Origin of the sequence: Paenibacillus thiaminolyticus (genome assembly GCF_003591545.1) — a bacterium.
GTDB classification, from domain to species: domain Bacteria; phylum Bacillota; class Bacilli; order Paenibacillales; family Paenibacillaceae; genus Paenibacillus_B; species Paenibacillus_B thiaminolyticus_A.
On sequence record NZ_QYZD01000013.1, the window covers coordinates 115,343 to 163,439 of the forward strand.

General features: G+C 54.4%; 39 protein-coding genes, 3 pseudogenes and 4 riboswitches. Of the genes and pseudogenes, 32 read left to right on the top strand and 10 right to left on the bottom strand.

Annotation, left to right across the window (positions count from 1 at the left end; translation table 11 throughout):
• Positions 1-97: 97 nt before the first annotated feature.
• The 18 genes and pseudogenes from DQX05_RS15670 to DQX05_RS15740 all read left to right on the top strand — a co-directional run bounded on the left by DQX05_RS15670 (position 98) and on the right by DQX05_RS15740 (position 18,010).
• The gene (locus tag DQX05_RS15670; RefSeq protein ID WP_119794491.1) at positions 98-913 is read left to right on the top strand and encodes an inositol monophosphatase family protein; all 816 of its coding nucleotides are present in this window, start codon (positions 98-100) and stop codon (positions 911-913) included.
• Between the two features lie 56 nt (positions 914-969).
• Entirely contained in the window at positions 970-1,368 is a 399-nt protein-coding gene (locus tag DQX05_RS15675) for a class I SAM-dependent methyltransferase (RefSeq protein WP_259392024.1), read from the top strand.
• A 44-nt stretch (positions 1,369-1,412) separates the two neighbouring features.
• On the top strand, positions 1,413-2,051 hold the full coding sequence (locus DQX05_RS15680; protein ID WP_119794492.1) for a histidine phosphatase family protein: 639 nt from the start codon (positions 1,413-1,415) through the stop codon (positions 2,049-2,051).
• 439 nt (positions 2,052-2,490) lie between these two features.
• Positions 2,491-2,620, top strand: a riboswitch (cyclic di-AMP (ydaO/yuaA leader).
• A gap of 6 nt (positions 2,621-2,626) precedes the next feature.
• On the top strand, positions 2,627-3,358 hold the full coding sequence (locus DQX05_RS15685) for a CAP domain-containing protein (RefSeq protein ID WP_119794493.1): 732 nt from the start codon (positions 2,627-2,629) through the stop codon (positions 3,356-3,358).
• A gap of 194 nt (positions 3,359-3,552) precedes the next feature.
• On the top strand, positions 3,553-4,431 hold the full coding sequence (locus tag DQX05_RS15690) for a BsuPI-related putative proteinase inhibitor (protein WP_119794494.1): 879 nt from the start codon (positions 3,553-3,555) through the stop codon (positions 4,429-4,431).
• A gap of 204 nt (positions 4,432-4,635) precedes the next feature.
• Complete coding sequence (locus tag DQX05_RS15695) at positions 4,636-5,679, top strand: FUSC family protein (RefSeq protein ID WP_119794495.1); 1,044 nt, start codon at positions 4,636-4,638, stop codon at positions 5,677-5,679.
• A gap of 224 nt (positions 5,680-5,903) precedes the next feature.
• Positions 5,904-7,125, top strand: a pseudogene (locus DQX05_RS15700) (MFS transporter).
• Between the two features lie 89 nt (positions 7,126-7,214).
• Positions 7,215-8,117, top strand: coding sequence for a TetR/AcrR family transcriptional regulator (locus DQX05_RS15705; RefSeq protein WP_119794496.1), 903 nt, complete (start codon positions 7,215-7,217; stop codon positions 8,115-8,117).
• A 47-nt stretch (positions 8,118-8,164) separates the two neighbouring features.
• A complete protein-coding gene (locus DQX05_RS15710; RefSeq protein WP_259392025.1) occupies positions 8,165-9,049 on the top strand; it encodes an alpha/beta fold hydrolase in 885 nt (294 codons plus the stop codon).
• 140 nt (positions 9,050-9,189) lie between these two features.
• Positions 9,190-9,591, top strand: coding sequence for a histidine phosphatase family protein (locus DQX05_RS15715; protein ID WP_259392026.1), 402 nt, complete (start codon positions 9,190-9,192; stop codon positions 9,589-9,591).
• Positions 9,588-9,782 carry a hypothetical protein gene (locus tag DQX05_RS32165; protein WP_259392028.1) on the top strand — a complete coding sequence of 65 codons (195 nt, stop codon included), beginning with the start codon at positions 9,588-9,590 and terminating at the stop codon, positions 9,780-9,782. Before DQX05_RS15715 ends, DQX05_RS32165 begins: the two co-directional genes overlap by 4 nt.
• A 74-nt stretch (positions 9,783-9,856) precedes the next feature.
• Positions 9,857-10,285 carry a hotdog family protein gene (locus DQX05_RS15720; RefSeq protein WP_119794498.1) on the top strand — a complete coding sequence of 143 codons (429 nt, stop codon included), beginning with the start codon at positions 9,857-9,859 and terminating at the stop codon, positions 10,283-10,285.
• A 440-nt stretch (positions 10,286-10,725) separates the two neighbouring features.
• Positions 10,726-12,492 (top strand): ABC transporter substrate-binding protein, encoded by a 1,767-nt coding sequence (locus tag DQX05_RS15725; RefSeq protein WP_119794499.1) that lies wholly within the window; start codon positions 10,726-10,728, stop codon positions 12,490-12,492.
• A 344-nt stretch (positions 12,493-12,836) separates the two neighbouring features.
• Positions 12,837-14,609 carry an ABC transporter substrate-binding protein gene (locus DQX05_RS15730; RefSeq protein ID WP_119794500.1) on the top strand — a complete coding sequence of 591 codons (1,773 nt, stop codon included), beginning with the start codon at positions 12,837-12,839 and terminating at the stop codon, positions 14,607-14,609.
• Between the two features lie 189 nt (positions 14,610-14,798).
• A pseudogene (locus tag DQX05_RS33195) lies at positions 14,799-14,975 on the top strand (GNAT family N-acetyltransferase); the annotation flags it as partial.
• A gap of 315 nt (positions 14,976-15,290) precedes the next feature.
• Entirely contained in the window at positions 15,291-15,830 is a 540-nt protein-coding gene (locus DQX05_RS15735; protein ID WP_119794501.1) for an amino acid kinase family protein, read from the top strand.
• A 65-nt stretch (positions 15,831-15,895) separates the two neighbouring features.
• Positions 15,896-16,057 (top strand): hypothetical protein, encoded by a 162-nt coding sequence (locus DQX05_RS30855; protein WP_182914776.1) that lies wholly within the window; start codon positions 15,896-15,898, stop codon positions 16,055-16,057.
• A gap of 339 nt (positions 16,058-16,396) precedes the next feature.
• Complete coding sequence (locus tag DQX05_RS15740) at positions 16,397-18,010, top strand: PASTA domain-containing protein (RefSeq protein WP_119794502.1); 1,614 nt, start codon at positions 16,397-16,399, stop codon at positions 18,008-18,010.
• A 103-nt stretch (positions 18,011-18,113) separates the two neighbouring features.
• On the opposite strand, the gene gcvPB is transcribed toward DQX05_RS15740, so the two are convergent.
• Genes gcvPB through gcvT form a run of 3 tightly spaced genes read right to left on the bottom strand, consistent with a single transcriptional unit; the run spans position 18,114 to position 22,047 of the window.
• Positions 18,114-19,571: an aminomethyl-transferring glycine dehydrogenase subunit GcvPB gene (gene gcvPB, locus DQX05_RS15745; RefSeq protein WP_119794503.1), complete on the bottom strand. Its 1,458-nt coding sequence runs from the start codon at positions 19,569-19,571 to the stop codon at positions 18,114-18,116.
• Entirely contained in the window at positions 19,568-20,926 is a 1,359-nt protein-coding gene (gene gcvPA, locus DQX05_RS15750) for an aminomethyl-transferring glycine dehydrogenase subunit GcvPA (RefSeq protein ID WP_119794504.1), read from the bottom strand. The genes gcvPB and gcvPA overlap by 4 nt, the downstream gene beginning before the upstream one ends.
• Positions 20,923-22,047 (bottom strand): glycine cleavage system aminomethyltransferase GcvT, encoded by a 1,125-nt coding sequence (gene gcvT / locus DQX05_RS15755; RefSeq protein WP_119794528.1) that lies wholly within the window; start codon positions 22,045-22,047, stop codon positions 20,923-20,925. The genes gcvPA and gcvT overlap by 4 nt, the downstream gene beginning before the upstream one ends.
• Positions 22,048-22,135: 88 nt before the next feature.
• Positions 22,136-22,246: riboswitch (glycine riboswitch) on the bottom strand.
• 3 nt (positions 22,247-22,249) lie between these two features.
• A riboswitch (glycine riboswitch) is annotated at positions 22,250-22,345 on the bottom strand.
• 160 nt (positions 22,346-22,505) lie between these two features.
• Positions 22,506-22,613: riboswitch (glycine riboswitch) on the top strand.
• 169 nt (positions 22,614-22,782) lie between these two features.
• Here gcvT and gcvH point away from each other — a divergent pair.
• Positions 22,783-23,172, top strand: coding sequence for a glycine cleavage system protein GcvH (gcvH, locus tag DQX05_RS15760; RefSeq protein ID WP_119794529.1), 390 nt, complete (start codon positions 22,783-22,785; stop codon positions 23,170-23,172).
• 137 nt (positions 23,173-23,309) lie between these two features.
• A complete protein-coding gene (locus tag DQX05_RS30860) occupies positions 23,310-23,480 on the top strand; it encodes a hypothetical protein (RefSeq protein ID WP_182914777.1) in 171 nt (56 codons plus the stop codon).
• Positions 23,481-23,534: 54 nt separating this feature from the next.
• Here the strand turns inward: DQX05_RS30860 and DQX05_RS15765 are convergent, their stop codons facing one another.
• Together DQX05_RS15765 and DQX05_RS32855 are read right to left on the bottom strand one after the other, a co-directional pair.
• Positions 23,535-24,359 (bottom strand): DUF2935 domain-containing protein, encoded by an 825-nt coding sequence (locus tag DQX05_RS15765; RefSeq protein ID WP_119794505.1) that lies wholly within the window; start codon positions 24,357-24,359, stop codon positions 23,535-23,537.
• A 169-nt stretch (positions 24,360-24,528) separates the two neighbouring features.
• Positions 24,529-29,076 (bottom strand): S8 family serine peptidase, encoded by a 4,548-nt coding sequence (locus DQX05_RS32855; protein ID WP_119794506.1) that lies wholly within the window; start codon positions 29,074-29,076, stop codon positions 24,529-24,531.
• Between the two features lie 486 nt (positions 29,077-29,562).
• Here DQX05_RS32855 and DQX05_RS15775 point away from each other — a divergent pair.
• Positions 29,563-29,889, top strand: a pseudogene (locus DQX05_RS15775) (MBL fold metallo-hydrolase); the annotation flags it as partial.
• Between the two features lie 119 nt (positions 29,890-30,008).
• Here the strand turns inward: DQX05_RS15775 and DQX05_RS15780 are convergent.
• The gene (locus DQX05_RS15780) at positions 30,009-30,980 is read right to left on the bottom strand and encodes an aldo/keto reductase (protein ID WP_119794507.1); all 972 of its coding nucleotides are present in this window, start codon (positions 30,978-30,980) and stop codon (positions 30,009-30,011) included.
• Between the two features lie 213 nt (positions 30,981-31,193).
• Here DQX05_RS15780 and DQX05_RS15785 point away from each other — a divergent pair, with 213 nt between their 5' ends.
• On the top strand, positions 31,194-32,051 hold the full coding sequence (locus DQX05_RS15785; RefSeq protein ID WP_119794508.1) for an SDR family oxidoreductase: 858 nt from the start codon (positions 31,194-31,196) through the stop codon (positions 32,049-32,051).
• A 234-nt stretch (positions 32,052-32,285) separates the two neighbouring features.
• On the top strand, positions 32,286-32,996 hold the full coding sequence (locus tag DQX05_RS15790) for a DUF1232 domain-containing protein (protein ID WP_119794509.1): 711 nt from the start codon (positions 32,286-32,288) through the stop codon (positions 32,994-32,996).
• An 88-nt stretch (positions 32,997-33,084) separates the two neighbouring features.
• On the opposite strand, the gene DQX05_RS15795 is transcribed toward DQX05_RS15790, so the two are convergent.
• The 3 genes from DQX05_RS15795 to DQX05_RS15805 are packed head-to-tail and all read right to left on the bottom strand — an operon-like array spanning position 33,085 to position 35,454.
• Entirely contained in the window at positions 33,085-34,494 is a 1,410-nt protein-coding gene (locus DQX05_RS15795; RefSeq protein WP_119794510.1) for a nucleoside recognition domain-containing protein, read from the bottom strand.
• Entirely contained in the window at positions 34,472-35,203 is a 732-nt protein-coding gene (locus DQX05_RS15800) for a FeoB small GTPase domain-containing protein (RefSeq protein WP_119794511.1), read from the bottom strand. The genes DQX05_RS15795 and DQX05_RS15800 overlap by 23 nt, the downstream gene beginning before the upstream one ends.
• Positions 35,200-35,454: a FeoA family protein gene (locus DQX05_RS15805; RefSeq protein WP_087441251.1), complete on the bottom strand. Its 255-nt coding sequence runs from the start codon at positions 35,452-35,454 to the stop codon at positions 35,200-35,202. Before DQX05_RS15805 ends, DQX05_RS15800 begins: the two co-directional genes overlap by 4 nt.
• A gap of 387 nt (positions 35,455-35,841) precedes the next feature.
• Between DQX05_RS15805 and DQX05_RS15810 the strand changes: the two genes are divergently transcribed.
• The 9 genes from DQX05_RS15810 (at position 35,842) to DQX05_RS15850 (ending at position 46,886) form a co-directional block, all read left to right on the top strand.
• A complete protein-coding gene (locus tag DQX05_RS15810) occupies positions 35,842-36,642 on the top strand; it encodes a GNAT family N-acetyltransferase (protein WP_119794512.1) in 801 nt (266 codons plus the stop codon).
• Positions 36,643-36,810: 168 nt separating this feature from the next.
• A complete protein-coding gene (locus tag DQX05_RS15815) occupies positions 36,811-37,530 on the top strand; it encodes a DsbA family protein (protein WP_119794513.1) in 720 nt (239 codons plus the stop codon).
• A 226-nt stretch (positions 37,531-37,756) separates the two neighbouring features.
• Entirely contained in the window at positions 37,757-38,890 is a 1,134-nt protein-coding gene (locus tag DQX05_RS15820; RefSeq protein ID WP_119794514.1) for an FtsW/RodA/SpoVE family cell cycle protein, read from the top strand.
• Between the two features lie 681 nt (positions 38,891-39,571).
• Positions 39,572-40,804 (top strand): GTP-binding protein, encoded by a 1,233-nt coding sequence (locus DQX05_RS15825; RefSeq protein WP_119794515.1) that lies wholly within the window; start codon positions 39,572-39,574, stop codon positions 40,802-40,804.
• Positions 40,805-41,029: 225 nt separating this feature from the next.
• Positions 41,030-42,274, top strand: a complete 1,245-nt coding sequence (locus DQX05_RS15830; RefSeq protein ID WP_119794516.1) for a glycosyltransferase family 4 protein — start codon at positions 41,030-41,032, stop codon at positions 42,272-42,274.
• 36 nt (positions 42,275-42,310) lie between these two features.
• On the top strand, positions 42,311-42,895 hold the full coding sequence (locus tag DQX05_RS15835; RefSeq protein WP_119794517.1) for a hypothetical protein: 585 nt from the start codon (positions 42,311-42,313) through the stop codon (positions 42,893-42,895).
• Positions 42,896-42,912: 17 nt separating this feature from the next.
• The gene (locus DQX05_RS15840) at positions 42,913-43,623 is read left to right on the top strand and encodes a PIG-L deacetylase family protein (RefSeq protein WP_119794518.1); all 711 of its coding nucleotides are present in this window, start codon (positions 42,913-42,915) and stop codon (positions 43,621-43,623) included.
• 158 nt (positions 43,624-43,781) lie between these two features.
• Positions 43,782-45,581: an oligoendopeptidase F gene (gene pepF, locus DQX05_RS15845; RefSeq protein WP_119794519.1), complete on the top strand. Its 1,800-nt coding sequence runs from the start codon at positions 43,782-43,784 to the stop codon at positions 45,579-45,581.
• 225 nt (positions 45,582-45,806) lie between these two features.
• Complete coding sequence (locus DQX05_RS15850; protein WP_119794520.1) at positions 45,807-46,886, top strand: lactonase family protein; 1,080 nt, start codon at positions 45,807-45,809, stop codon at positions 46,884-46,886.
• 56 nt (positions 46,887-46,942) lie between these two features.
• On the opposite strand, the gene DQX05_RS15855 is transcribed toward DQX05_RS15850, so the two are convergent.
• A complete protein-coding gene (locus tag DQX05_RS15855) occupies positions 46,943-47,596 on the bottom strand; it encodes a peptidylprolyl isomerase (protein WP_119794521.1) in 654 nt (217 codons plus the stop codon).
• Between the last annotated feature and the right edge of the window lie 501 nt (positions 47,597-48,097).

Here is a 48,097-nt window from a genome sequence, read left to right on the forward strand (position 1 = left end):
GAATTCATCGGCAAATTATTCCTGATTTCTTAGAGTCTTCCCGGTTTGATGTGCAGTGAAGAACCGGGGGAAATAACGACGTCCAGTGAGGTGCGGAATGAACAGAACGTTATTGCATGAAGCCAAAGAGGTGGCGGTAAGCGCGGTGCAAGCGGCCGGGGCGATCATCGCACGGCGCTTCGACACGTTGTACAAGGTGGATGAGAAAGGAGATGCCGGCGATGTCGTGACGGAGGCCGATTATGAAGCGGAACAGGCCATCGTGGAAGCGATCGAACGGAAATTTCCGGATCACCGCATCCTTAGCGAAGAGGCAGGCCAACTGGGACAGGATAGCGACTGGCTTTGGCTCGTTGATCCGCTGGACGGTACGAATAATTATGTGATTGGTCTCCCGGTCTTTGCCGTCTCGATTACGCTGTTGTACCGGGAAGAGCCTATGCTTGGAGTCATTTTTGAGCCGATACCTGACCGGCTCTACATTGCCGTCAAGGGAGAAGGGATGACCCTGAATGGTGAGCTTGTTCGAATGCGGAGGCATGATCGCGAGCTGCATCGAGCGACAGCCGGCTGGATTCAGGGACACGCTGTGGGGCATGAACAGACGGCTGTCCAATTACGGCAGAAGCTGGATCAGTCCTGCAAGCGGATGCTCAGCCTGTGGGCGCCGACGCTGGTGTGGTGCATGCTCGCCAGAGGCATGATCGACGCCATCGTGCTCTATAATTCCGAAGGGGAGGATCTGTATTCCGGCGTATTGATGGTCCAGGAAGCGGGCGGACAGGTGATGGACTTCCAGGGCCGGCCGTTCCGCACGATGTGCAAGGAGCCATACTTGATTGCCTGCTCCCCTGAAGCCAGTGAACCTTGGCTGGAGCTTGTGCGGCAAGGAATGCAGGAACAGAAGGGATAGCGTCACTGAAGCGTCCTGCCAGCACAGGTACGATTTATATGTGAAGGGGTGAACTGATGACCATGATGGACTGGGATTTATCCGAATATGAAGATCCGACATTATATGATCTCGAAAATCAGGGCAATCCTGAGCTGCCGATGGTTCTCGCATGGGCTAAGAAACTGGAAATAGAGGGGAAGCCGGTACTGGATCTGGCCTGCGGAACGGGGCGAACCGCCATTCCGCTGGCGGAGGCGGGTTATTCCGTGATTGGAGTGGATCTGCATGCGGGTATGCTGGAGCAAGCCCGCCGCAAGACTCCGGCCGGAGCGAATATCCGCTGGGTGCAGCAGGATCTGACGCAGCTTCAACTGATGAAGGAGCCCTCATCGTATGTAGCGCTGCTTGGCGAGCAAGTGCTTGATTTTTCCCCGTTCGAGCCCGTGCCTGCCTGGGTTACTTATCAGCGTTGAACGCTGCCAGAGCATGCTTGAACATGGCAGAGAGGAGAAAAGTTATGAAATCAACGATCATTTATCTCGTGCGCCACGGTCAGACGGAGTGGAACCTGGAGCATCGAATGCAGGGGCATCAGGATTCTCCCTTGACCGAGCTGGGTGTCCGCCAAGCGGTCTGGCTGGGTGAGGCGCTGCGGCATGAGACTATCGATGCGATATATGCGAGTTCCAGCGGAAGGGCGTACCGGACCGCCGAGTTGATACGGTGGGAGCGCGATGTTCCGGTTCAGCGCTGCGACGATCTGAAGGAGATTCATCTTGGCGTATGGGAAGGACAGACGCAGGCGTCAGTGCAGGAGCGGGATCCGGATCAATACGATCTGTTCTGGAAAAACCCGGGCCAATTCAGGATTGAAGGTGGCGAGACATTCCATGAGGTTCGGGAGCGGGCTCTAGAGCGGCTATTGACCATTGTGCGTGACCATCCGGGCCAATCGGTCTTGATAGTGACTCATACGGTCGTAGTGAAGCTATTGATGGCTTACGCGGAGAACCGCCCTCTTCATCTGCTGTGGGAGCTTCCCTACATTCATCCGGCATGTCTGTGCAAGCTGCAGTTCAAGGACGGGCAAGCCAGCATTCTACTGCATGGCGACACTTCTCATTACCAGGAAGCGCGCGAGCCGGAAGCCTGGTAATCGCATGTTCGCAGGCATTCGATGAAGGAGTCTCAACGGTACACCAGAATGTACAGCAGCAAGGATGTGAGCAGGCTCGGTGTGCCTAGGAGCCATAGCGTAGCGACGACGGCGGCGATCAGCAGTCCCAAAATAATTCGAATAATCATAGGCCCCTCTATATCATCAATTCGAAGATCCGAATTTTACTATAATACAGTTTGGTGATTTTTGGTAGATAGTGATGGTGGAGGATGGATAGTTTTTATATCAACGAGGGTAGTCTAAATGCTCGAAGATCGCGGAGCAGCATGATTCTCGGGATGCAGAGGCTCGGGAAGTGCGGCGCTAGCAACCTTTTTTAGGTGTCAAAAAGGTTACAAAGAGGTAACAAAATATTAATCTAGTGCCATATATTATAGCATGATCGCTCCTACTATTCGTGTTACGATCTGTACGTAATCGAATCAAGCCGAAGCTCGGAAGAGCGCGGGGGAACCAACTTCTGGGGTGAAGGCGCATTTGCGTCAGGGGTGACCTCTTTGACCCGAACCCGACAGCTAACCTCGTAGGCGGCAAAGGGAGAGATGCAATTTATGAAGAATACACTCAAAATCGTCGCAGTAACCAGTGCCATTGCACTAGCTCCGATCATGGTGGCCGGTTCCGCCTTCGCGGCGCCGCAGACAGATGCGGTGCAGGCGCAAAGCCCGAATTGCTATATGGTCAACGTCAATGGTGTCAATACGAAGGCCGTCATTCCGGATCCGTCGAAGTCCGCGGATTGGCAATCTTGGTTGGACAATCTGGTGAAGGAATGGAATAACCAAGCCAATAACGGCAGCCAGCAGCCGTCGGATCAAGATCCAGGCAGCGTGGTCAACAAGCCGGCGCCTGCTCCTGCTGAACCGAAGCCGGCCGAGCCAGCGCCAGGCACAGATAATGGCACGACAACGGAGAAGTCCGACTTCGCGAATCAAGTGGTGGATCTGGTCAACAAGGAACGGGCCAAAGCCGGCCTGAATCCCCTTAAATCGGATGAGAAGCTGACGAAGGTAGCGATGATTAAGGCGCAAGATATGTATGACAACAACTATTTTGACCATCAATCGCCGACACTTGGTTCGCCGTTCGATCTGATGAGAGCGCAGGGAGTTCAATACCGCACTGCTGGCGAGAACATTGCCAAAGGCCAGCGGACGCCTGAAGATGTTATGAACGCTTGGATGAACAGCCAAGGTCATCGCCAAAACATTTTGAATGCTAACTATACAGCGATTGGGGTCGCGTACTACAATGGCGTATGGGTTCAAGCGTTTACCGGCTAACAAGAAAATAGCGCATAGCTGCAGCGGCACCGGGGGAAGGTGCCGCTGTTTTGTCGCGTTCCGGTTGACGCTGGCTCTGAAAGGGCATTATATTCTTGATTACTGCAACTTCCGATGCCTGCAGTTCGTCAGGTAAAATATAGGAGGATGCGTTCATGCATTCATTCCGATATTCGCGAAGGGAGTAGATTGAGATGAAGCAGATAAGCACGCTTGCCCTTGGATTGTTCATTGCCGGCATGATGGCGCTTCCGGCAGGAGCACACGCTGAACCCCAGACGATTAAGCCCGACAACATAGAAGCAGCGATCAACGAGCTGAGCCGGGCTGATATGGCGGTCCTGCTGACCGAGCTCTTCGGTCTGGATACGAAGACGACAAGTTCGTCATTCGCGGATGCGGCCGATCACTGGGCCACGGCCCAAGGGGCCATTCCCGCCGTCATCGAAGCGGGGCTTATGAAGGGAACAGACGCCACTCATTTCCAGCCGGATCGAAGCGTAACCTATCAGGAGCTGATCGCTGCGCTCGTACGGGCATACCAGCTTGACGAGATTGCCGCGCCGGCGTTCGATGAGGCGAAGTCATCGCCGTACAAGAGCTCGGCCTGGGCGGACCGCTATATTCATGCGGCCGTATCCCTGTCGCTCGTGACAGGGGAGCTTGACTTCCGTGAGCCGATCTCGGAGCTAGCGGCCAAGAAGCTCGCGAAGCAGTTCCAGCAGGCTGTCCAGCTTCCGCAGCTGGAGTCCAAGCTGGAGGTGGGCCGCAGCAAGCAAGGAGAGGCGCTGCTGACGTTCACCGTAACCAATGTATCGCATGAAGAGATGGTTCTTCCGTTCGGCTCCTCGCAGCGCTATGATGTGAAGGTAAGCGACTCGGCGGGCAGAGTGGTATATCAGGCCTCGAAGGACAAAGTTTATTTAACCGTAATGGGAGAGGAGACGGTCCTTCCCGGGAAATCGTTGACATACCGTGAGCCTGTGAATCTGAAGCCGGGTCAAACCTATACGGTCGAATTCTGGCTGGTGACCGAACAAAAGGCGTACTTGAAGCAGGAGATCCAATTATAAAAGCAGAAATGCGGACTTAGGCCTTCTAACCGGACATCCGGCATGAAGGCTTTTTGTCGTCGTCTGAGGCGGAACGGATAGAAGCATCTTGCCGCCTTCAGGACTTGCTTTTACAATAAAATCAGATAAAATAAAACCTTGTCCATACAAGGCATATGATGGAGATCTGTCCATATGGATAGGATAGGAGGAAGGAGGGGGGCCATGGCTTTTGGCGCCCGGGTGTTGAAGACGGGGATTGCCGTTACTCTCGCCTTATACATCAGTCAATATTTTCAATTCAAAACGCCGGTGATTGCCGCCGTAGCGGCCATCTTCGCCATGCAGCCGTCCATCTACCGGTCATGGCGTTATTTTCTCGATCAACTGCAGACAAATACACTGGGGGCCGCGATTGCCCTGCTGGCCGGGATGGCGTTCTCGAATGAGCCGATTGCGGTCGGGATTGTATGCATCGTGGTTATCATTATCTGTCTTAAAATGAAGATGGAGGAGACGGTAGGGCTGACGCTGGTCACCGTCATCTCGGTCATGGAAGCATCGGGGCAATGGGACTTCGCGCTTGGACGGTTCTCGCTGACTTTAATTGGTATCGGTTCGGCATTTCTAATCAATATTTTGTTCTTTCCGCCGAATCCGCAGGCGCAATTTATCGGGCAGATTCAGAATGTATTCAGCCGGATGTCGCTTCTGCTGCGCACCGCCATCTCGGATGAGATGAAGGAGAGCGCGTTCCGCGTCGAGAAGCAGGGGTTGGAGGATTCCTTGAAATCGATCTCGGACAAATACAAGCTCTTCGAGGAGGAGACGAAGAAACTGAAGCGGGCCAAATACCGGCATACGCGCCGCATCGTCGTGTACAAGCAGCTATTGAATACGCTGCGCAAAGGCATCGAGGTGCTGAATATCATCGAGGAGCATTATTTCCAGTCGGCCCGGACGAAGGAATCCGATCTGTTCTTCGATCGCCATCTGGAGCTGCTCATTAAGTGCCATGAGCATGTCCTGCTGAAGTTCGAGGACAAGGTCAAGCCCGACAGCGGCGAGATTGCCAATCTGGAGCGGGAGAACGAACGCTTCATGACCGAGGCGCTGCAGTACGGTGAGAATGGACCGGAAGGAGTGCTGCGGTTGTCGATTGTGGCTGCGTCCTTATATGAATACGGCCACCAGATCAGCCGGCTTGACCGCCTAGTCGGACATGTAGATAAAGAAGAAGATAAGGGACTGCTGCAAAGCTTGCTGTAGTCCGGCCGCTTGAATTCCTTTGCAAGAGCCGCGAATGCGGTTCTTTTTTTGTGGCGTCAGTGTCCGGGAAGCTATTTAGGAACCTTTTGACTTGAGCGAGCTTGCTGAGGTAGAATATTATCGACCCAATGGTCATTTTAAGAACTAATGGGTACCGATTTTGCGGGGGACGCTGGACTCACGCTAGCCCAGGCAGCGAATCAACAGAAGGACAGACGAGAGAGATGTCGCAAGCAAGGCGGAAGTACAACGGACCATTGGTCATCTTGATGATGAACATGTTCGTGACAATGGTAGGAATGGGGTTGATCATCCCCATCTTGCCTTCTTTTTTGCAGGAATTCGGCGGTGGAGGGCAGGCGATGGGCTACCTGGTTGCCGCTTTTGGGTTGACCCAATTCCTGTTCTCCCCGATTGCAGGGGAATAGTCAGATAAATACGGCCGCAAAATATTGATTGTAAGCGGGGTCGGCATATTTGCTTTGTCACAAATTGTGTTCGCCTTCGCGGATCAGATGTGGATGCTGTATGTGTCCCGTCTTCTCGGCGGCTTGGGGGCGGCCTTGTTAACCTCGCCCATGATGGCGTATATTGCCGATATTACGACCGAGGATGAACGGGCCAAGGGGATGGGACTGTTCGGCGCCTCCATGACGCTGGGGGTGGTCATCGGTCCGGGCATCGGGGGACCTGCTCGCGGAATACGGCATTCGCGTTCCCTTCTACTTCGCTGCCGGGTTAGCCGTCGCTGGAACGCTGCTCTCCCTGATATTCCTGCCCGAGACGCTGCCTCCGGAGAAGCGGAGCGCGATACAGGCGAGCAAGAACGGGCCGCGGCCGACTATGGTGCAGCAATTTCTAGCTTCCTTTAAGGCGCCGTATTTTGTGCTGCTTGCGCTTGTTTTTACGATGTCATTCGGCCTGCAAAATTTCGAATCGATATTCGGGTTATACTTCGACGGCAAGCTCGGTTTCACTCCGAAGCAAATCTCGCTTATTATTACGTTCGGGGCCCTGATTGGGGTTATCGTGCAGGCGGTTCTGATTGATCGTCTGCTCCGCCGCTTCGGCGAGAAGAAGGTGCTGCATGCTTCCTTCATCCTGGCCGGGGGATCGATGGTATTGACGCTCTTTGTCCGGCAGTTCGGAGCGATTTTTGCCGTAACGCTGCTGTTCTTTGACGCTACCGCGATCATTCGGCCGGCGCTGAATACGCTGCTTTCCAAAATGGCAGGCAACGAACAAGGCTTTGTCGCCGGCATGAATACGGCGTATATGAGTCTGGGCAATATTATCGGGCCGTCGATTGCCGGAATTTTGTATGACGTGAATACCAATATGCCTTATTTATTCGGAGCCGCGATTTTATTGCTCAGCACGATGATTCTCGCAAGCTGGAAGCGAACCGGGAAGGAGGAGGTTCCATCCTCGACGGCGTCCATGTGAGGGAGTTGATTGCAAGCGGGGGGGCTTTTTCGTTACGATAGGTCATATTCTCATGCGCGGAACAGTAATTACAGGGGGCATCAATAGTTATGGAGGATCGTTCAGCGGATAAAAAGAAGCATATTTTGCAGTCGGCGATGAAGCTGTTTGCTACGCAGGGCTATGTGCAGACGACGATGCAGGAGATAGCCCAATATTGCAAAATGTCCAAGGGCAGCGTATATCAGCACTATGCGTCCAAAGAAGAACTGTTGTTGAGCATATTCAAATATTATTACCGGCTGCTCTATGATCGGATGCAGATCATTGAACGGGATCCGTTATTGACGCCTCGTGAACGGATGAAGAAGAAGATCGAAGTTCATATGGTGATGTTGTCCGAATATCCCGAGTTCACCACGATGCAAATGCGGGAAAATGCCGGATTCGCCAATAAAGAGATCCACCAATTTCTGCAGCAGGTCAGTCTTGATAACACCCGGAGCATCATGAATGATTTGACGGATATGTACGGGAACGCTATCTCGCCTTACAAGCTTGATTTGACCTTGCAGTTGCATGGAATCATTTCCACCTATTTAAATGTTTTACTACTGGAAGAGGTTACAGTGAAGCTGGATCGGCTCAGTGATTACGCGCTTGATCTGGTCGATCTGAACGCGCAAAAGCTGCTGCAAGCCCGGCCGGAACCGTTCATGAAAGAGGAGGATTGGCCGGCGCTGCTTCATGCGATCAGCCAGGAGCCGCAGAAAGCGATGCATCCACTCGTCCTCGTGCAGAAAATGCGCGAAGAGTTGAGCCGCCAGAGTCTCCCGCCCGAACAATACCAGGATGCCATTGATTCGCTTGCGGTGCTGGAGCAGGAGCTGATGGAGATTCAGCCGCGGAGGATCATTGTACTGGGGATGCTCGCCAATCTGAAGCGGTTGGAGACGCTGCGTCCTGTCTGCGATCAACTGGAGACGGCCGTGCAGCATTTGAACCGGCTGTAAGGCAAGAATAAACATGGTTCTCACGGGGCACCCTGAGCCTAACACTTATGATGAGAGAGGTGACCGGGGTGCCGATTGCCCGCTTGAACGGTGTCAGCCTGCACTATCATGTGCGAGGCAAAGGGGTGCCCATCATCTGGATCCATCCGCCATTACTGACATCGGAAAATTTCAATTACCAGATGGCCCAATTGTCTGACAGCTTCCGTCTGATAACGTTCGATATCCGGGGCCACGGATACAGCGGAGCGTCCGATGAGCCGATCACGTATCAGCTTATCGTTGAGGATATGCTCGCCCTTATGGATAAGCTGGGCGTGAAGCAAGCGTATGTCGGCGGCTACTCTACCGGCGGATCGATCGCCCTGCATGCGCTCTTGTCCGCCCCGGAGAGATTCCTCGGCGGCGTGCTGATCAGCGCGATGTCAGAAGCGAGTGATATGTGGATGCGCAGCCGTATTCGCGGAGCGGCAGCTTTGACGCGCTTGAAGGCCAAGTCGCTTATTTCTTGGGCCATCACATGGGGGAACGCCGACAGCCGCCTTACCTATAAGAATCTTCAGCGAGCGGCCAGGAGAGGCGATATTTCCAACTGGAGGCAATATTACCAATATAGTTTAACCTACAATTGCACGGATCGGCTGCAGGATATCAAGGTGCCGGTACTGCTTATCTATGGGCAGAGCGACAGAAGCTTCCACAAATATGCGCTTATCTTGCATCATGGCCTGCCGAACAGCCAATTGTACTGGATCCCGAAGGCGAAGCATCAAATTCCGACCAAAAATGCGTTGGAGATGAATTGGCTCATAGAGCAGTGGGTGAAGAACCGCTGCAGGACGCTGCCCGAGGAGCGGGAGGAAGCGTTGGCATGGTCAGGGCATTTGTATGATGCCGACAAGGATGCTCCGGAAGAATATATGCAGCATTGATGATCGTGATTTTGCTGAAAATGCGAGACAGGCCTCTTTAGAGGTCTTTTTTGTGATCGGGCAGGGAAAATGGCACTCAGACGCGAAGTGTCTTATGTTATCGTGTACCATGCGAATCACGTGAACAGGAGACGATGCCAATGAACATGGAGAACGAAGCGCGAGAGACCGTTGTCTTTTTTATCAGGCATGCGGAGTCGGAATATGCGGCAGGGCGCGAACGGGATCGGGGATTAACTGAGCAGGGGATGAAGGACGCTTGGCTCGTCAGCGAGGTGCTTGCCATGGAGCCGATCGATCATGTCTATTCCAGTCCGTACGCCCGGGCGATTCTGACTGTTCAAGCGCTCGCTGACGCGAGGGGAATGACGGTGCACACGGTTGATGAACTCCATGAACGCCGCATCGCCGGTGATGCCCACCCGTTGAATGCTAGTCAATTCGTCGCGGCGAAGCGAAGAGCGTTCGAAGATTTCAAGTATGCGGAACCCGGAGGCGAATCAAGCGAAGCCCCGCCCAGTCCAGGGCTGTTCCTTCCTTGATCGGATTAATGCGGCGGCATGAAGGGCAGCGGATTGCGCTTGGTACGCATGGCGATATTATGACGCTGATGATGAACTATTTTGATTCCGGTTACGGATACGATTTCTGGAAGGCTACCAGCATGCCTGACATATACCGCTGCGCCTTCCGCGGCGGGAAGCTTGTGGAAGTTGAATGGAAGTGGAGATAAGCTGCTAGTGGCGTGATCGTCAACATAACCATTTGTATTTTTGTATAAAACATGAAAGAAAGCAGGGACAGGAAATGATAGACAACCGCAATGGACTAATGGATCGGCTGCCGCACCGGTATCCATTCCTGATGGTGGATAGTATTACCGGTATTCAAGCAGGTCAATGGGCGAAGGGCACCAAAAAAGTCACCGGAACGGAATGGTATTTCGCCGGTGAAGCGGCGGAACAGACGATGCCGCATACGATAATCGTCGAAGCTTTGGCCCAATTGGGCGCGTTGGCGGCGATGGGACAGGGCGGCAAACTCGGCTTTTTGTCATCCATTAAGGGGGCGGAGTTCTGCGGACATGCCTCACCGGGAGACTGCCTTGACCTGGAGTATACGCTGATTAAGGCAAGGCGCGGTTTCGTTGTAGGTAGCGGCAAGGCGGCGGTAGAGGGCAAAGTCATTGTGAGCGTGGATGAGATTATGGTATATATGGAAAACGGTAATATATAATGTAAATAAATTTATTTTACTATAAATATTAACATAAATGGGGTTGTCACTGGCAGCATGCGTGGTGACCATACCGCCAAGCAATCGACAATTTATTGTTCAACCCTCTTCCGAGATGGAAAGGTTTTTTTGTACCGGAATGGGAAATTCCAGTATGTGGATGAAGAAAGGGAGTGTGAGATGATTGTAGACTAAGCGATGCCGGTGGCACCATTTTAGAAGATTACAAAAATTTTAAACTGGGGATTTACAAAACGTTCATCGGCAAGTATTATATTTTTAACTACTTGGCTAGCACACAAACAACGCGATTCCTGCATAATTATTTGACCAAAGTTCGAAAATTGTTCTATCGTTTTGCCGCCTGTCGGCAAAACCCTTAACTTGGTTACTTCTTAGTGTCAACATAATTAATATATGAATGTAGGGGGAGTTGTGCAGTGAAGAAAAGTTGGGTTATTTTTCTATGCTTGCTGATGTCACTTACGCTAGTGCTCTCAGCATGCGGCGGTGGCGGCGATGCCGCGGAACCGACCAAGGAACCGGCTCAAGAGCAGCAAGGTAACGAGCCTGAGAAGAAGGGTGGAGAAGAGGCTTCCGGGGATTCAGGGTTCGTCAACGAAGGGATTGTAAAGGCTTCCGATCCGGGCAAGTCGCCAGCTACCGCCACGTCCCGGACAGACACTCTTATCATCGGCATGCAGGCGCCAGCCGGAATCTTCCATCCTCTTTACGCAGAGACGACCTATGACAATTACGTCATGAACACGTTGTTCAAGGCGATGCTGGAAGTGCAGAAGGACGGGACGTATGCTCCGGTGCTGGCCGAGAAGTATGAAGTCTCACCGGATAATTTGACTCATACGTACAAGCTGAAGGAAGGCTTGAAGTTCAGTGACGGCTCGCCGCTGACGGCGGAAGACGTCGCCTTCACGATTACTGTGCTGCATGACAAAGCCTATGATGGTCCGTCAGACATTATCAGAAATGCCAAGATTAAGGGCGGCAAGGAATACTTTGACGGCAAAGCAAACTCCATTGAAGGCATTAAGATTATCGATCCTCTCACCATTGAATTCACAACGATTGAACCAAGCGCATTGGCGCAGTCCGCTATTGGCGCTACGCCTATTATCTCCAAAGCCTATTACGGAAAAGATTATAAACAAGGCAATTTGAGCTATATGAACGATCTGTTCACGAAGCCGCTCGGCAACGGTCCATACAAACTGGAGAAGTTCCAGGCCGGTCAGGATGTGTCCTTTGTCGCGAATGAGAATTACTTCAAAGGCGCACCGAAGATTCCGAAGCTGATCTACAAGTTTACGAATGAAGAGACGAACGCCCAACTGCTGCAGACCGGGGAGACGGATATGGACTTCATCTCCGCGAATCTTGACAACTTCGAGCTTCTCCAATCGATGGGCTTCCTGGATGTATCCTTGTTCCCGACAAATGGTTACGGTTACATCGCTTTCAACCACAACCGGGCGAAGTTCCAGGATGTGAAGGTGCGTCAGGCATTGGCGATCGGCCTCAATCGTGAGGAAATCGTTGAAGCTGTCTACCAAGGCTATGCCGATGTCATCAACATACCGCAATCGAAGCTGTCCTGGTCTTATACCGATGAAGTGAACAAGTACGAATTCGATCTGGAAAAAGCAAAGCAACTGTTAGAAGAAGCAGGTTGGAAGGTCGGTGCGGATGGCGTCCGTGAAAAAGACGGCGAAAAATTCAAGATCAACTTCGCGGCTACCTCGCCGAACGTGGTGAATGACGCCATTATCCCAGTAGCGCAAGCGAACTACAAGGAATTGGGCATCGAATTCGTTGCCGAGCAAATGGACTTCAACGCGGTTGTCGAGAAACGTAAAAAGGGCGATTTCGATATGCTGTTCATGGCATGGGCATTGACCCCGGATCCGCAGGGGGCACAAAACGTGTTTATAACGGGCGGATCGCAGAACGAAATCGGCTATTCCAATAAAAAAGTCGACGAGCTCTTCGAAAAAGGCGGAAAAACGCTTGATGTAGAGGAACGCAAAGCGATTTACAAAGAGCTGTATCAGGAAATCAATGAAGATATGCCATACATCTTCATGTACCAGCGCCGCGATATGTGGGGGAATAATGCCCGCTTCACAGGACTGGATATGACGCCTTACCGCAACTTCTCATACGGTGTAGATTCGTTGCTGATTAATTAATCCAAGCTTGACGAACCCTCCTCCCGTCATTTACGGGGGAGGGTTTTTATGTCTGGAAAGGTGCTGGCGCTTGTGCACGTCCGTCACCATCATCGAATATTACGCCGGACCCAGGAGATGAAGAAAAATCCTATATTTTCTAAACAAGGGATTTACAAAACATTGATAGGCAAGTATTATATTCTTTAACTACCTAGCTCAAACACAAACAACGAGATCCTGCATAATTATTTGACCAAAGTTCGAAAGTTGGTTATCTACGTATGCCACAGAAGGCAAACCATTAACTTCGTTACTGCTTAGTGTCAACATAATTATTACATGAATGTAGGGGGAGTTGTGCAGTGAAGAAAAGTTGGGTTATTTTTCTATGCTTGCTGATGTCACTCACATTAGTGCTGTCGGCGTGCACCGGTGGTGGCGATGCCGCGGAACCGACCAAGGAATCGGCTCAAGAACAGCAAGGTAACAAGCCTGAGAAGAAGGGTGGAGAAGAGGCTTCCGATTCCGGGGATTCCGGGTTCGTCAACGAAGGGATTGTAAAGGCTTCCGATCCGAGCAAGTCGCCGGCTACCGCCACGTCCCGGACAGACACTCTCATCATCGGCATGTCTGCGCCAGCCGGAATCTTCCATCCTCTTTACGCAGAGACGGTATATGATCAATACGTTATGAAAACCTTGTTCAAGGGGATGCTGGAAGTGCAGAAAGACGGGACGTATGCTCCGGTGTTGGCTGAGAAGTACGAGGTTTCCCCGGATAATTTGACCCACACGTACAAGCTGAAGGAAGGCTTGAAATTCAGCGACGGTTCGGCATTGACGGCGGAAGACGTGGCCTTTACGATTACCGTGCTGCATGATAGTTCGTATGATGGCCCTATGGACATCCTCAGAGACGCCAAAATCAAAGGCGGCCGGGAATATTTTGACGGCAAAGCCACCTCCATTGAAGGCATCAAGGTTATCGATCCCCTCACCATTGAATTCACAACAATTGAACCAAGCGCATTGGCGCAGTCCTCTATCGGAGCGACAGAGATTATCTCCAAAGCCTATTACGGAAAAGATTACAAGCAAGGCAATTTGAGCTATATGAACGATTTGTTCACGACGCCGCTCGGCAATGGTCCATACAAGCTGGAAAAGTTCCAGGCTGGCCAGGATGTGTCCTTTGTCGCGAATGAGAACTACTTCAAAGGCGCGCCGAAGATTTCGAAGCTGATCTACAAGTTCACGACAGACGAGACGAACGCCCAACTGCTGCAAACGGGAGAGACGGATATGGACTTCATCTCCGCGAATCTTGACAACTTCGAGTTGCTCCAATCGATGGGCTTCCTTGACATTTCTCTCTTCCCGACCAATGGTTACGGCTATATCGCCTTTAACCATAACAGGGTGAAGTTTCAGGATGTGAAGGTGCGTCAGGCATTGGCCATCGGGCTAGACCGCGAGCAAATCGTGGAAGCCGTCTACCAGGGCTATGCGGATGTCATCAACGTTCCGCAATCGAAGCTATCCTGGGCCTATACCGATGAAGTGAACAAGTACGAGTTCGATCTGGAAAAAGCAAAGCTAATGCTTGATGAGGCGGGCTGGAAGGTTGGCGCGGACGGCCTGCGCGAAAAAGACGGCGAAAAATTCAAGATCAACTTCGCGGCTACCTCGCCGAACGTGGTGAATGAAGCGATTATTCCGGTAGCGCAAGCGAACTACAAGGCATTGGGCATCGAATTCGTTGCCGAGCAAATGGACTTCAACGCAGTTATCGAGAAGCGGAAAAAGGGTGATTTCGATATGCTGTTCATGGCATGGGGACTGACCCCAGATCCGCAGTCGGCACAAAATGTGTTTATAACGGGCGGCTCTCAGAACGAAATTGGTTACTCCAATAAAAAAGTCGACGAGCTGTTCGAAAAGGGCGGAAAAACGCTTGATGTAGAGGAACGCAAAGCGATTTACAAAGAGCTGTATCAGGAAATCAATGAAGATATGCCATACATCTTCATGTACCAGCGCCGCGATATGTGGGGCAACAATGCACGCTTCACGGGGCTCGATATGACGCCTTACCGCGACTTCTCTTATGGTGTAGATTCATTGATGATTAATTAATCCATGCTTGCCGAACCCTCTCCCGTCATTGCGGGGGAGGGTTTTTTGTGACAGGAAATGGTCTTGATAAAGTATTATTTTTATGATTTTTCTGCATATAATGATGCGGATGTGCTGCCGAACGGACGCTATGGGGAGTACCCGGATCTGACACGGTATTGAGAGCCTGGCTCGGGTCACCATCCTTATTTCATCGAGACGAATGATGGATTGTCCGGATTCGCCCTCGTCAGCGTGGAGGATAACAGGGGCGCGCCACTCCATGTGATGAGCGAGTTTTTTGTGATGAGGAAGTACCGCAGCCAAGGAATCGGGAGCGCAGCGGCGTGTACCTTATTCGATGCTTATCCGGGTGTTGGATCGTGACACAGATCAAAAGGAATGTTCCGGCCCAATTGTTCTGGCGAAAGGTTATCGCGGACTATACGGCCAATCAGTATACGGAGCATGAAGAACCGAATAAAATAGTAATCGTTAAGAAGCGCAGGCGGATGCCGCCGCTGCCTCTCGATGTATGCACGGCCCAAAGCCAAGGCTTCATCGGCTTCATGATTCAACAATTATTGCGCAATGAACTGGCAAGCGCCAGTAGCTGCCGATCGGTCGTCAGCTTGATTACGAGAGTGGAGGTGGAGGAAGACGATCGGCAGCTTCTACACGGAGGAGGAAGCGAAGCGGTTCATGAGCGAGAAAGGCTGGCAGTTAAAGCCGGATGCGAACCGGGGCTGGCGGCGTGTCGTCCAGTCTCCGCGGCCTCGAGCGATTGTGAAAGCAGACGTCGTAAGGCAACTGCTCGAATTGAACCAGATTGTCATTGCCTGCGGCGGAGGAGGGATTCCGGTTATCCGGCAGGAAGACGGCATCTATGCTGGTATAGAGGCCGTGATCGACAAAGACTTCAGCAGCTGCAGGCTCGCTCGCGAGATTCAAGCCGATGTGCTGCTTATTCTGACTGACGTCAAGCACGTCTATGCCGGCTATGGCGGTCCGGAGCAGCGGCCCCTGACCAGCTTAACCCCATCTTCCGCGGCTGAATACATGGAAGCGGGGCACTTCAGCCAGGGCAGTATGCGCCCGAAGGTGGAGGCTGCGGCGTCCTTCGCCGTACAGGGAGGAACCGCGATTATTTGTTCCCTCGATCAGGCAGATCTCGCACTGGCCGGTCTGGCCGGCACGCGGTTCGTTCCGGAGACCGCCGAAGCGCCGAGTGATTCTCGATAGGTTACATAGATACCGGGCTTGCCAGGAACAATAAGGGGAGCCTACGGTGAAAGGAATGTCTGTTGATGACCAAGAAGCAGAAGAAGCAATCCGGTCCGGCCTTCGCGCCCGGCATGGAACTGGATAACTTGAAAGAAAAGGCGACTCCGGAAGAAATTGAACGCGGCGACTCGACTTGCGTTACCAATCTCATTCTGGATCGGACCGGTGACGATAACGAAGGTTAATGAGCTGAGCCTTGAGCCTCCCTGCGATGCCGAAGAGCATGCTGGGCGGCTCTTATTTATAATGGAAGAAAGCCGAAGCGGTTATTAGAAAATAGACACGGTGAACGAAAGCAGTACTATGGAAAATAATGATAACCGGGTTCGATAACGGACTTCTGTGGAACTATGCTATACTGAAAACCGTAATAGTAAATTGTCTCTTACTAGATTTGCTTGGGGGCGCAACCGAACGGCAAGTTCGGCCGTCTAATATAGGGGAGCTTTGCAAAACGGCAGCCGATGCCTCATAATGACACAAGGGGGCACAACGCCTCTTACCATGGAAAAAGGAGTTACTGTATGAGCACTTACATAGCAGAACGTTATCAGCTGAATTCCGTCATCTTTCACTTGGGCGGCGGCATTCTCTATGAAGCCGTCGATATGTCTTTGCAGCGCGACGTATTTATTTATGTTGTAGAAAATACGGATTCGGGCCGCGCAGACGAGTACCGTACCGCATTCGGGAATGTATCGCATTTTTCCAATAATCGATTTTTCCATATGCTGAATGCAGGCATGAACGGAGAGGACTTCTACGTTGTTTTTATGGCGTACAGCGGCATGCCGTTAGTGAAGTATGCGCAGCGGCACGCCTTGAGCTCGGAGAAGGTGCTGTCCATGATCTACGAACTGGGCACCAGCATTCAGGAAGCGCTGGAGGAAGGGGTCAGCCGATTCCCGGTTACGATTGATAATGTGTGGGTGACGGCGGACAATCAACTGATTATTATGAACTACTGGACCCAGGCCGAGGAAGGGGAGCACGGCACCATCGCCTTGTACCGGCTGCTGTATCAGCTATGTACGCTTCATCCGCATGTCCCTTTGCAGTTCGATGTTGTCGAGACTCGCTTATATGGCGCGTTAAAGGACTTGAATGAAGCGCAGAGAGATTTGGCTCTGAAGCTGATGAGGAAGGTGCACGCGGGAGATGCATCGCTGTTCACCTTCATGGTCGGGCTGCGGGAGATTATGGAGCAGCCGGAGGTGCCGATGCAGGCAAGCCGCGACGTGACGACGCCCGTTTTCACGGCAGCTCCTCCGCTTGAGGAATTGCGGCCCCAGCGTCCTCTTGCCGAATCCGAACCGTATGATGTGGAAGCGGATGAGGAACTGGCCGAAGAAGAGGATGATGATGAATACGAGCGCAAGGAGGCCGCTTCCTTCAACGGAAGCAAGATGCTGCTTATCGTTGCCTGTGTGTGCGTCTTTTTCGCAGTACTGGGCGGAGCCGTCATCTGGGCCAATTCGCTCTCCAAAGACAATGAGACGGCAGCGGTGACCGAACCGGGAATGACGCAAGGAGCCGACTCTGACACCTCGGGGGAGCAGCCGGACGGCAGCGGCGATAATTCTGATAATGATGCTATTGTTCCGGATGGCGGCGATAATGGTTCCGTTGTTGAACCGGATACGCCTGCCGGCTCGAACGGAGGCTCTTCAAGCTCGAACACGGATAGCGGCAGCAGTGCCGGTCAAGGGTCACAGCAGCCGGATACGAATCCGGGGACGACAACCCCAACCCAGCCGGATAATACGCAGCAGCCGGGCACAACCGATCCCGGTACGGTGCCTTCGAGGCCTGGAACGACAGATCCAGGAACGACTCCGCCGGGAACAGGGATGCCAGACACGGGAGCGCCGACAGATCCGGCGAATCCGGGGACGGATACGCCTCCTGCTGAAGCGGGACAGACGGGTGAAGGAGAGGTACAGGTTCCGAGCTTGATTGGTCTGACGCTGGAAGAGGCGGAAGAGCAAGTGAAGGCTGCGGGTCTTCGCTGGTCGTATTTCAAGGAGAACAGCGAGGAGCAGCCGGCTGGCCAGATCTTCAAGCAGGAGCCGGAAGCAGGCGCAGCGATTAAGAAGGGCGAACGAGTCACCTTCTATATTAGCCGGGAACAGCAATAAGGTGCGGAAAAGAGGGAGAACTGCCTATCGATGAGGCAGTTCTCCCTTGCTGTCTCTATAAGAACAGAAGCCCTCGCCCCAGGCGCGAAGGGCTTCTTCTTCGTTAATTGCAAGCGCAATTCAAGACCGGCTTGCGGGCGGCCAGCGTCTCGTCCAGCCTTCTCACATCGGTGTGATGCGGCGCATTAAGCAGCAGATCCGGCTGTTCTTCTGCTTCCTTCGCAATCTGAATCATCGTGTCAATGAAGGTGTCGAGCGTCTCCTTGCTCTCGGTCTCCGTCGGCTCGATCATCATGCACTCCTCGACATTGAGCGGGAAGTAGATGGTTGGCGGATGGAACCCGAAGTCGAGCAGCCGCTTGGCGACGTCCAGCGTCCGCACGCCATATTGCTTCAAGCCGTTGCCGGAGATGACGAATTCATGCTTGCATACGCCCGGATACGGCACTTCGAAATACGGCGCCAGCCGGTGCATCATGTAGTTCGCGTTCAGCACCGCGCATTCGGATACGCGGCGAAGTCCGTCCGGCCCGTATGTGCGCATATAGGTGTACGCGCGGACGAGAATGCCGAAGTTGCCAAGGTATGCTTTGACCCTTCCAATCGAGGTTGGCCGTTCTTCTTCGAATCCGAAGCTGCCATCCTCCTTCTTCACGATGAGCGGCTTCGGCAAGTATGGCTTCAGGATGCTCTTGACGCCGACCGGGCCGGCTCCGGGACCGCCGCCGCCATGCGGCGTGCTCATCGTCTTGTGCAGATTCAAATGCACGACGTCGAAGCCCATATCTCCCGGGCGGGTGATGCCCATGATGGCGTTCGAATTCGCGCCGTCATAGTAGAGCAGGCCGCCGGCTTCGTGAACAATATCGGCAATCTCCAGGATATGTTCCTCGAATAAGCCGAGCGTACTCGGATTGGTCAGCATGAGTGCGGCTGTATCCGGACCGACGGCTGCCCGCAGAGCTTCGAGATCGACGAGGCCCCGCTCATCCGATGGGATCGTAATCGTATCGAGGCCAGCGGCCGTCGCGCTCGCCGGGTTCGTCCCATGCGACGAGTCGGGAACGATAACCTTGGTGCGGGTCTCGCCCTTGCTCTCATGGTAGGCCCGGATCATCATGAGGCCCGTCCATTCCCCGTGGGCGCCTGCAGCAGGCTGAAGCGTCACCTCGTCCATCCCCGTAAGTTCGGCAAGGTCCTGCTGGAGGGTGTACAGCATTTCCAGCGCGCCTTGAATGCTCTCAGCGGGCTGATACGGGTGAATCTTCGCGAAGCCGGCCAAGCGGGCGACATCTTCGTTAATCTTCGGATTATACTTCATCGTGCAGGAACCGAGCGGGTAGAAGCCGTTGTCGATGCCGAAGTTGCGGCGCGACAGCTCGGTGTAATGGCGGATGACATCCACTTCATACACTTCCGGCAATTCCGCCGGCTGCTGGCGAAGCATGCCCGCTGGTATCAATTCTTCGATATCCCGCTGCGGTACATCGCATTCAGGCAATGAATATGCAGTCCGCCCCGGCTTGCTCAGCTCGAAGATCAGCTTTTTCTCCGGTTTCATACAGCACCCTCCAATCGTTCGGCAAATTGATCGATTTCCGCCTTGGTCCGGCGTTCCGTCACAGCGACAAGCATATGGCCCGACAGCTCCGGATAGTAACGGGATACATCCAGGCCCCCGATGAACCCTTCCTTCATCAAGGCGGCGTTCAAGGCGGTCGGACAGACGCTTTCCGGCAGCTTGACCAGGAATTCATTGAAGAACGGCGAGGTGAACGGCAGGGACATGGCCTTCGATTGCGCGATCCGATCGGCAGCGTAATGCGCTTTTTGGACGTTCAGATTCGCGACCTCGCGGATGCCGGATTTGCCCATGACGGACAAATAGACGGAAGCGCTCAAGGCCAGCAGCGCCTGGTTCGAGCAAATGTTGGATGTCGCCTTCTCGCGGCGGATATGCTGCTCGCGGGCTTGCAGCGTCAGCACAAAGCCCCGCTTGCCGTCTATAGCCTTGGTCTGGCCGACAATCCGGCCAGGGATGCGGCGCATCAGCGGCTCGGATACGGCGAAGTATCCGCAGGTCGGACCGCCCAGCGAGGAGGCGATGCCGAACGGCTGAGCATCTCCGACGACGACGTCGGCGCCAAGCTGTCCCGGGCTCTCCAGCAGGCCGAGCGACAGCGGATTGGCGCTCATAATAAGCAATCCTTTGCGCCCGTGAATCATCGGTTCGATGGCCCGCACGTCCTCGATGCATCCGAAGAAGTTAGGCGACTGGACGATGACCGCAGCCGTGTCGTCCGTTATGAGCGCCTCCAGCTTCTCCAGATCGGTCAATCCGTTCGCATCGGGCGCCTCTACAATCTCCAGACCGAGCCCGCGGGCGCTCGTATGCAGGATCTGCCGCGCTTCCGGATGCACGGTGCGCGAGACGACGACCCGCTTGCGCTTCGTGACCGCGCTTGCCATCACCCCGGCTTCCGCCAGCGCGGTCGCCCCGTCATACATGCTCGCATTGGCCACCTTCATGCCCGTCAGTTCGCATATATAGGATTGGAACTCGAATATGGCCTGCAGCTCTCCCTGGCTAATTTCCGGCTGATATGGCGTATAGGCGGTATAGAACTCGGAACGGGAGATAACGTGATTGATGACGACCGGAATATGATGGTCATAGATGCCGGCGCCAAGGAAGCTCGCATACTGATCGAGGTTGGCGTTGCGGCCGGCCAGATCCTGCATATGGCGCAGCAGGGCCGCTTCGTCCAGCGCCTCGGAAATCGGAAGCCGTCCCTTGTAACGAACCGCTTCCGGAATGTCGCGGAACAGCTCCTCGATCGATGCAGCGCCGATCGTGGCGAGCATGTCCCGCTCGTCCTGCTCGGTCATCGGGATATAGCGATGTGTCTTGGTCATGAAGGCGAACCTCCCTTGGTTGTAGTAGGGCGTTGATAGAATGGAGCGGCGACGACGCGGGCCTTGAGCCGCTTGCTGCGAATCTCGACTTCCAGTTCGGTATCCAATTCGGCGTATGGCGATTCAATCAGCGCCAGTCCGAGATTGCGCTTCAAGGTAGGGGATTGCGTGCCGGACGTCACTTCGCCGATTAGCTTATCGCCTGCATAGACGGGATAATGGGTCCGCGGGATGCCGCGATCGATCAATTCAATTCCGGCCAATCGGCGGGGAACGCCTTCTTCCTTCTGCTTGGCGAGCGCCTCTCTCCCGATGAACTCCCCTTTATTCAGCTTCACGCACCAGCCAAGCCCAGCCTCCAGCGGCGTAATCTGCTCAGACAGCTCCTGGCCGTACAGCGGCAGCTTCGCTTCGAAGCGAAGCGTATCTCTGGCTCCCAGGCCTACCGGAACGAGCCCGAACGGTTCTCCTATTCGCAGCAGCTCCGTCCATAGATGAGGCGCATCGTCAGCCGAGATATAGAGCTCGAACCCATCCTCGCCCGTGTAGCCTGTGCGCGAGACAAGAGCTTTAACGCCGCATACTTGGGCATCGGATAGGAAGTGAAACGCTTTCAAGCTGCTGACAGGGGCTTCGGTCGCTTGCGTCAAAATGGACAGCGCCTGCGGTCCTTGCAGCGCCAGCAGGGCGGTGCGGGAAGACGCGTTATCGATACGGACGCCTTCCTCTGCATGGTCATGCAGCCATTGGACAACCTTGTCCGTGTTGGACGCGTTAACGACCAGCATATAGTGATCTTCGGCAAGACGGTAGACGAGCAGATCGTCGACGACACCTCCATGCGGATAGCAGAGCAGGGAGTACTGCGCCTTGCCGTCTTCCAGCTTGGACAAGTCATTCGTCGTCATCTTTTGCAAAAAGGAGATTGCGGCAGGACCGCTCACAAATAGCTCGCCCATGTGCGACACATCGAACAGGCCGGCCTGCTGCCGTACGGTCTCATGCTCCCGCTGGATGCCGCTGAATTGCACCGGGAGCTCCCAGCCGCCGAAATCGATGCAGCGGACGGAAGGGTGTTCAGCATACTTCGGAAATAGGGGCGTGCGTTGTAATGTGGACATGACATCACCTCGATATGGATAATGAATGGACTCAAAAAAGGACAAGGCGAAAAAAGGCCGCTCCGCTTCCGGCGGATGCCTTCTTACGCTCTGTCCTGTGTACCTGAGAGTTACCTCATGATCTTCCGGCTTCCGTCTGCTGAAGCCGGCCCATAAGTTTCCCCTTGGGTGACCCGCTTGAAGCGGATGCTCTCCAGAGGCGCGTCCGGTAAACGTCCTTTTGCCTGAGAGATTCACCCGTAGCGGGCTTACTCCTTCGGCGTTACTGTCTCGCAGTAATCTCTCCCTTTACCATCATTCGCAATGTGCAATTGTCATACCTCCATTATTACTCGAACCTTCCTGACATTGTCAATCCATTTCTGCGAACTTCTGCGAAAATGATTCTCATATTGACATAGCGGGGAAGCTGAACTACGCTATAGATGTAAATTTTGAACAGTATCACATACCGCGAATGAAGACGAACGGGAGAGACCGGGTTCCAAGTCCCGGCACCGAAGGAGCAAGCCGCCGAACTGCCGTGTCGGCGAGGAATCTCTCAGGTAGAAGCACCGTCGTCCGACGCACCTCTGGAGAGAGCGTACAGCCGCCCAAGGGGAATACCGGCCTGCCGTAGGCAGGCGGGCAAACTCTCAGGCACCCGGGACAGAGAAGAGGCGAATGAGTCTTTGATCTGTCTTTTTTGCTGTGCCGGCTAATTGCGATAATAATGAGAGAGGAATGAGCGTGAACATGAGCGAAGTGAAAGAGAATCTGTTGTACAGCGAGGAGCATGAATGGGTCGTCGTCGTCGAAGGGCGAACCGTGCGCATCGGGATTACCGATCACGCACAAGCTGAGTTGGGAGATATCGTATTCATCGAGTTCCCGGAGATTGGAACCGCTTTATCGGCAGGCGACAGCATGGGATCGATCGAGTCGGTCAAGACGGTATCGGAGCTGTACTGCCCGGTCTCGGGAACGGTGACGAAGGTCAATACCGATCTGGAGGATAGCCCCGAGAAGGTGAACAGCGAACCGTATGAAGGCGGCTGGCTTGCCGAGGTGGAGCTGGATGCCGAGCCGGAGGAAGCGATGAAGCATTTGCTCAATGCGGAGGGGTACCGGAAGCATATCGAGTAGGGTATCGCCCGCACCCCCGGCTGCAAACCGATACGGATGTATGAACATGAGAATAACCGAACATCTATGAATAAAGCGGCGCTCCTTCTCGCATACTAGCTGTGTACATGAGTATATGCGAAATGGAGAGTTGCCGAATGAACAACCAAGAACATAACCGCGACCAAGCGACGAAGGCGGAAGTGCAGACGACGAAGCTGAACAGAATGCCGGACGTCGAGGGCCAAGATGCCGAGTTCGGAGCCAATCTGGAAGGCGCTCAGCAGAGTCAAGCCGCACGCGATGCGGATACGAAGCTGTCTGAATAATACGCGTATCCAGCACCGCAAGCCCCCCCCAGTTCCTGGAACTGGGGGGTTGCTTTATCCTTGAACCCGCGGCGTGGTCGGATCGCATTCCGGAGAAGGGACAGCGCCGGTCAGGGCCAATTTGATCAGATAGTAGCATTCCTCCCGCGCCATATGATCCGGCATCAGCGGGCTGATGACATCGAGTGTCTCCGCGCTTAGATCCATTTCCTCCAGCTCTAGCAGGAATTTCGTGAACAGCTTAATCTCCAAGTTCACATCGCGGTGGAACCGCTCCATCGCAGGGAAGCGGCGAAGCTGGGTCCGCAAGTAGCCGACCATTTCGACCGCTTTTTTGTAATAATCATCGAAATGCTTCTCAAATTCGCGGCTCTTCTCGATCAGCCGCCTCTCTACCGCATCCAGGTTCGACGCGATGGCCGATGCATGGCCGGAAGCGTCCGACAGCCATACCAGATCATAATGAAGCGAATCGAACAACGGCACCGCCTTCCCGGCCCGAACGGCATCGAGAATATAAACATACTCTTGCAGCTCATTGAGCATATGGTTGAAGAAGGTTGGCGGAAGATGCACGGTCACTTGGCGGAGCAGCGACCTGCGCAGCAGATCAAGCTTGAAATTTTTCAATTCCATCGTTGCGGCATGCGCTTCGTCAGCGATGGCCAGGGCTTGGGAATCTGTGGAGGCTTGGCGGGCTTGGTCCAGGAGCTGATCGAACCGCCGGATAAATTCATTCGCCCGGCGAATGTCTTCCGTTTCCCGTGGCGATAGGGCGTCCAATATGAAGCGGGAATGATCTCCCAATATTTGCAGCCAGAAGCGGTGCTCGAACAAGAGCGAGCCGGCCGGAGCGGCCAGGATCTGATGACTATGCATATGCACTCTCCTTTGCGGTTGGTGGAGGCTGAATCGGTTCTATTGTCATCTTATGTTTAACGGATTGTCTCGCATGCCATTTCTCGTCTTCCCTGCCCGCAAGACGCCACAACCGCTGTCCCTTAGGGACAGCGGTTGTGTCATGGCCTCGTCAGGCCGGTATTAAGTATTACGATTCCGATTGCAGATCGAGCAGCACGAGGGCGAGCACCGTGGCTGCCTGGGCACGGGTTGATGTTCCCTCTGGAGAGAACTTGTTGCCGCCCATGCCTTTAATATAGCCGCGGCTTACCGCAACTGCGACGGCGGCACGGGCATCCGCACCGATCTTCGCCTGGTCGGCAAAGCCGAGCGCCGGAGCGTCAACGGTCTTCAACTGCAGCGCCTGCACCAGCATAACGACCATTTTCTCGCGTGTCAGCGGGTCACGCGCACCCTGCTCGGCAATACGGTCGTTCCAGGTCTTGCCGGAACCGGTAAGACGATCGAGCAGCGAGGCGAATTCCGCTTGGGTCACCAGATCGTTCGGCTTGAACGTATTCTGGCTGCCCTTGCCTTCGATTAACTGGTGAGCGGCTGCGAGCTCGACCTTATCTTTGGACCAATGCGCTCGAATATCGTCGAACGTTTTGGAGAATTCCTGCGCCGTATAGGCTCCGAGCGACACCGTAGTGAAGCGGACGCCGTCCTTATCCCAACGAACGCCAGGCTTGTAGTACGTCCACGCTTCATTCGCATCCTTGCTGTAGACGCCTACCTTGCGGGCATCCTTCACGGCGGAGGAGCTCCATTTCAGACCGATTCGGATCGGCTTAGTCACGGTCTCCTTCTCGCCTTGGACGGTCAGTCCCGGAGCGACCTGTCTCAATGCGGACGCTTGCTCTCCTTCCGTCAGCGGCGCGAGCGCCAGGCGTACGGTCAGATCTCCATTTTTCCCGATAAAGTCAACGAGCGACTCGGCAGGAATGAACACTTCAGAGTCTTTCCCGGACAGCAGCAGCGCTTTGTCCGAGGCGGTAAGCTTCTCGGCGAGCACGCGGGTGAACCGGATATCCGACAGATTGACATCATTCCAAGCGAGATCCGAAATATCCAGCTTCACTTCAGTCGCTTCCTTGTCGTTCAACTGCGAGCTAATCGCAGTCGAAGATACAAGCAACAATCCCTGCTTCTTGCCATCCTTCTCGGTTACCGTGAAGGTGCCCGATTTCAAGGTCTTCCCGGCCGGCTGCGATGGAGTGGAGGAGTAGGAGCTGCTGGAAGACGAGCCGCCTGAGCTTGGGCCAGGCTCAGGTTTTGGTTCAGGTTTTGGTTCAGGATCTGGCGGTTTTGGCGCGTTCACAATCTCAATCCAATCCGGCGCTCCGTATACGAGTTTTACAGGTTCAATACTTTCTAGCTCCAATTTAACCAGCCAGAACTTGTAGGCTCCAGGATCCTTGCTTGAGAATACTACGGTGCCAAAGGTGCCATCTCCCGAATACGCCGCAGATGACGGCATGCTGGTTGTCGCCACGATAGCCTTCAACTTATCGGTAACTTCGATGGTCTTGTAATCAAAATCAAGCTTCACATCAGGATAATGCTGCTGTGTATAGGTTACAAAGGTAACGCTAGGCTCAACACGAACATCTGTTAATGAAGCATCATAAACCAAAGCGTAAGATGCAGAGTATACTGCTTCAGTTACAGAGAAGCCGACATCTACCTTGAACTCGTCTCCGGTAAACGCTTGTTTTTTCTCTGTCTTCACATTGGCATAGACTGCATCCGGATCAAAGTCGAATGAAATCGTCCGGGACGGGGTCTCATATCCGTTCTTGACGTAATCCCATGCATAAATGTCAAATTTATTGAGTCCGTCCTTCAGATGCGGGATGTCGATGGTGAAGATGCCGTATGAATTAATGTTGACCTTATATTCTTCATTTGTATCCTTGTTGACGGCCTTCATCTCAATGAAATCCTGAATCGGGGAATTCACATATTCCACAATTGAGTCGTAGACAGTCCCTGTAATTTTTCCTTTGCGTTCCTGCGGATTATCTACCCGAATCACCGGCTCATCAATCTTGACTTGAGGAGGCGTACTATCGATCAGGAAAAGAGTGCGCAGTTTATCCAAATGTTCGCCTTTAACAACAGGCACCATATAATATAAACCGTCTTTCGGAGTGGCGGAATTGTCCCCAACCAGACTTCCGTCCCAATCGACAGGCAAAATGCCCGGGTTTTGTTCGGATGTATTTACGTGCGCATCCCCAATTACTTTGCCATTCAAATCCAGGACGGTTAATTTGAAATCGGTGATTTTCTTGTTGGCTTGGATGCTTACCTTTGTCGTACTATGTTCGGGATGCCCGTTCGGCGCAAATATCATGGGATTAATCTCAATCCCCCCGATAGCGGGCACTTCAAATTGTTTGCCGACGTACACGCTCACAGGAAGCCTGATGTCGTGGCCGCCATCGCCTGTCAAAATGACATGCCCTTCGTAATTCCCATTAGCGTTGGGCGGCAGCTGCAATGTTACGTCAAATGTTTGCTCCGGGCTCACGGTGTTCACACTAGGTGTTAATGTTCCCCCATCGCCTGGCCAATTCACGGTGATCGAATAATTCTGGTCTCGGTTGGCAACTCTTTTTAGCCGGATCTTCTTCGTTAACGAAGTGTCAGGGGAGGCAGGACCGAACGATAGGCTGCCCGTTTCATATTCGAACGGTGCCCCCGGTTTATCTTTTACCGCGACGCTCGCTGTCTCTTGCACCAAGGCGATCGCCGGAGCCTCTATGCTGCGCTTCAGGTCAATCCGGCCAGCACCTTGTTCCGTCAGTTTATAAAGTTCCCCCGTACGATCCTTCAGATCTACGGCATTATTCATCATCAATGCTTTGATGTCATCTGGAGTCAGATCAAGGTTATTCTTGCGGGAATACTCCACTAGCAATGCGGCAGCTCCCGCGATATGCGGCGCGGCCATACTCGTACCTTGCGAGCTTCCGTACGCATTCTCGTAATTGCCGTCCCAGGCCGGGACGGATGAAGTGATACCGACGCCCGGCGCGGCAATGTCCGGCTTAATCGTATAGTCCGGCAGCGCAGGACCACGGGCGCTGAAGGAGCCGAGCATATCTTTCTCCTCGACATCGGTGCGGACAACCTTCTTCACCGAGCCGGACGTAATATAATTTTTTAGGATAAGTCCGTCGGCTTGCGAAATGGTGTAGGTAGGAGCGAATTCATCGGCATCCCCTTTGCCAAGAGTCGCGCCCAGTTCGCCAGCTTCGTTGTTGAAAATGATGAGCGCGGCGGCTCCGGCCTTTTTGGCGTTTCTCGATTTGTCCCCGAAGCTGATGCCGCCGCGGGAGACGACCACGAGTTTCCCTTTTACGGCTTTGTTTTTATAATCATCTGGTTTTCCTAATCCGGCATAGACCGCTTCAAGCGGGGTATCAACGGCCAGTACCGGAGATGAAGTAGCAAGCTTCGAGAAAAACTTTTTATCCAGACTCTCGACCTCAAATACTGGAGTCATCACAGGAGGATAAGAGGCGGCAACGGATATGGCCGCATGGGCTCCTCCCGGACTTCCCAGCGTGAGCGGCTTCGGTCCGTCATTGCCCGCAGCGACGACTACGACGACACCGGCTTTGGTTGCATTGTCCAACGCCACGGAATGGGCGGTATATTGGAAGTTGTAATCGGCGCCGAGCGACAGATTGATAACATCTACTTTATCTTTATATACGGCGCGCTCAATGCCGCGTACAATGTTTTCCGAAGATCCTTTGCCATATGGCCCGAGAACGCGATAAGCATACAGATCTGCCTCTGGAGCGACGCCGCGTACTTTGCCGCTATCGCCGGGTTTATCGTGATTTCCTCTCCCGGCAATCGTTCCTGCGACATGCGTGCCATGGGTCGTATGATATTCTTTTCCGTCGATAATGGGCTTTGATTTATCCGGTCTTGTCTCCATCGGATCAGGTGTATCGCCAACCAAATCGTACCCACGTATATAGGCGTCTTTCAGACTCGGATGGTTGTAATCGACGCCGGTGTCAAGCACCCCGACTTTGATGCCTTTTCCCTCTAAGCCGAGATCCTCCCACAAATGCTTCGCCCCCATATGGGGCGCACTTTTATGCATATAGGTGCTGTCGCCATGAGCGCTCGGCTCGTTCGGAATCGCTTGGATTTCCACGTTCGGGAAGACGGCCTTCACGCCAGGAATTGTCAACAAATCATCCACTTTGTTGGCCGGGATACTGATCGAAAATCCATTAAATACATTGTTGAACTCGTAACGGATTGAGGCATCCAGTTGGTTAAGTGCGGTGCGGAATTGCTGATGCTCTTGCCGGATATCGCTTTCCACATCGTTTGCGAACAAGGAGTATGTATTCGCGGCCTGAGCTTCTGCTACTTTTAACGGTTCATTTTGCAGTTCTACGATAACGGTAATAATATCGTTACTGTCAGAAGGCGGTACAAAGTTTTGCGGTGTGATGCCAGATAAGTTCAGTTCGGAGTTGCGAGGAAGTTGCAGCTTGGTTGCGAGCTGATCCTTTATTTGGCTTTGGAGTTGTTGCTTCGTCTCTGATGCGGACCAGTCCATTTTTTCAGTTGCGCCCGATACTCCCGGAAAGACCATGCCGGCAAGCAGCAAGGCGCTAAGGACCAAAGACATGAGTTTGCGGAATGAATGAAGTCTCAAACGTAAGCCTCCTTTTTATTTTACTGTCGGGTTAATCCCTGATGAAGGAAAATTGTGGCCTCAGCCTCCTTTCTTGCGGGTGGTATTCAATAATTGATGAGTGTCTATGATGTCGAACGCATAAATCAAGTTTACATATATTTCATATTGAGGGTAAGGGTACTATTAACTATATTCCAATTCTATTCTATGACGGAAAATGTTGAAAGATTACTAAATTTGTAAAACAAATAGAATGAGCTGGTAGTGATGGTGGGTCTTTAGGCCTGTTTCGGGAATGGAATAGAACGAGAGGGAGGAAAAATAAAGGGTTCTACCGGTTCTGAAGCGGCTGCTAAGAACGAAAGCCGGTAAATAAGCTTCACAAAAGAAGCGCCGAGCAAGTCGGATGGCTCCGCCGAACCGCTTGGGGGCCTGCGAATCATACGCACATTCATAGGAGAGAGGGATTATGAATGGCTTGGCAGGACAGGATATAAAAAAACTGTGACACCGTCAAACGCGTTCTATCTGAACGAGGTGATCCAGCTTGGAGACCGGGTCCATCCGCTACCCGATGATGGCCGCGTTCCACATCTGCCGGATTGGCGGATGATTCCTACGTCGGGGCATACTCCCGGGCATATTTCCTTTTACTGGGAAATGAATTGGGCGTTGATTGCGGGGGATGCCTTCCTCATCGTCAAGCAGGAATCCGCTCTCAATGTGATAGGGCAAGCCAACGAAATTCATGGTCCGCTGGCCTACTTCACTCCCGATTGGGAGGAGGCGTGGCGCTTGGTAGGGCGGCTGGAGAAGTTGCAGCCGCAGGTGGCCGTGACCGGGTACGGCTTGCCAATGGAAGTGGAGGAGCTGGCGCACCCAGCCATGAGGAAAAGGGCGATCCTGCAAGCCATATCGCGGCCTGCCGGATCGCCCTTCTTATATGAGTATTACGGCAGCGCTCTGCCTCTGGAGCTTACGTACAGGGTGTACCACTCTTCACGTGTCAGAGTGATGTTCACCGCTTCGCCGCAGGCCCGGATTCGCTCTGGATTGGCCGTGCCGATAACCGGCTGGATTCCGGCCGGATGGCGCATCAGCCAGGCGAGGATGATCGCTTCCGGCGTCGTGCCCTTCTCATTGGCCATCGCCTGCACGAGCTCGGCCGTCTCGTTGATCGAAGCCGGCTGATCGGAGAGACCCCGGCCCGAGAAGACGCCTTGCGCAAGCGGGCCCCAAGCTTGAATTTGAATATTTTCCAGACGGCAGTACTCCATCGTGCCTTCCGGGAATATATCTTCCTTGGCGGCATTTTGGTTCACATGAACGCCTTCATCGAGCCAACCGATTTTGGCTAGACTCATCTCCAACTGATTGACAATGAACGGCTCCTTGCTGTATGCCTGAAGCAGCCGTATTTGGCCAGCGCTCATGTTAGAGACGCCGAAGGCCCGCACTTTCCCAGCAGACTTCAATGCCGATATCGCTTCAGCGACCTCTTCCGGCTCCATCAATGGATCCGGACGGTGGAAAAGCAGAATGTCGAGATATTCGACACCCAATCGCCGCAAGCTTCCGTCCACGCTCTGCAAAATATGCTCCTTCGAAAAATCATACCGTCCCGGGATGCCATTGTCAGCGAAGCGGATGCCGCATTTGGATTGCAGCACGATGTGCTCTCTCAATTCCGGCCGTTCCTTCAGCACTTGGCCGAATACTTGCTCCGCCTTGCCTCTCGTATAAATATCGGCATGGTCGAACATATTGATGCCCGCCTCCAGGGCGGCTTCGACCGCCTCGTGCGCCGCCGCGAGATGCTGCTCCGTTATCGGCTCGTCATTCCAGCCTCCTCCGAGACCCATGCATCCGAGCACAAGCCGGCTTGCCGCGAGTCCGCGTTGTTGAATCGGGATCTTATTCATGTTGAATCACTCCATGGATGTAGAATGCGAAGCTTGTCTCGTCCAGTGTACTACAGGCGCACGCGCATATCCAGATGTTAAGGGGAACGGAAGACAGAGATCCGCTCTTCGCCTGACTATCCGCGAGCCGTGTCCGGAAGGAAAGTGTAAGCCCGTAGCCGAATATACCGGGAGGCATGGAAAGAAGCAGCCAGCACAAAAGGAGGGAACGAGATGAAGGAACGGGTGATGATCGTAACCGGAGCGAACTCGGGCATGGGGTTGGCAACCAGCGTGGGGTTAGCCAAGCAGGGAATCTATGTTATCATGCTGTGCAGGAATGAAGTACGGGGGAGGCGGGCGCTAGAGGAAGCGGTTCGCCGCAGCGGATCGGATCGCATCGGGCTTATGCTCTGCGATCTGGGATCACTGCGCAGTATTCGCGCATGCGCGGCAACGTTCCTATCCAACTATACGGCGCTGGACGGGCTGATTAACAACGCAGGGGTCGTCTCGGTTCGCCGCCAGACGACAAGCGACGGCTTCGAGCAGAATATCGGGGTCAACCATCTCGGGCATTTTCTGTTGACGAATCTTCTGATGGAAGCCTTGCAGCGCGCGTCGCAGGGACGGATTATCAATGTGTCGTCCGGCGCTCACAAGATAGGGCGCATTCATTTCGATGACCTGCATCTGACGAGAGGCTATAATGCAATCACTGCCTACGCGCAGTCGAAGCTGGCCAATATATTGTTCACGACTGCGCTTGCCCGCCGGCTGCAGGGCACGCAGGTTACAGCCAATAGCCTTCATCCCGGGGCCGTCGCAACCAATATCGGTGTTGATCGCAGCACCGGATTCGGTACACGCATAATGGCCGTGCTGCGCCCGTTCTTCCTGACGCCGGAAGAAGGGGCGGCCACCGCCATATACTTGGCGACCAGCCCGGACGTAGCCGCGTTGTCGGGCGCTTATTTCTACCGGCAGCGTCAGGTGCCGGCGTCTCGCCGCGCGCAGGATGCGGAGCTGGCGGAACGGCTGTGGGCGGTCAGTGCGGCGGAGGTTGGATGGAATATCGCGAAGGAACGCTAGAACAACACGTTGGCGGCAATCCGGATCAGAATGAGACCGCTGCTCAATGTGCTGAATTGGCTGGGGGGATTTACGGAAAAACGCCTTCGGCCTGCAATGCAGGAAGTGATTCGGTACAGATTACGGATTTATTGAGGAATTATGCGTGTCCCCAACATATAGTGTTGAGAGATCATCAAATAGCGTTGTGCCTTCCTGGCAACAATGCTCTCGCAATAGGAAGGAGGGGATAGGATGAATCAGACGGATAACGTATCGCAATTCGGCCATCAGTTGAAATCATTGCTCAAGGAGCGCTCCCTATCGATGCGCAAATTAAGCGAGCAGACGGGAATTGATACGGCGACCATCTCCCGGATGGCTAACGGGAAGCAGGCGGTCAAGCCGGAATATATTCGCCGCATCGCGTCCGTTCTCGCCGTTCCGGCTGAGCGTCTGTACCGGGCGGCAGGCTATTCCGTCGGGGCGGAGCCGGACGGAAGGACGGATATGCATGCCTCGGTCGATGCGATTCAACAAGTGCTTGGGCATTCGAAGCTCTATGAGCCGGAGTTCAGCACCGAACGGGTGCGGCAGGAATTGATGAAATGCGAGCGGTATGCCCGCACTGAGGAAGGTAAGCGACTGATTCATCAAGATTTCGAGGAAAAAGTGAGCAAGGTGAGCGGAGAAGGCCCGTTCATTGAGCAACTGCGCGACATGTATGTATGCTTTTGTGATCCCATGGTATCGCAGGAAGAAAAAGCGGTGCTCGGCAGCGCTCTGCTTTATTTCATCCTGTCTGTCGATATTATCCCGGACTATGTATTTCCGATTGGTTATCTTGATGACGCGATTGCGGTCAATATGGCGCTCGAACGGTTGCGCGGCATGGCCGGCACCGTACAAGCGCAGAGGAATGCCGGCAGCAGCGATCCGGCCGCCGAATTGCCGGATGGCGATTAGGCCGACGGGGAGAAGCGAGATGTCCCGCACACGAAGGCAGCACGAGCCAAATGCACCAGCTCGTGCTGCCAACAGGCGTGTTCTCTTGTTATACCCAGCCGAACGCCCTTGCCAATTGAGCCGTTGTAAAGGTGACGGCAATCGCGATGGCGAGGGGGATGAGAGCGGACAGTACGGTCCACTTCACGCTCTTCGTCTCTTTGTAAATATTGAACAGCGTCGTGCCGCATGGATAATGGAGCAGAGAGAACAGCATCATATTCAACGCCGTCAGCCAGGTCCAGCCATGGTTCAGGAAGATGTCCTTTATATTGTCCATGCCGTCTGCATCGACCAACGCGCCGGTGGACAAGTATCCCATCAGCAGAATCGGAAGCACGATCTCATTCGCAGGAAGGCCGAGAATGAAGGCCATCAGGATGAAGCCGTCCAGTCCGATCGCATGGGCGAACGGCTGGAAAAAGCTCGCCATATGATTGAGCACGCTGTCCCCGCCGACAAAAATATTGCCCAAAATCCAGGTGATGATTCCGGCAGGCGCAGCCACGATGATGGCACGTGTCAGCACATTGAGCGACTTATCTCGCGATGCGAGCAGAACTGTCTTCGCGAACTGCGGCTTCCGGTACGGAGGCAGCTCCAACGTATAATGGGTCGGCACCCCGCGCAGGGCGGTCTTGGACAAGACCCACGATACGGTAAACGTGACGGCGATACCGATCATGACCATGCCCATGACGACCGAGGCCGTAACGAGCGTCTGCATGCCGGAACCGAGTCCCGCCGACACCATGAAGAGGGAGGACAGCAGAATCAGGGTTGGCCAGCGCCCGTTGCAGGGCACGAAGTTGTTCGTCAAGATGGCAAGCATCCGCTCACGCGGCGATTCGATAATGCGGGTAGACAAAATAGCTGCGGCATTACAGCCGAAGCCCATCGACATCGTCAGCGCCTGCTTGCCATGCCCGCCCGATTTCTTGAACAGGCGGTCCATGTTGAAGGCGACACGCGGCAAGTAGCCGAAGTTCTCCAGCAGGGCGAAGACCGGGAAAAAGATGGCCATCGGCGGCAGCATGACGCTGACGACCCAGGCCGTTCCGCGGAAGAAACCGAGAATGAGTACGCCATGCAGCCATGCCGGCGCATGAAGCGCTTCGAAGCCGGCGGTCAAGTAGCCCTCGATCGTATTGAACAAGTCAAAGAGCAAGGCGGAAGGCACGTTCGCTCCCGCAATCGTAATCCAGAAGACAGCGCCCAGTATCGCCAGCATAATCGGGAATCCCCAAATCGGGGAGGTGACGATTTTGTCGAGCCGGTACGTGCTCTCCAGCTTCTTCTTATCTTCGTATCGGACCGCTTCGCGGCAAATGCTGTGCGTCGTCTTATAAATATCCCCGACGATATCGTCCCGGACTTCGCTGCCGTTCGTCAGGCTCTTGGCCACCGTCAAAAGCGAATCAAGTGAGTCGGGGGAATTAGTGGCAAGCGGTGTAGCCATATTGTACCGTCTCCTTCACTGCTACCGTCTGGTCTTCCTTCATCCGCTTCTTCATTGTCTGAAGCAGCTTCTCGTCATTATCCAGCAGCCGCAATGCGATCCACCGGGCCGGATAACGATCGCCAAGCTGCTCGCGTATCGCTGGCTCCAGTTCGGCAATCTTGCGTTCGATAGGATCGCTGTATTGAATCTGCAGCGGCTGAGGCACGAGCTTGCCTGAGGCGACCTGCTCGACCTTGTCGAGCAGTTGGGGAATGCCAATCCGGCTGCGCGCCGAGATGGCGACGACAGGCACGCCCAGCCTGCGGGAGATCGCATCGATATCGATGCGGACGCCAAGACGCTTCGCCTCGTCAATCAGGTTGATGCAGAGGACGACGCGGTTCGTCATCTCGATCACCTGCAGGGCCAGATTCAAGTTCCGCTCCAGCGAGGTCGCGTCGAGCACGACGACCGTCACGTCCGGATTGTCAAATATAATATAGTCCCGGGCGACTTCCTCATCGGCCGAATTCGAATAGAGGGAATAGGTGCCCGGAAGATCGATGATGCGGAACGGCGTGCCGTGATGCTCAAATTCTCCTTCCGCCATCATGACGGTCTTGCCTGCCCAGTTCCCGGTATGCTGACGCATCCCTGTCAATGTGTTGAACAAAGTGCTCTTGCCTGTATTTGGATTACCGGCGAGGGCAATTCGATATCCGCTCATTCATCCTCACCTCCAATAATCTCCCCGTATATGCGTGTGCTCTCTTCTCTGCGAAGCGCGATGGTCGTATTGTTCACGCGGAACGCGACCGGATCCCCGAGCGGGCTGCGCTGCAGCACCTCGACCGTATTGCCCGGCACAAACCCGAGATCGAGAAGCCGCCGGCGCAGCACTCCTTCCACTTCGATGCGGGAGAGACGCAGTCGGCTGCCCGTATCCGCTTGTGCCAAAGCTCTCTCTGTAGTTGACATCTATGATGTTCCTCCTCCCAATGTCCGAACCTCACGAGCAGGGCGGCAACCACATTTCCAACGGTTCCCCCGCTCTTGTTATTATTAGTATAGGACAAAAGTATTGTGGTGCCAACAATTATTTTCATTAGGGCAACATTTTTAGGGGAGGGGAATTGTTGGTATAAGTACATGTTTGCGAAGCCCATTGGTTCAGCGGAAATCGACACATTTTCTCACTCTAGGATAGGCCCTGGAAGAGAGGACTTTGGAAAGCCGCCTGAGCTCTGGCGAGCGGAGAGCGGCCGTGTCGTCCCGTTGACATTGACGCAGGGGCAAGTACTATACTAGGAGTGCCTGCCCAAGGCAGTATGCTGGAATTGATAACGTGAAAAAAGGGGGATCGCCTTGCTGCGAAGTCTTACAACGAGCGAATTGGATGCCTTGCTGGGGCATGTCAGCAAGGATGAGCATTTTTTGTATTTTACCTATTTGACCACACGGCGTTCCCGTTCAGTTCACTATGGTCATTTTTCGGAGGAAGGCGAGCTGTTGGGCGTGCTGGCCTATTTGCGCGGAATGCCGTTCCATGCGTTCTCGGTGCTGCCGCTCAGCGACAGGTTCGCCATGGAGCCGCTAGTGAAGCGGATTCAGGCGGATGCAATGCTCCCGTCAGGAGCGGAAGGAAGCTTCATTTTGAGCGAAGAAGTGAGGCGGCGATTGGAACCGCAATTGCATTCGAATATCCATTACCGGCCGCTGATGACGATGATGCACCCGGATCCAAGATCGCTGCCCACGGCTAACGGACAGGTCGTCCCGCTGAAGCCGGAGCACAAGGAGAGCATTGTCGGGCGGATGCGGGAGTTTCAATCGATTGCCTTCACGGAGGAGGAGCTCCAATATCCATGCGTCGGCATCTTCGAAGACAATGAACTGGTGGCGGTCGGCGGCTACCATGTGTACAGCGCGGAGGCGGCGGAATTGGGGAATATCGGTACCATCGCCTCGCGGCGGGGACGGGGTTATGGCGCGAAAATAACGGCGGAGTTGGCCCGGACGGCTGCCCGGCTGACCTCATACGTTCTGCTGGAAGTGTTCAATGATAACGAGCCTGCTATCCGCCTCTATCGCTCCCTTGGCTTCGAGCAGGTGAATCAGCTCTATATGACGAGCTTCCGCTTGCCTGTCTTGGCGGAACGTGCTTGACGGACCGCGAATACATCGTCTGGCATGGCGGCAGCGGCCGGAACCGCAGACGATATGATCTAATGCATTGAGGACAGACGGACAATGGGATATAATGGCGTCGGCTCGGCCTGGCTCGCCCCGGCCGTGACCGGTGATTCTTTTCCGATCAAAAGGAGATGAGGCCCATTGCAGAACAAATCCTCAATGAACAAGGGAGTCCTGGCGGCTGGCGCCGTGGTGCTTGTGCTGCTGCTCATATGGCTGGCGGCAAGTCTGGCCGGGACGTCCGTCCGCGAGGAAGGACAGCCGTCCGCATCGTCAGCTTCCCCGGCGGTTCCGGAAGAGGAACTGAATTATGATCGCCAGCCCGTGATGGGAGATCGGAATGCTCCGATCCGCATCGTTGAATTCGGAGATTACAAATGCCCGCCATGCAAGCGTTGGACCGAACTCGTGCTGTCGCGGCTGGATGAGGAATTTATCGCAGACGGTACCGCTGCCTTCTATTATATCCATTATCCGTTTCTGGCACCGGATTCGGAGCTGGCAGCTGTCGCGGGAGAGATACTGTACCATATGGACGAATCCGCGTTCTGGACATTCCACAAGCGGATTAATGAGCTTCAGGGCGAAAAGAGCGAGGCTTGGGCTAACGAATCGTTCCTTACCCGTCTCGTAGAGCGGGATATTCCGTCTGTCGATGCCGAACAGTTCCGAGCCGAGCTGAAGGCACTGAAGCATCTCGATACGGTAAAGGCCGATATGGAGATTGCCCGCAAGTTCAAGATTAGCGGCACGCCGACGATACTGGTGAACGGGCAAGAGGTCGAGGATATTTCTTACGAGGGGATGCGGGAAGCGATCTTGTCGGAGTTGAGCCGGCAACAAGCTCAGGAAGCCAAATAGAGACACGGGACACAGCGGGTTTGCCTGGAGGCGGCCCGTTTTTTATATGAAAATACCGGAATTATCCGGCGCAGCCGGCACTCCGTGCCCGCGGTTGACAACGGCAGGGGGATGGGGTAGTATTCACGTGAGTCAAGATCTTCCTGTTCCCGCGCCCTTCGGCAAGCTGAAGGGTCTGTTTGTCATGCGGGGCAGACGATTCAATACTTAGAAGAGGTACAACGTAATGCTGCGAAAATGGAAGCGAGTCGATCCGCTGCTGCTCTGGCTGGTGCTGTGCTTCATGGCGATTAGCACCATCGTCGTCTATAGCGCAACGGTGAATACGAAATATGAAGGTATGCACATGGACAATATCAAGCTGTACGTTGTTCTGTTCATCCCGCTGCTTGTTACCGCCTGGTTCGATTACCGCATCGTCGTCCGTTATTTATCCGTCATCCTGTACGTTATCGGTATCGGATTGCTTCTGCTCGTCATGTTCAAAGGGGTCAATATCAACGGTTCTACGCGCTGGATTGCGATCGGCAGCCAACAATTTCAGCCGTCGGAGTTCATGAAGGTGTTCATTATTTTGCTTTTGGCCCGCTTGCTGGGGCGAAGGGAAGGCGAGACGCTGAGATTGCTTCAGGATATAGTGCCGCTTTGCTTTGTCGTGGCGGTTCCGATGTACCTGATTTACAAGCAGCCGGATCTGGGGACGACCATCGTATTCATATCGATTTTTGTCGCCATGCTGTGGATGGCGAACGCACGCCTGTCCCATATGATCGCCGGTCTATCCGCAGCTTCCGCCGCCGTCGGAACGATTCTGGTGCTGTATTATCACAACCGCGACTTGCTGATTAAGCTAATTAAGCCGCATCAATTTTCCCGCATCGAGGCATTCCTGGATCCGGCGAGCAACCTGGATGGAGGATGGCATGTCATGAATTCGATCCGGGCTATCGGGTCGGGCAGTTTTTCAGGAGACGGATTTCTGAAAGGGTTTTTCGTTCATAACGGTTATATTCCGTACAGCTATTCGGATTCGATCTTTGTCGTCATCGGGGAAGAGTTCGGGTTTCTTGGCTCCGCCTGCCTGATCCTGCTGTATTTCGCGCTAATTTATCGCATGGTGCTCATTGCGGGTAGCTGCAAAGATTTGGAAGGCGCCTATCTTATTATCGGCATTATTGCGATGTTCACCTTGCAAATATTCGAAAACATCGCGATGCATATCGGGCTGATGCCGCTTACGGGCTTATCGCTGCCGTTCATCAGCTACGGCGGAAGCTCGCTGCTCACCAATATGATATCGATCGGGCTCGTGATGAGTGTCAAAATTCACCAGGAGGAGCCGAACATGCTGGAGTTGTGATCGCTCTGCACGGAAGGAAAAGCTGCCGCAAGGCAGTTTTTTTGATCCTCAATCGTACCGTAGTGACTCTTGTCTCTTAAAAATGTATCCCCTAAACAGTATCCCCGAAGAACAGGATCGCCGTATCCCTCTTGTTCCACACAAGAATCCTCGGCTTGGACAGTTAAGTACCTGGCCTGCCTCTTATGTCCAGTATCCCAATAAATCAGGAAAGACAAGCAACAAGCACCCGGCATCGTACAGAGCAAGTTCAATGAGCAACTAACTTCGTGTCTCAACTATGAAGCAGGAGATTGGCATGCGCCCGGGATAGCGCGGGGACGATCCCTGGCTTCTAGCAGGGTCATCGTAAGGTTGGGTTGGGGGAAGTCCTTGACTGAGCGGTAGGGAGACTAAGCGTAACAACATATCACAAGGAGGGAACTTCTGAGCGGATGGGAGAACGATCAAAAGAGCGATAAGAGGGTTAGGAGAGTTAAAAGAGCGCTAAGAGCGTTAAGAGCGTGAAAGGTGCATCCAGCGGTCGGAAACGCAATTGCAAAGAGTGTATAAGAGAGCTCGGCTTGAATAGAATCAAGATCTTCGCCACGCGACTTCTGCTACGGGACGCTTGACAGCAGTGAGATAGGCTTATATTATTAAATCGTAAAAATTACGATTAACGGAGGGTATATACTACGTATGGCAGAACAGACGAAAGTGTCGGGTACAAACCCGGGCGGACAAGTTCCCGTAACGGTATTGAGCGGCTTCCTCGGCGCCGGGAAGACGACGGTATTGAATCATGTGCTTAACAACCGCCAAGGGCTCAGGGTGGCGGTGATTGTCAATGATATGAGCGAGATTAATATTGATGCCGAGCTGGTGAAGTCGGGCTCCAACCTGTCGCGAACCGAGGAAAAGCTGGTGGAGATGTCGAACGGATGCATTTGCTGCACACTGCGCGAAGATCTGCTCCGGGAGGTCGAACGGCTGGCGAAGGAAGGCCGGTATGATTATATTTTGATCGAGTCGACAGGTATCTCCGAGCCCTTGCCCGTAGCGCAGACGCTTACGTATGCGGATGAAGCGCTAGATATCGATCTTCCCTCTCTCGTTCGGTTGGATTGCCTGGTCACCGTCGTCGATGCGAGCCGGTTCTGGCATGATTTCGCGTCAGGGGAATCGCTGCTCGATCGGAAGCAGCAGGCGGGCGAGGAGGATAACCGGGGCGTGGTCGATCTCCTTATCGATCAGATTGAAGGCAGCAACGTACTGCTGTTGAACAAATGCGACTCGGTGGAGGAAGAGGAGCTGAGGAAGCTCGAAGGCGTGCTGCGGAAGCTGCAGCCGGGGGCGCACATCATTCGCACCGTGAACGGTCAGATCGATCCGAAGCAAATTCTGAACACGGGGCTGTTCGATTTCGAGAGCGCCAGCCATACCACCGCCTGGATCGCGGAGCGCGAACTCGAAGACCATACCCCGGAGACTGAGGAGTACGGCATCTCCTCGTTCGTATACCGGCGTCAGCATCCGTTCCATCCGGAACGGCTGTACCGGTTCATGAATGACTGGCCGGAAGAGATCATCCGGGCCAAGGGCATGATCTGGCTGGCCTCGGCATCGGATATCGCCGTAAGCCTGAGCCAGGCCGGACATTCCATTCAGATCGGGCCAGCCGGCTATTGGCTCGCAGCCGCGACGCCGGAAGAGAGGGAGATGATTCTGGAGGAGGAGCCGGACATGAGGCTGCGCTGGCATGCCCAGTGGGGAGACCGGATGAACGAGCTGGTGATAATCGGAATTGGCCTGGATCGTTCCCGGATTGAGCGCGGGCTGGATGAATGTCTGCTGACCGCTGCCGAGATGGATCAGAATTGGTCGGCACTCGTTAACCCGCTAGCTTGGGTTACGGAAGGGCTCGACGCGTAAAGCGGGCGCCTGCCTTGCGAAGCCGAATCATCTGGCCCTGCTCCTCCGCAAATTATCAAGCCGCAGGTGAAATTGATGAGCACCTTGAACGTATTGTCCCATGTCATACATGTCCTTCTTACGCATTAATGAAGCGAGAAAAGTGAAATCAGGGTACCTGTACCTCTCAAGAGATGCCGTTCCGTCATAGTATAAATAGACATTATACCAAAGGGATGGAGAGCGATGAAGATCCTGATCGCGAGCTACTGGGGGATCTCGCATGTAGACGGAATAAATACCTACGTCGAACATTTGAAGACGGGATTGGAACGTCAAGGCCATCAGGCAGATTTTCTGTGCCCAACCCCGGACGGTAGCGGATTCGGCATTTATCCCCACAACAGGGTATTGGAAAAAGAGAAGTTTCTCCCTTTTATCTCCGCGCAGTCCAACCGATACTTCGATGACCATCTGCCCGGGTTGGAACCGTGGATACGGAAAAGTGAAGTGGAGCGGTACGGGTTTGAACTGGCTGCTCTGCTTCTGGATATAAGCGAATATGACATCATTCATGCGCAGGATATCGTAACCGCCTATGCTCTATCGCGCATCAAGCCGCCGGCAATGCCTCTCGTGACGACGATTCACGGCTGCCTTGCCCTGGAGTGGTTCCGCGACCTGAAGGTGATGGGGCTGGATGCGCCCGAGCGGGGCCCTGCGCTTTGGGCTTATTCAGCTCTAATGGAACGGCTGGGCGCATCCTGTGCGCGACTGACGATCACGCCTACCCGCTGGCTGCAGGATCTGATGATCCGGGAGTTCGGGGTCCAACCGGACCGGCTGATCGTCTCCCCAAGCGGAATGGACGTCGAAGCCTTCATCCGCAAGCTGGAAGCACCTACCGACTGGGCTCCGCCTCAAGGGAAGAAGGTAATCATCTGTCCGGCGAGGCTCAATGCCGTCAAGGGACATGTCTTTTTGCTGCAAGCACTGCATTCGTTGAAGGCGATTCGCGAGGATTGGGTCTGCTGGCTTGTGGGAGACGGAGAGGCCGAACCGGAGCTGCGGGACATGACGGCGTCGCTGGGCCTGTCGGAGCAAGTCTTCTTCCTTGGCAGACGTCAGGATGCTGCCGCTCTGATAAGGCAGGCGGATCTGTTTGTCCTTCCCAGCCTCCAGGATAACCACCCCGTCGCGGTTATGGAGGCGCAGATTGCCGGCAAGCTGGTCATCGTATCCAATGCGGGCGGAATTCCGGAGATGGTCCAGCACGGCGCAACGGGCCTTGTATCCCAAGCGGGACGCAGCGAGCAGCTTTTGCACCACCTGCAACTGGGGCTCAACAATGACTCCTTCCGGCTGCAAGTGGGCACGCAGGCGCAGGCATGGGGCAGGGCATATTGGTCGCTGGAGGCGATGACCGGACGGGTCCTCGATATATATCACAGAGCTGCCGGAATGGATGACGAGGCTCCCCATCTCCGGTAATCATGTTCAGATTGATGGATGGAGGTGCCGCATACTATGCCAAAGCTGACAAGCACGATCGGCCGCAAAAGAACAGGAGGGGCCCGTCCGAGGATAACGGCGGGGAAGAAAAGGATGGTGATGCGAGCTGGCGCCAGGCGGAGGCTGCGCCGCCAGTCCCGGCGCACGCCAGGCAATCGCGGCTGGCGGCTGGCCATCGGGGAGCGGCTGAAGCGGAGAGTGCCTCCGCTTCAGCCATTGCGCAGCGGGAGAACCGCCCCGGATTCCGCGACTCAGGAGGAAGCCTTGAATGCATCGCTGCCTCCATCCGCTGAAGAAGCGCCATCACCGCCGCCGGCTTCCGAAGCGGCACATAGCGTCCCGGCCCCGGATTCAGAAGCAGAAGCGATTCCGCATCCACTGTCGTCAGAACCTGTCCAGGCCGAGCCGCAGCCGGCGGATGGCATGCTGTGGAGCCAATTGCTGAGCAAGGTCCCGACGAGCTACTCGCTCCCCGACGAGGTCGTCGCAGAAGCGCTGCAGCATACATTGGCCGCCGGCAAACCCAGCAGGGAAGTCTGGCGAAGGTTGTGGCGCCGCATCCAGCTCCGGTATAATGTTACGTATTCGGATAGAACTTGAACAGGAGCTGAACTGCGTTGACACATACCGTCGGATTTATTTATGCGCATCCGGACGACGAGACGTTCGGATGCGCTTGCCTGATCCGCTCCCTGGCGGATCATGGCGTCTCCGCTGCGCTGCTGACGGCCACGAGCGGAGAGGCGGGGAAGCCAGGCCGGCTTGGCCCGATGACTCGGGACGAGCTGGCAGCCCGGCGGGAGCGGGAGCTGGCTGCGGCCGGCGCGATTATGGGCTTGGCGGACATCGAGCTGTTGCGCTATCCGGACGGACAATTGTCATCCGTCCCGCGCAGCGAGCTTGTCGCGAAGATTGCCGCGTTCCTCAACCGGCACCGTATTGCGGTCGTCGTCACTTTTCCCGAGGACGGAATCAGCGGGCATCCGGATCATGTCGCCATCCATCATGCTGTTAACGAGGCGGTATGGAGCGGGCTCTGCCCGCGTGTACAGAAGCTGTACTACAATATGCCACTGATAGGTCCCGAAGCGGGTTCGGGTTCGGTTATCAGCCTGGAGGCCGCGCCATACTGGGAGATGAAGGCAGCGGCGCTGCGTGCCCACGAATCTCAAATCTTGTCGGTCGAGCGTGTATTCGGCGACTTGCAGGCACTTCCGGCGAATGAACGGATGCGCGGGGAGTCGTTCATGCTCGTATGGGAGCGGGGCGTGCATCGCCCGACAGTTCGGGAGCGTTCGCTGCTGGATGGCTTACATGAAGAAAGTTAGCTTTGGAACGGTATACGACAATGCGCGCTCCTCGGAATCGGCCGGGGAGTGTCTTTCTTTTTTCAAAGGATCGGCTCTATTTGTGTCCGTTTTGTGATACCATCGTATTCAGGATAGAGTGGGTATTCTATTTTATGGCAAAAAGGAGAGTTGATCGCATGCAAGCTAGACCGAAACGTTCTGAAGTGCCGAACGAGAAGACATGGAATCTGAGCGATCTGTTTTCAAGTCAGGAAGCATGGAAGGAAGAATTGATGCAGATTCAAAAGGATGTGGCCGAGGTCACCCGGTATGAAGGAAAGCTGGGCGAGAGCGCAGCCTCGCTGCTCGCCTGTCTCGAGGCGCGGGACGCGCTCGTTGTACGGATGTCCCGGGCCCATACATATGCGCATCTGCAGCAGGCCGGGGACGGCACAGATCCGGACAATCAGGCGAACTCCAGCATCGTGGGCGATATGCTGTCGCAAGTCAATTCGCAATTATCTTTTATCTCGTCCGAGATTTTGGCGCTGCCGGACAGCACGGTGGATCGGTTCCTGGAGGAAGAGACGAAGCTTGCTGTTTTCCGCAAAGGGCTGACCGATCTGCTCGAGACGAAGCCGCATCGCCTGTCCGCGGAGACGGAAGCCGCTTTCGCGTCGTTGGGCGAGCTATTCGGCGCCCCGCACCGCATCTATCTGCGCAGCAAGCTATCGGACATGTCATTCGCTGACGTGGAGTCAGGAGACGGAACGAAGTGGCCGGTATCGTTCGCGCTGTACGAAGGCAAGTATGAAATGTCTCCCGACCATACGCTGCGCCGTGCTGCGTACGCCTCTTTTTCGGAGACGCTCAAAGCCTACCAGCATACGTTCGCCCAGACGTACGCGACAGAAGTGAAGAAGCAGGTGGTCCTGTCCCGCCTGCGCAAATATAACTCCGTTACGGAGATGCTGCTGCAGCCGCAGGAAGTCACGCTTGAGATGTACCATCATATTTTGGACATTATCCAGGAGCAATTGGCACCTCACATGCGGCGCTACGCCAAGCTGAAGCAGCGCGAGCTCGGGCTCGACAAGATGATGTTCTGCGATCTGAAGGCGCCGCTCGATCCGGAGTACAATCCGCATATCTCGATCGAAGAGGCAGGGAAGCTGATTGCCGAATCGCTGGAGGTGCTCGGTCCGGAATACGGCCAGATTATGAGCGATGCGTTAAATAATCGCTGGATTGATTCCGCCGACAATATCGGCAAATCGACCGGCGCGTTCTGTTCGTCGCCGTATGGGGCGCATCCGTATATCCTCATCTCCTGGGCGGACAATATGCGCGGGGCGTTCACGCTGGCGCATGAGCTGGGCCATGCCGGCCACTTCGCGCTTGCCGGCCGCTATCAGCCGTATGCGACATACCGTCCGGCGATGTACTTCATCGAAGCGCCCTCGACGATGAACGAGATGCTGCTGGCCCAGCACATCATGAAGCAATCGTCGGACAACCGGATGAAGAGATGGGTCATTCAGCAACTGCTGAGCACATACTATCATAACTTTGTGACGCATCTGCTCGAAGGGGAGATGCAGCGCCGCGTATATGATCTCGCTTCCGCCAATGAGCCGCTTACCGCGAAGACGCTGTCCGAGCAAAAAGGCGCTGTCCTCGCCAAGTTCTGGGGTGATGCCGTGGAGCTGGATGAGGGCGCCCATCTGACGTGGATGCGTCAACCGCATTACTATATGGGCCTGTATCCATACACGTATTCCGCAGGGTTGACGGTATCCACCGCCGCCGCGCGGATGATCCAGGAGGAAGGCCAGCCGGCCGTCGATCGCTGGCTCCAGGCGCTCAAGGCAGGCGGCACGTTGAAGCCGCTAGACCTTATCAAGATTACCGGCGTCGATATGTCAGGCCCGGCCGCGATCGAGGAAGCCGTCGCCTATGTCGGCACGCTTGTCGATGAACTGGAGAGATTGTCTTAATCGAATCGAGTGATGAACAGAAGCGATGTCTCCCGGCAAGCGGGGGACATCGCTGCTTATTGACAGGGACATACAGAACGCGCCGTTTCATGATGCACTTTCGTCGCCCTAGCTTGCATCCTTGCATCAGGGGAAGAACTTGCTTCGGCTATTGATTTGCCGCCGCGGATAAGTGTACATTAGAACAATGGACAAGTAACAGGATGTGAAAAGGAGGAAGACAACATGGCAGAACGCATGCTTGTTTTTGTCGGTTCCTATGCAGACGGCTCCGGCAGCGGGGTCTATGTGTACGAGTTCGACGAACAGAATGAATCGCTGACATTGACAGATGAAGTATCCGGTCTTCGGAATCCAACCTTTGTGAATCTGGATGCGGAAGGCCGCCGGTTATATTCGATAGTGGAAGGAACCAATGGAGACGGAGGCAAGACAGGGGAAGCGGCCGCTTTTGCCATCGATCCGGCGGCAGGCAAGCTGGAACTGTTGAACCGCTCCTTCACGGTCGATGCGCCGACCTGCCATATTCAGTGCGATTCCGGCAGCAACCATATCGTCGTGGCGAGCTATCATGGCGGACGGATCGCGCTGGTTGCGCTGACAACGGACGGCCGCATCGGCGAACAGCTGGACGTTCAGCAGCATGAAGGGCACGGGCCGAATGCCGAGCGGCAGGAGAAGCCGCATCCGCACTCCGTCTTTTTCAGCCCGGACGAGCGGTATCTGTTCGTGCCGGACTTAGGCATCGATCGAATTCGGGCCTATACGATCGATAAGGAGCGCGGGAAGCTGCACTTCCATGGCGAGACAGCCGCTCAACCGGGAGCAGGTCCGCGCCATATGGCTTTCCATCCGAACGGGAAGCTCGCTTTTGTCATCAATGAGCTGGATTCTTCGATTACGTCTTATCATTATGATGCGGATCAGGGAAAGCTGCATCCGATTGTGACTGTGTCGACGCTTCCTCACGGCTTCAGCGGGGATAATTCGTGTGCGGAGATTGCGGTATCGGAGGACGGAGCCTATCTGTACGGCTCGAACCGCGGTCACGACAGCATCGCCGTCTATGCGATCGACACGGCGGCAGGAGCGTTGACGCTAGTGGAGCATGTGTCTGTCGAAGGGGAGCATCCGCGCCATTTCGCGCTTACACCGGGCGGACGTTACCTGATCGCGGCGAACCGGGATACGAACAATCTGGTTCTGTTCCGGGTGGACAAGGCGACCGGCAAGCTCACCTTTACCGGGAAGACCGTTGAGGCCTCGAAGCCGGTCTGCGTCAAGCCGGCCTATTTTGAGGTATAACCTGACAGATACAGAACCCCCGCCGGAATGTCTTCCAGTGGGGGTTCTTTCGCATTTTATTTACTTTCCGGTTCCTTGATCGTCTCTGGCTCCTTATACTCAACGCCGAACGTCTCTATCGTGATTTTCTTGATCTTCTGATCCTCCGCTGGACGGTCAGACGCATCCCGGTTCACGTTGGCAATCTCATGCACCGTCTCGATTCCGGAAGTCACTTTGCCGAATGCGGCATATTGTCCGTCCAGATGAGGGGCATCCGCATCCATAATGAAGAATTGTGAGCCGGCCGAATCGGGATCCATCGAACGGGCCATCGAGAGAACTCCTTCTGTATGCTTCAGATCGTTGGTTACGCCATTCGATGAGAATTCGCCCTTGATGCTATATCCTGGTCCGCCTATTCCCGTTCCTTGCGGATCGCCGCCCTGGATCATGAAGCCGGGAATGACCCGATGGAAGATGAGTCCGTCATAAAAACCTTTGTTAACTAACGAGATGAAGTTGTTGACGGTGTTCGGAGCGGTGTCCGGATACAATTCCACTTCAATCTTCTTGCCGCTCTCCATCTCAATCGTAACAAGCGGATGCTTGGCGCTGTCTTCGCCGCTCGCGTTTCCGGCTTTGCTGCCGCAGCCCGCGACGACCATCATGGAAATGATGAGCAGGGCCATGAGGGCCAAGCCTGTGCGCTGTCTGTTACTTCGTCTCATGCATTCATTCCTCCTACCTCTTGCTATGAAAATATCTCATACTTTACAGTATGCCATCGAATGGGTGCAAGAGCAAACATAGGCCCGGCAGGCCGGGCGGAACGGAGTGAGGACATTATTTCGTGTCGACTCTTGCTGCGTTAGCGGGTTGCCAAGCTGCAGGCGGGTGGGGAGAGATGGCGAGACTTATTGGGGTTGAAGGGATATTCGGATGAAATCAGATGGAGTTCGTAGATGAACGGCATGTCGCGATAGGGTGGTGGTATTGCGTCCCTTTTGTCCATTCTCCCCTCGACTCAGTTTGCAACGCTTTGGAGAAGGGAAGCAGCAGTCTAATGAGCTCAACCTCGAACGTCCACTGGCAGTCCGACACATATCATTAGTGCCCTGCGCGTCTCTCGCGTAACGCTGACTTAAGGGGATAATGTGTGAAGGTCCGCCCGGTTCATCTGTTGCTGAAGCGATGGGATAGCGAGCAAAAGGGGCATCGGAGTACATCTG

Excerpts from the sequence above, each read along its gene's own strand:
- DQX05_RS15670 (WP_119794491.1), top strand. The coding sequence starts at position 98 with ATGAACAGAACGTTATTGCATGAAGCCAAAGAGGTGGCGGTAAGCGCG.
- DQX05_RS15675 (WP_259392024.1), top strand. The coding sequence starts at position 970 with ATGACCATGATGGACTGGGATTTATCCGAATATGAAGATCCGACATTA.
- DQX05_RS15680 (WP_119794492.1), top strand. The coding sequence starts at position 1,413 with ATGAAATCAACGATCATTTATCTCGTGCGCCACGGTCAGACGGAGTGG.
- DQX05_RS15685 (WP_119794493.1), top strand. The coding sequence starts at position 2,627 with ATGAAGAATACACTCAAAATCGTCGCAGTAACCAGTGCCATTGCACTA.
- DQX05_RS15690 (WP_119794494.1), top strand. The coding sequence starts at position 3,553 with ATGAAGCAGATAAGCACGCTTGCCCTTGGATTGTTCATTGCCGGCATG.
- DQX05_RS15695 (WP_119794495.1), top strand. The coding sequence starts at position 4,636 with ATGGCTTTTGGCGCCCGGGTGTTGAAGACGGGGATTGCCGTTACTCTC.
- DQX05_RS15705 (WP_119794496.1), top strand. The coding sequence starts at position 7,215 with ATGGAGGATCGTTCAGCGGATAAAAAGAAGCATATTTTGCAGTCGGCG.
- DQX05_RS15710 (WP_259392025.1), top strand. The coding sequence starts at position 8,165 with ATGATGAGAGAGGTGACCGGGGTGCCGATTGCCCGCTTGAACGGTGTC.
- DQX05_RS15715 (WP_259392026.1), top strand. The coding sequence starts at position 9,190 with ATGAACATGGAGAACGAAGCGCGAGAGACCGTTGTCTTTTTTATCAGG.
- DQX05_RS15720 (WP_119794498.1), top strand. The coding sequence starts at position 9,857 with ATGATAGACAACCGCAATGGACTAATGGATCGGCTGCCGCACCGGTAT.
- DQX05_RS15735 (WP_119794501.1), top strand. The coding sequence starts at position 15,291 with ATGAGCGAGAAAGGCTGGCAGTTAAAGCCGGATGCGAACCGGGGCTGG.
- DQX05_RS30855 (WP_182914776.1), top strand. The coding sequence starts at position 15,896 with ATGACCAAGAAGCAGAAGAAGCAATCCGGTCCGGCCTTCGCGCCCGGC.
- DQX05_RS15740 (WP_119794502.1), top strand. The coding sequence starts at position 16,397 with ATGAGCACTTACATAGCAGAACGTTATCAGCTGAATTCCGTCATCTTT.
- gcvPB (WP_119794503.1), bottom strand. The coding sequence starts at position 19,571 with ATGAAACCGGAGAAAAAGCTGATCTTCGAGCTGAGCAAGCCGGGGCGG.
- gcvPA (WP_119794504.1), bottom strand. The coding sequence starts at position 20,926 with ATGACCAAGACACATCGCTATATCCCGATGACCGAGCAGGACGAGCGG.
- gcvT (WP_119794528.1), bottom strand. The coding sequence starts at position 22,047 with ATGTCCACATTACAACGCACGCCCCTATTTCCGAAGTATGCTGAACAC.
- gcvH (WP_119794529.1), top strand. The coding sequence starts at position 22,783 with ATGAGCGAAGTGAAAGAGAATCTGTTGTACAGCGAGGAGCATGAATGG.
- DQX05_RS30860 (WP_182914777.1), top strand. The coding sequence starts at position 23,310 with ATGAACAACCAAGAACATAACCGCGACCAAGCGACGAAGGCGGAAGTG.
- DQX05_RS15765 (WP_119794505.1), bottom strand. The coding sequence starts at position 24,359 with ATGCATAGTCATCAGATCCTGGCCGCTCCGGCCGGCTCGCTCTTGTTC.
- DQX05_RS15780 (WP_119794507.1), bottom strand. The coding sequence starts at position 30,980 with ATGAATAAGATCCCGATTCAACAACGCGGACTCGCGGCAAGCCGGCTT.
- DQX05_RS15785 (WP_119794508.1), top strand. The coding sequence starts at position 31,194 with ATGAAGGAACGGGTGATGATCGTAACCGGAGCGAACTCGGGCATGGGG.
- DQX05_RS15790 (WP_119794509.1), top strand. The coding sequence starts at position 32,286 with ATGAATCAGACGGATAACGTATCGCAATTCGGCCATCAGTTGAAATCA.
- DQX05_RS15795 (WP_119794510.1), bottom strand. The coding sequence starts at position 34,494 with ATGGCTACACCGCTTGCCACTAATTCCCCCGACTCACTTGATTCGCTT.
- DQX05_RS15800 (WP_119794511.1), bottom strand. The coding sequence starts at position 35,203 with ATGAGCGGATATCGAATTGCCCTCGCCGGTAATCCAAATACAGGCAAG.
- DQX05_RS15805 (WP_087441251.1), bottom strand. The coding sequence starts at position 35,454 with ATGTCAACTACAGAGAGAGCTTTGGCACAAGCGGATACGGGCAGCCGA.
- DQX05_RS15820 (WP_119794514.1), top strand. The coding sequence starts at position 37,757 with ATGCTGCGAAAATGGAAGCGAGTCGATCCGCTGCTGCTCTGGCTGGTG.
- DQX05_RS15825 (WP_119794515.1), top strand. The coding sequence starts at position 39,572 with ATGGCAGAACAGACGAAAGTGTCGGGTACAAACCCGGGCGGACAAGTT.
- DQX05_RS15830 (WP_119794516.1), top strand. The coding sequence starts at position 41,030 with ATGAAGATCCTGATCGCGAGCTACTGGGGGATCTCGCATGTAGACGGA.
- DQX05_RS15835 (WP_119794517.1), top strand. The coding sequence starts at position 42,311 with ATGCCAAAGCTGACAAGCACGATCGGCCGCAAAAGAACAGGAGGGGCC.
- pepF (WP_119794519.1), top strand. The coding sequence starts at position 43,782 with ATGCAAGCTAGACCGAAACGTTCTGAAGTGCCGAACGAGAAGACATGG.
- DQX05_RS15850 (WP_119794520.1), top strand. The coding sequence starts at position 45,807 with ATGGCAGAACGCATGCTTGTTTTTGTCGGTTCCTATGCAGACGGCTCC.
- DQX05_RS15855 (WP_119794521.1), bottom strand. The coding sequence starts at position 47,596 with ATGAGACGAAGTAACAGACAGCGCACAGGCTTGGCCCTCATGGCCCTG.